We start from the raw sequence: 52,706 nt of genomic DNA, 5'->3' as shown, positions 1-52,706 counted from the left end.
GTCTATGCCGACGGCGATCTTGCTCAGCGCCTCGGACGCGATGGGTGCGAGCGGCATGGCGGTTTCCCCCTTTATCGTTGCGCGAACCTTGAACGCGCCGGGCGGGGTTCGACAAGTGCGCTTGCGGCTGCGGCGGCGCCTCGATAAAGCGCAGGGCGACCAGCCACTCGGAGTCACCCATGGCCCTTATCGCCATCGCCGTCGTCGTCATCCTGTTCGGCTTGCTGAACCTGGTTGAATTCGGCCGGCTCGACTGAGTTTGAACAGGACGCGCTCCTCTCGGAAGCGCGCTCATGGCTGAGCGCGGCGCGGCCCTGGTGACCGGCGGCGCCCGGCGGATCGGCCGCGCGCTCGTGGTCTGCGCCGCCGAGGCGGGCTACGACGTCGCCATCCATGTCCGCGCGGTCGACGACGAGGCCGAGGCCGCCGCGGCGGAAGTCCGCGCCCGGGGCCGCAAGGCCGCCATCCTGGCCTGCGACCTGCGCAAGGAATCCACCACCGTGGCCCTGGTGGGCGAGGCCGAGGCGGAGCTCGGGCCCGTCACCCTGTTGGTCAATTGCGCCAGTGTCTTCGAGGAGGACGCCTTCACCGACATGAACCGCGCCTCCTGGGACGCGCACATGGAGACCAATCTGCGCAGTCCCCTGGTGCTGGCCCAGGTCTTCGCCCGCCGGCTGCCGGCCGACCGCGAGGGGCTGATCGTCAACCTCATCGACCAGCGGGTCCTGAAGCCCTCGCCCGAGTTCTTCTCCTATTCCCTGAGCAAGGCCGCGCTCTGGGACGCCACCCGGCTGCTGGCCCAGGCGCTGGCGCCGCGCATCCGGGTGAACGGCATCAGCCCCGGCCCCACCCTGCCCTCGGCCCACCAGGACCAGGCGGCCTTCGAGGCCGAGGCGCGCGCCACCCTGATCGGCCGTCCGGTCAGCACGGCGGAGATCGCCCAGGCCCTGCGCTACCTGATCGACGCGCCCTCGGTGACCGGCCAGACGATCGCGGTCGACGCCGGCCAGCACCTGGCCTGGATATCCTGATGGCGGCAGCCGTGCGCACGGTGATGACCAAGGTCTTCGTCACGGGCCTGAAGGTCCAGGCCGAGATCGGCGTCTACAAGCACGAGATCGGCCGGGTGCAGCCGCTGGTGGTCGACGTGGAGCTGGACGTGCCGACGGCCGGCGCCGACCGGCTGGCCGAGACCCTCAACTACGAGACCATCCTGAGCGCCGCCCGCGAGATCGCCGCCCAGGGGCACATCGAACTGGTCGAGACCTTCGCCGAGCGGCTGGCCCACGCGTGCCTCGCCGACCCGCGCGTGACCAAGGCCCGGGTGCGGGTGGAAAAGCCCCTGGCGCTGGCCCCGGACGCGGTCGGCGCCGGCGTCGAGATCACCCTCCTACGCGGCTGACTTTGCAATCGAGCCCTGGCGCTCCCACCTAAATGGGGCAACCATCCTGGCGGGGAGGCTCGAAAGCCATGACCGACCATCTGGACTACGGGGTGACGGAAGACCGGACCATGCCGGCCGTCGCCTATGCGCTCTACCTGCTGGGCTTCGCGACCGCGGGGCTGACCTCCGTCGTCGGCGTCATCATCGCCTATTCGAGCCAGGCCACGGCCGGCCCGCAGACCCGCAGCCACTACACCTTCCTGATCCGCACCTTCTGGATCGGCCTCGTCTGGTGCGTCATCGCCGGCATGGTGCTGGGGATCGGCATCCCCTTGAGCTTCATCCTGATCGGTATTCCGTTGCTGATCCTGGCCAAGGTGATGTTCGCCCTGGGGGCGGTCTGGTACGGCCTGCGCTGCGTCGTCGGCGTGATCTACCTGGCGCAGGGCGAGCCCTATCCGCGGCCCTACGCCAACCTCGTCTAGGAGCTCCCGCCATGGCCGCCGGGAAGCGTCTGGTCCCGAAGGTCCTCGTCCAGCTCGCAGCCCTGATGCTGTTCTTCGGCCTCCTGCTTTTCGGCGCCGCGGGGACCTGGCGATGGCCGTCGGGCTGGGCGTTCCTGGCGCTCTTCACGACCCTCAGCCTCGCCGTCACGCTGTGGCTCGCCTGGGCCGATCCCGCCTTGCTCGAGGAGCGGATGAAACCGCCGATCCAGGCCGGCCAGAAGCCTTGGGACCGGGCGTTCCTGGGCGTCCTTTGCGTGGTCTACGTCGGCTGGCTGCTGCTGATGGGCCTGGACGCGCGGCGCATGGCCTGGTCGCACGTGCCCCTGGCCGTCCAGGTGCTCGGCGCTGCCATGATCGTCGTCAGCTACGCCGGCATCGCCTGGGTGTTTGGCGCCAACAGCTTCGCAGCCCCGGTGATCAAGGTGCAGGCCGAGCGCAGGCAGACGGTGATCTCGACCGGCCCCTACGCCTTCGTGCGCCACCCGATGTACGCCTTCGCGCTCTGGCAGTTCGTCGGCATGCCGCTGATGCTCGGCTCCTTGTGGAGCCTGGCGCTCGTGCCGCCGATGATCGCCGCCATCGCCTGGCGCACGCTCGGCGAGGAGAAGATGCTGCGCGAGGAGCTCGCCGGCTACCAGGACTACGCTAGGCGGGTCCGCTGGCGCTACGCCCCGGGGATCTGGTGACGCCTCGGCGGCCGGCCGGCGCCGGACTTCCGGTCCGCCGTCGCACGTCGTAGCTTCGCCGCATGGCCTCGCCCCAGCTCATCGCTCTCCACCAGCGCGCGAACGCCGGCGACCCCGAGGCCGTGGCCTTCACCGCGGTGGTGGCCGCGCTGGGCGTCGGCGAGCGGCCGAGCTGGTCGCGGGCGCTGGACCGGCTCAAGCGCGCCGCCAAGCTCGGCTCGGCGTCCGCCGAGGGCCAGCTCGCCGTGCTGGAGGCCAGCGGCTTCATCGGACCGCCCAGGCCGATCAAGGAACATCGCCTGCTGGCCGATCCGCGGATTACCAGCCTGCCCGGCTTCCTGCCCGCGCCGGCCTGCGAGTGGCTGGTCGGCCGCGCCGCCGGCCACACGCGCCTGGCCGAGACCTACGATCCCAAGACCGGCGAGCGGCACGTCGATCCGGAGCGCAACAACAGCGCCATCGGCTTCGCCTTCCCGGCCTTCGACCTGGTGATCGTGGCGATCCGGGCGCGCATCGCGACGGCGATCGGCGCGCCGGTGCAGCGGCTGGAGCCGGCCCAAGTGCTGCACTACGCCCCCGGCCAGCAGTTCGGCCGCCATCACGACTTCCTCGACCCGGACCTGCCCGGTCTCGCCGCGGAGGTGGCTTCGCGCGGACAGCGGGTGGCGACCTTCCTGATCTACCTGAACAGCGGCTTCGAAGGCGGCGAGACGGATTTTCCGCTGGTCGGGGTCACCTACAAGGGCGAGCCGGGCGACGGCCTGACCTTCGCCAACGTCGATCGGGCGGGCGGGCCGGACCGCCGGACCCTGCACGCCGGACTGCCGCCGCGCTCCGGCGAGAAATGGCTGTTTTCCCAGTGGATCCGCAACCGCACGGCCATCTGACGCCCTGCTGAGGACGTCACGGGCCGCCGAGGCGGCCCGGACCCCTGTCGTCAGGCGCTGACCAGCTGGCGGCGCACCATCTTGGCGTAGTCGTCCATCAGGCTGAGCGAGATGTTGCCCGGCCGGAAGGTGTATTCGCCGATCTCGGCCACCGGCGTGACCTCCGCGGCGCTGCCGGTCACGAAGCACTCGGAGAAGCCGGAAAGTTCCTCGGGCCGGATGTGCCGCTCGATCACCTCGAAGCCCTTGGCCTGGGCGAGCTTGATCACCGACTGGCGGGTGATCCCGTTCAGGAAGCAGTCCGGCGTCGGGGTGTGGATCACCCCGTCCTGCACAAAGAACACGTTGGAGCCGGTCGATTCCGCCAGATAGCCCCGGTAATCGAGCATCATGGCGTCGGTGAACCCGGCCTTCTCGGCGGCATGTTTGGAGATGGTGCAGATCATGTAGAGGCCGGTGGCCTTGGCGTGCACCGGCTCGGTTTCCGGTGACGGGCGCTTGTACTTGGCCCAGCACATGCGGATGCCCTTGGCCTTCTCTTCCGGCTTGAAATAGCTCGGCCAATCCCAGCAGGCGATGGCCACATGGATCTTGGTGTTCTGGGCCGAGACCCCGATCATCTCCGAGCCGCGCCAGGCGATCGGGCGGATGTAGGCGTCGGTCAGGCCGTTCTTGGCGCAGGTTTCCTTGCAGGCCTGGTCGATCTGGGCCACCGTGAACGGGATCTGGAAGTCGAGGATCTCGGCGGACTGGAACAGACGCTCGGTATGCGCCGTCAGCTCGTAGATTTCGCCCCCGTACATCCGCTCACCCTCGAACACGGCCGAGGCGTAGTGCAGGCCGTGCGTCAGTACGTGCACCGTCGCCTCGCGCCAGGGCACGAACTGGCCGTCCAGCCAGATCCATCCATCGCGGTCGTCGAAGGGAACGAGAGACATGAGAGGGTGACCTCCTTTCGCAAGGCTCCTCTAGAACCCCTCGAAGGCGGCCCCGTCAAACAAAATGGCGGCTGGCGATGAGTGGGGCGGCGCGCGCGCGGCACCTGTTGATCGTCGACGACGACGACCGAATCCGCGAGCTTTTGAAGGAATATCTCGCCCGTGCGGGCTTCCGGGTGACCGCCGCGGCGGGCGGCGCCCCGGCCCGCAAGCTGATCGGCACGCTCGACTTCGACCTGGCGGTGTTCGACGTGATGATGCCGGGCGAGGATGGATTTTCCCTGACCCGGTGGCTGCGCGAACAGCGCGCGCCCGCCGGCCGGACGCCGGTCCTGATGCTGACCGCCATGGGCGAGCCCGGCGACCGGATCGAGGGCCTGAAGCTGGGCGCCGACGACTACCTGGCCAAGCCCTTCGAGCCGGAAGAGCTGCTCCTGCGCATCGAGGCGATCCTGCGGCGCGCCCAGGACCGGCCGGCGCAGGGCGGGCCCCTGTCGCTCGGCCGCTGCCAGTTCGACCCGGACCGCGGCGAACTCTCGCAGGACGGCGAGCCGGTGAAGCTGACCGAGGCCGAGGTCGCCCTGCTCCGCGAGCTGGCGCGCACGCCGCACGAGGCGGTGGAGCGGCTGGAGCTGGCCCGCGACACCGTCGACCCCTCCGGCCGGGCGGTGGATGTGCAGGTCACGCGGCTTCGGCGTAAGATCGAGGCCGACCCCAAGGCGCCGCGCTATCTGCAGACCGTGCGCGGCGTCGGCTACCGATTGGCTCCGGACTAGATGGCGAGAAGCGCACGCGTGATCGGCCGCTGGATCAAGCGGCAGATGCCGAAGACGCTGTTCGGCCGCTCCCTGCTGATCATCGTCCTGCCGGTCGCGATCATGCAGATCGCGGTCACCTACGTCTTCTTCGACGCCCACTGGCAGACGGTGACCAGCCGGCTTTCCGAGGGCCTGGCCGGCGACATCGCCTGGGCGGTGGAGAGCTACCGCGACGACCCGAGCCCCGCGGCCTTCGCCAAGCTCTCCAAGCGCGCCGAGGACTCCATGAGCCTCTCGATCGCCCTGCAGCCGGGCCGCAAGCTGCCGGCCAGCCGGCGCGAGGAGCCAGTGCTGGTCCAGCCGTTCCTGGCCCCCATCGACCAGTCGCTGCGCCGCGCGCTGTCGGAACGGCTCGACCAGCCCTTCTGGTTCGACACCACCCGCTACCCAGCCTACGTCGACATCCGCGTGGCGGTGCCGGGCGGGGTGATGCGGGTGCTGGCGCCCCGCGACCGGGCCTTCGCCACCCAGGGGCACATCTTCGTCCTCTGGATGACCGTGGCGACGATCCTTTTGACCTCGATCGCCATCCTCTTCATCAGGAACCAGGTCCGCGCCATCGAGCGGCTGGCCAACGCCGCGGAAGCCTTCGGGCGCGGCGGCGACGTGCCGGCCTTCAAGCCGCACGGGGCCAAGGAGGTGCGCCGCGCGGCCACCGCCTTCCTCGACATGCGCGCCCGCATCCAGCGCCACATCGACCAGCGCACGACCCTGCTGGCCTCGGTCAGCCACGACCTTCGCACCCCGCTCACCCGCCTGAAGCTGGCGCTGGCGCTGGCCGAACCCTCGAAGCGCAACGGCGCCATGAAGCGCGACCTCGCCGAGATGGAGCACATGATCGACGAGTACCTGGCCTTCGCCCGCGGCGAGGGCGGCGAGGCCGTCGAGACCGTGCGGCTGCGCGACCTCCTGGAAGAGGTCAGCGAGGGCGCGGTCCGCGCCGGCGCCCAGGTCAAGGTGGCCGCCGATCCGGAGCTGATGGCCCAGGTGCGGCCCAATGCGCTGAAGCGGGCGCTCTCCAACCTGGTCATGAACGCCGCGGTGCATGGCGAGCACGTCGAGGTGGCGGCCGATGTCCGCGCCCAGGGCGGCGTCGAGATCGTCGTCGACGATGACGGGCCGGGCATTCCGGAGGAGCGCTACGAGGAGGCGTTCAAGGCCTTCGGACGGCTGGACGAGGCGCGCAACCAGAACACCAAGGGGGTCGGCCTGGGCCTGGCCATCGCCCGCGATGTCGCCCGCGGCCACGGCGGCGACATCACCCTGTCCCGCTCGCCCCTGGGCGGCCTTAGGGCCGTGGTCCGGCTGCCCGGCTGACCAACCGCCGGCCCGCCGCCTGGGCGCATGACAGCGAATTCATCTTTCCGTCCGCATCCGCCGATCCCGGTGGCGGCCACTATAGAATGTCGGACCAGGGAAGATCGTCATGCATCAGGCGGAAAAACCACGCGGCGCGCTGGGCCTAGTGATGGGCTGGCTGCTGGAGAGCGGCAATGCGGCGCAGAACCGCGCGACGGTGGATGCGCTCGATCCGCCACCCGGCGCGGCGGTGCTGGAGATCGGATTCGGCCCCGGCCATGCGCTGGAGATGCTCGCGAAGAGCCGGCCGCTGGGCCTGGTGGCCGGCGTCGACCACTCCGAGCTGATGGTGGCGCGCGCCCGGCGCCGGCTGAACGGCGGCCGCGGCGACGCGGCCCTGGACCTTCGGGTCGGCGAGGCGAGCGACCTGCCGTTTCCGGACGAGCGGTTCGACGTGGCCTTCGCGGTCAACTCCTTCCACCAGTGGCCGGACAAGGAATGCGCGCTCGCCGAGATGGCCGGGGTGCTGAAGCCGGGCGGCGACCTGATGCTGTCGATCCGCGACTTCCGCACCGAGGGCCGTTTCGAGCCGCCGGGCGAGGGCGCCGAGACCGCCAGGACGGCGTCGGACATGCTGAAGGAGCTCGGCCTGCAGGTCCGCATGCGCGAGGTGGTGCACTCGGCCAAGCGGGCCACCTTCCTGGTCCGCGGGCGCAAGTGCGGGCGCGCCGAGGCAGGATAACGGCGTTCATCCGCGGTTCAGCGCGCACGGCCACGGGACCTGGCGGCGGCCGGCCGACGTCCGCTGACGCCGGCCGGCGCTTTCCCGCCCTAGCGGGTGGCGACCTCGATCGCCTGGGCGTCGTAGCGGGCGCTGACCACCGGCGCGCCGAGCCTCGCCACGGCGTGGGCGATGCTGGCCTTGCGGCAGGTCGCGAAGGCCTGTGTCGCGCGCCGCGAACGGCCGTCCGGCTCACCGCCGCAGACGCGGTCGGCGGCCACCGAGATGCGGCGAAGCAGGACCTCGGCGCCCGGGGCCTGGCGGATGTCGAGATCGGCGTAGCGCACGGTCTGTGAGCTGGGGCCGCCGGTCCGCGCGTCGAACGACTGGGCCTGGGCCGCGCCGGACACGAGCAGCGTGCCGGCCAGCGAGGCGGTCGCCAGGAGATGGAAAGCCTTGAACATTTGAGTTCTCCAAAGAGTAAGCGCCCCGAGGACACAGTGTCCTCCGGGTGTCGCAGTTGGGGGCGCCGGCCGAGGCGCGGCGCTGTTCGGTCTTGTGGTTTCGAAAAGGGGGTGGGCCGCCGCGGGGCGCCTGGGGGAGGAGACGCGGCGGCCCGCAAGGCCTAGCGCGTGGCGCGCATGGCCTTGACGTCAGAGGCGGTCAGCGTCTTGCCGCCGATGCCCCATTCGCCGCTGGCGACTTCCTGGACACGAACCCAGGTGACGCCGCGCATCACTTCGCCTTCGATGGCCACCATGGTGTCGGTGACCTTCTCGATCATCTGGCGCTTCTCGTTCTCGTCGAACACGCCTTTGATCAGTTGAATATCCACGAGGGGCATTGCCCGTTCTCCTGACTGGCTTAGCGGAACAATTCCCGCGTCACTGGCCAAGCGATACCCGGCTCCCTAAATCCAAGCTTGAAGGCCGCCTGGAGATTTCCGGGAGATTTGCCGCAAAAAGCCGTGCATGCGGCGCTCGCGCCGGCCGCGTTCCCAGCGTTTCCCGAAAAGACCCCTGCCCTCGATGATCTTCAGATTCGCCCCCTTCGAGATCGACACCGGCCAGGTCGAGCTGCGGCGCGACGGCGCGCGGGTGGCGGTCGAGCCGCAGGTGTTCGCCCTCCTGCGGCTGCTGGTCGAGAACCGCGAGCGCCTGGTCACCAAGGACGAGATCATCGAGACGGTCTGGGGTGGCCGGATCGTATCGGAGTCCGCGCTCTCCAGCCGCATCAAGTTCGCCCGCCAGGCGCTGGACGACGACGGCGCGGCCCAGCGCTGGATCCGCACCGTCCACGGCCAGGGCTTCCGCTTCGTGGGCGAGGCGACCGAGGAGGGCGCGCCGCCCCCCGTGCGGTCCAGCGCCCCGGACCGCCTGGCCGAGGTGATGGCCCGGCCGATGGTCGCCGTCTTCCCCTTCGAGCAGGAGAACCCGGACCCGCGCGACACCTATTTCGTCGACGGCCTGGCCGAGGACCTGATGGCCGAGCTCGCCTCGTGGCGCTGGTTCCCGATCCTGTCGCGCAACGCCGCCTTCGACCCGGCGCGCCGGGCCCTGCCGATCGCCGAGCGGGCCGCGGCGGTCGGCGCCCGCTACGCCATCGGCGGGCGCATCCACCGGGCAGGCGGCCAGGCGCGGCTCAGCATCGAGCTGCTCGACGCCGCCGGCGGGGAACAGCTCTGGTCGGCCCGGTTCGAGAGCGACCTCGAGGGCCTGGCGGGGATGCAGGCGGAGATCGCCCGGCAGGTGTTCCAGCGCATCGCCCCCGAGCTCGACTCCGCGGAGCGCCGCCGCATCCTGCGCAAGGCCCCCGCCGACCTCACCGCCTGGGACCTGACCATGAAGGCGCTGTGGGTGCTCAACCGGCCGTCACAGGACGACTTCGCCGGCGCCCTGGAACAGCTCGAGCACGCCACGGAGCTCGATCCCGCCTCGCCGCTCTCCTGGGCGCTGATCTCGCTGATCCGCTACGAGGCGGCGCTCAAGGGCTGGGTCGGCGGCAACCTGGGCGGCGTGGAGCACCACTTCCAGAACATGCTCTTCGCGGCGCGCAAGGCGATCGAGATCGATCCCAACGGCTGGATGGGCCACTCGCTGGCCGGCGCCGGCGAACTCTGGGGCGAGGCGTCGCACGCCCGGGCCCGCTACCACGCCGACCAGGCGATCGACCTCAATCCCAGCGCCGGCCTGGCGCACCATTTCTCCGGCTGCATCTACGGCTTCGGCGGCGACCCGGAGGCGGCCTTCGCCACCCAGAGCCAGGCCTTCCGGGTCGACCCCAACTATCTGCACGCCGACGTCATCGAGGCCGACCTGGGCCTCTGGCGCTACCTGATGGACGACTGCGAGGGGGCCCGGCTCCACCTGGACCGCGCGCTCGCCGAGAACCCGAAGAACCTGCGCGCCCGCCAGCGGCTGGTCGCGGTCCTCGGCCGCACGGGCGACAGCGCCGGCGCCCGCGAGGCGCTGGACCGGCTGGAGGCGCTCGGCGGGCCGCTGACCGGGGGCTACGTGAAAGCCTCCTACCCCTTCCAGCAGCGCGAGCATCTGGAGCTCTTCACCGAAGGTCTCAGGCGGGGCGGCGTCAGGCTGGACTAGCCGCCCAGCTCCTTCGAGCGGCGCAGCGCCTTGGCGACCGCCTCGCGCAACAGCGGCGGCAGGCCGTGTTCGCCCAGCAGCACGTTCAGCGCCGCCTCCGTGGTGCCGCCGGGCGAGGTCACCTGGCGGCGCAGGTCCTGCGGCTCGGCCCCGCTCTGCGCCAGCAGGGCCGCGGCCCCGGCGATGGTCGCGCGCGCCAGGCGGTTGGCGTCCCTCGGCGGCAGGCCGGCCGCGGCGCCGGCCGCCTCCAGGGCCTCGACGAAGGCGTAGAGATAGGCCGGGCCGGAGCCGGAGACCGCGGTCGCGGCGTGCATCTGGTTCTCGTCGGCGAGGTCGACCACGATGCCCAGCGGCTCGAAGAGCGCGCGGCCCCGCGCGCGGATGTCCGGATCGTCGGCGTAGAGGCTGGCGGCGCCGAGGCCGATCGCCGCCGCCGTGGTCGGCATGACGCGCGCCACCGGCCGGCCGAACGCGCGGGCGATGGCCTGCGAGCCGACGCCCGCGGCGATCGAGACAATCACGGCGTCCGGGCCGAGCGAGGGCGCGTACTGGGCGGCCGCCTCCCGCCAGAGCTGCGGCTTGACCGCGAGCAGCACGGTGTGGGCGGCGGCGAGCTCGGCGGCGGGCGGATTCAGCCGGGCCCCGGCGCGCTCGGCAGCCAGCGCGGCCTCAGAGGGTTGCGGGTCGACGATCATCAGCTCGGCCGGCGGATACGCCTCGGTCCGCGCCCAGCCCTCAAGGATGGCCCCGCCCATGCGCCCGGCGCCCAGCATCAGGATCGGCGTGATCATTGCCCCGACCCTAGCGGCCGGAGCGCCCAACGCAATCGTCGAGGCGCCGTCTCAGGCTTCGCCGATGGTCTCGAACATGCAGGCCGCGATGGCTTCGGCCGGCGACTTGGAGCCCTGCACCAGGAAATCGAAGGCCGGGTAGAAGCGGTCGGCGCCTTCGACGGCCACGTCGATCATGGCCGCTGCCTGGGCCAGGCTCGGCTGCTCGCCGGTCATCAGCGCCATGCCGTGCCGGAAGATCACCTCGCCGTCTTCCCACAGCTCGAAGTGGCCGAGCCAGACGCGCGGGTTCACCTTGGCGATGAGGTCCTGAGCGGCGGCGCGCTGTTCGGCGGGGACCGTCAGGTCCATCGAGAGGCAGAGCTGCAGGCAGTCGCCCTCCGGCCGCCAGGCGAACCAAAGTTCGTAGTCCTTCCAGTCGCCGGCCAGCGAAAACGCCAGGTCGCCGTCCTCGGTGCGGTCGAAGGGAAGGTTTTCAGCCGCGAGCACATGCTCCACGACATCGAGCGGATCGGCGCCAAGCTGGACGCTGTCGTCAGACGGGCTGGTGTCCATGAGACCCATGATCCTTTCGCAGCGGGCGGGAGACAGATGGCCGCCCCCGAATCGCCTGCGATACTGAAACTAATCTGCTTCGCGGCCGTGTCGTCATCCGGTTCTTACCGCCGACGACCCACATTCGCGTGTGTAGGAGCGTTTTCAGGCGCTGCCGCCTGACTTCGGTTTGGGCTTCGGCCCCTTGGCGGCTTTCAGCGCCTCGACCTCGGCCCGCAGTTGCGCGACCTCGGCCTTCAGCGCGTCGTAGTCGTCGCGCCGGATCAGATCGAGCTCGGCGGCCATCCGGTCGGCTTGCGCCCGGAAGGCGGCCTTGGCTTCTTCGCCCGCGGCCTGCGCCAGCCCCATCGCCGCCGTGGAGAGCTTGGCCATTTCGTCGAGGAAGGGATTTTGTGTCTGCATTCGCCACTCTGCGCGGCGGGCAAGAGGCCTGCCGACATCTCCTTATATGGACCTAAAGGGGTGAAAGCGAAGGGCTTCTCCTTTAAAGCGTTTCCAGCCTGGACCGTGGAGCCGCTGACCTCGTGACTTTCCCGAACATCGATCCGGTGCTGTTCCACATCGGCCCCTTCGCCCTGCGCTGGTACGCGCTCGCCTATGTGGCGACCATCCTGCTGGGCTGGCGCTATGTGATCGCCAACGTGCGCAACGCCAGGCTCTGGACGCACCGCCCGCCCCCGGCCAACCCCGAGCAGATCGACGACCTGATCCTGTGGCTGACCATGGGGGTGATCGTCGGCGGCCGGCTGGGCCACGTGATCTTCTACACGCCCTCGCTGATCTGGACCGACCCGGTCGAGATCCTGAAGACCTGGCACGGCGGTATGAGCTTCCATGGCGGCGCCCTGGGCGTTTTCGTCGCCGGCCTGCTGTTCGCCCGCGCCAAGAAGATCGATGCGCTCAGGCTCGGCGACCTGATCGTCGTGGCCGAGCCGATCGGCGGCTTCCTGGTGCGGATCGCCAACTTCATCAACGGCGAGCTCTGGGGCCGGCCGACCACAGTCCCCTGGGGCATGGTGTTTCCCGACGCCGGCCCCCTGCCCCGCCATCCGAGCCAGCTCTATGAGGCGGCGCTGGAAGGCGTCGCGATGTTCCTGCTGCTGTTCTGGGCGGCGCACGGCAAGAAATGGCTCAACCGCCGCGGCGTGGTGATGGGCCTCTTCCTGACCGGCTACGGCCTGATCCGGATCGGCCTGGAGAACGTGCGCGAGCCCGACAGCTACATGCCGCATTTCCCGCTCGGCCTGACCATGGGGATGATGCTGTCCGCGCCCATGGTGCTGATCGGCGTCTGGCTGATCTGGCGCGGCCTGAAGGAGCCCCTGCCGCCTGCCCTCGCGTCGGCGGAGCCCGCCCCCGCCCCGGCTGTCACCCCCAAACCCCCGCCCAAGAGCGCTGATGAGCCTGCGTGAGCGGCTGGCGGCGCAGATCGCCGCCGGCGGACCGATCAGCGTCGCCCAGTACATGACCGCCTGCCTGCACGACCCGGACTTCGGCTACTACGCCACCCGCCCGGCGCTGGGCGAAGGCGGCGACTTCATCACCGCGCCGATGATCAGCCAGATATTCGGCGAGCTGATCGGCGTCTGGGCGGCCTCGGCCTGGGAGCTGATGGGACGGCCCGAGACGGTCCGCCTGGTCGAGATGGGCCCCGGCGACGGCACGCTGATGAGCGACATCCTACGCACCGTGCGCCATGCCGATGGCTTCCTGGAGGCCGCCGAGGTCTGGCTGGTGGAGACCTCCGGCCCGCTGATGGCCCTGCAGCGCGAGCGCCTGCCTGAAGACGTGAACTGGGCGCAGAGCCTGGCCGAGGTCACGAACGGCGCGCCGATCCTGCTGGTCGCCAACGAGCTCCTCGACTGCCTGCCGGCCCGCCAGTTCGTGCGCACCGCGATCGGCTGGGCCGAGCAGGTCGTGGGGCTGGACGCCGACGGCGAGCTCGCCTTCGGCCTCGCCTCGACGCCGGCGGCGGGCCTCTTGCCGGAGGCCGCGGTCGGCCAGGTCTATGAGCAGTCCGCGGCGCAGGGCGCGCTGGGCGCGGCGCTCGGCGCCCGGGTCGCCGCCGATGGCGGCGCGGCGCTGCTGATCGACTACGGCCGCGCCGAGCCCGGCTTCGGCGACACCCTGCAGGCGCTGCGGCGCCACGAGAAGGTCGACCCTTTGATGACGCCGGGCGAGGCGGACCTGACCATCCACGCCGACTTCCCCGCCGTGATGGCCGCGGCGCGCGCCCAGGGCGCTACCGCCGCCATCCTCACCCAGACCGCCTTCCTGGCCCGGATGGGGATCGGCGCGCGGGCCGAGGCCCTGGTCCGCGCCGCGCCGCGCCGCTCGGGCGTCATCGGCCGCCAGCTCACCCGCCTGATCGCCGCCGACGAAATGGGCGACCTCTTCAAGGTTTGCGCGATACATTCGCCGGACTGGACACCGCCCGCGTTCGAGGACGATGCATGAGTTGGCCCCCGGTCCTGACCTCTCGGCTGCTGGAGGCTGAGGGCATACGCCACGCCTTCTTCACCCGCGCGGGCGGCGTCTCCAGCCGCATCTACGGGACCCTGAACGTCGGCCTGGGCTCCGACGACGATCCCCGGGCGGTGCGCGAGAACCGCCGCCGCTGCGCCGCCCACTTCGACGCCGAGACGATCGTCACCGTCTACCAGGTCCATTCCGCAACCGCCCTGGCCGTGGACGGTCCCTGGCCCGGCGAGCCGCCCCGCGCCGACGGGGTGGTGACCGCGACGCCGGGCGTGGTCTGCGGCGCGCTCGCCGCCGACTGCGCCCCGATCCTGCTGGCCGACGCGCAAGGCCGGGTGGTCGCCGCCGCCCACGCCGGCTGGAAGGGCGCGCTCGGCGGCATCGTCGAGGCGACCGTCGAGCAGATGGTGGCCCAGGGCGCCCGGCGCGGCCGGCTGCACGCCGCCATCGGCCCCTGCATCGGGCCCAGGTCATATGAGGTCGGCCTGGAATTCCTCGAGCGCTTCGTCGAGGCCAACCCCGCCTACGAGGGCTTCTTCGGCCCCGGGGCCTCGGCCGAAAAGCGCATGTTCGACCTGCCGGCCTTCGTGCTCGGCCGGCTGGCCGCCGCCGGCGTCGGACTCTGCGAATGGGTCGGCCGCGACACCTGCGCCGAGCCCGACCAGTTCTTCTCCAACCGCCGCGCCCTGCTGCGCGGCCAGCCCGACTTCGGCCGGCTGATGTCGGCGATTGCGCTCACCTGAGCCGCCCGGGGGATAGACTCGCGGCCTCCCGCTGCTACAAGCCCCGCCCATAGCGCACTTGTCTCGCGGAGCTCCGATGAAGCTGCTGGCCGGCAACTCGAATCGTACGCTGGCCGAGGCGGTGGCCTCGCACCTCGATCTGCCCCTGACCAAGGCGCAGGTGAAGCGCTTCGCCGACAACGAGGTCTGGGTGACCATCGACGAGAACGTCCGCGGCGAGGACGTCTTCGTGATCCAGTCGACCAGCTACCCGGCCAACGACAACCTGATGGAACTGCTGATCTGCATCGACGCGCTGAAACGCGCCTCGGCCAAGCGGATCACCGCGGTGATGCCCTATTTCGGCTACGCCCGGCAGGACCGGAAGACCGGCGGCCGCACGCCGATCTCGGCCAAGCTGGTGGCCAACCTGATCACCCGGGCCGGCGCCGACCGGGTGCTGACCATGGATCTGCACTCCGGCCAGATCCAGGGCTTCTTCGACATCCCCACCGATAACCTGCTGTCCGCCCCGATCCTGGCCGCCGACATCAAGTCGCATCATTCCAAGACCAGCGAGCTGATGATCGTCTCGCCCGACGTGGGCGGCGTGGTCCGCGCGCTGGCGGTCGCGACCCGGCTCAACGCCGAGCTCTCCATCGTCGACAAGCGCCGCTCGGGCCCCGGCAAGAGCGAGGTGGCCAACATCATCGGCGACGTCTCCGGGCGCCGCTGCATCCTGTTCGACGACATGATCGACGGCGGCGGCACGCTCACCAACGCCGCCCAGGCCCTGGTCGACAACGGCGCGGCCGAGGTCTCGGCCTACGTCACCCACGGGGTGCTGTCGGGCGCGGCGGTCGAGCGGGTGAACTCCTCGATCCTCAGGGAGCTGGTGATGACCGACTCCATCTCCCCGCCCGACCGGGCCACGGACGGCGGCAAGATCCGCTATGTGAGCTGCGACCGGCTGATCGGCGAAGCCATCCGCCGCATCGCCAACGAAGAGTCGGTGTCGAAACTCTTCGACTGAGGCCGGGGCGCTTTCGGTCCGGCCACGCTTGATCAGAAGGTGTTTACCGTGCGAGGCCACAATCTCGTCGGGGGATGAATCTAGAGAGACGCCACACGTGCGTGGGGAAAGCCTTCCGATGACTTCCGCAATCTCCGTCCGCCGTCCGCATGGGCGGACCGCCGCCAGCGTCGCGGCGCTGGTCCTTACCGCCGTGCTGGCGGGCTGCGCCGCCCCGGCCCCGCCGGCCCCGCCGCCGCCGCCCGCGCCGGTCGCGGTGATCCCGCCGATCAGCCTGTCGCCGCGGGTGGTCGAACAGGCCGCCGCCTATCGCGCCTATGTCGCCCACGCCGGCGCGATCTCGCCCAATTTCGCCGCCGCCGGCGAAGTCGCCCAGGCCGTGAAGACGGGAGCCGGCTATGAGCCCGGCCAACTGCTGCGCGGCGCGATCGCCTATGGCGCGGTGGTGGCCCTGCAGGATCCGGCCTTCGTGGCCGGCGTCCGCAAGTTCGCCGGCGACCCCGACCAACGCCGCTCAGTGGCCTACGACATCATGAAAGACCCCGCCTACGCGGTGGGCTTCGCGGGCTCCGCCAGCGCCGCGGGCCTGGTGATCAACGCGCTCGGCGCCGACGGCCAGAAGCTGCTCGCCACCGGCCGCTCGGTGAAACAGGCCGCCTATGACGTGCAGCATCAGGCCTGGTCCAAGGGCGAGGTGACCGGCCGCGGCGACCGCCTGGCGCTCGCCAAGGAGCTGTCGGCCACCGCGACGCCGGGCGAGGTCGCCGAGACCGCGCGCCTGCAGCTGGCGGTGACCGGCTCGACCCAGATGGGGTTCACCGGCGACGCCGCGAGCCCGCCCTACACCCCGCTGGTGATCCGCAGCCTGGCGGTCGCGGCCCTCGCGGCCCTCGGCTACGCCGACGACGCCAGCCTCGCCCAGGTCATGCCGATCCTGACCGAGACCAACGCCGCGACCTGCCTCAACATGTCCAAGCTCAATCTCTATCAGTGCCTGGCGGTGGCCAAGCCGCATTACGAGGACGTCTTCTGCCTGGGCCAGCACGTCCTGATGGACACCGGCCATTGCCTGATGAAGGGCGTGGGCGTCACCGACCCCATCGACGTCAAGCTGGCCGAGGCCGCGGCGCTCACGCCGCCCGCTCCGGAGAAGAAGACGAAATCCCGCGCGAAGAAGCGCTGAGCTTTTAAACCTCCGCCCGTTGCGCGGGCGGAGGGTTTTGTGTATCTACGCGCACCTTTCGGCGGCAGCGCCGTAACTTTTCGTCGCCGCGCACGCTTCGCGCGGCGGTTTCGTTTTGAGGCAAGGCCATGGCCGAGATCGTTTTGAACGTTGAAGTGCGCGAGCGGACCGGCACAGGCGGCGCGCGCGTCGCCCGCCGCGAAGGCCTGGTTCCCGGCATCCTCTACGGCGGCGACAAGGACCCGGTGTCCATCGCGGTCAAGGCCAACGAGTTCCGCAAGGCGCTCTACACCGGCAAGCTCCTGGGCCACCTGGTGACCCTGAAGTACGGCTCCGAAAAGCAGCAGGTCATCGCCAAGGCGGTCGACATGCATCCGGTCACCGACGTGCCGATGCACTTCGACCTCTACCGGGTCTCAGCCCACCAGCAGATCAAGATCAACGTGCCGGTGCACTTCACGAACCATGACGAGGCCCCCGGCATCAAGCGCGGCGGCACGCTCAACGTGGTGTTCCACGACGTGCAGGTTTCCTGCGCCGCCGACCACATCCCCGAAGAGCTGCTGGTCGACCTGACCGGGCTCGACATCGGCGCCTCGATCCGTGTCTCCGACCTGAAGCTGCCGGCCAATGTCGAGGCCGCGGTGCCCGGCGACACGGTGGTCGCCACGATCAGCGGCGCCTCGACCCAGGCTGACGAGGACGAAGCCGCCGACGCCGCGGCCAGCGAGGAGGCCGCCGCCGAATCCACGGCCGAAGCCGCGGCCACCGACGCGGCCGCCGAAGAGGGTGGCGAGGAGTAGTCCTCGCGTCCCCCGTCTGCTCTTTAGGGGGTTGGCTCGGGGGGCCGGATGCTGCTGATCGCCGGCCTGGGCAATCCGGGCGCGACCTACGCGAAGAACCGCCACAACATCGGCTTCATGGCCGTTGACGAGATCGCGCGCCGCTGGGACTTCGGGCCCCAGAGGTCGAAGTTCCAGGGTTTCGTCTGCGAAGGGTCGATCCCGACGCCGGGCGGGCCGGTCAAGGCCCTGATCCTGAAGCCCCAGACCTTCTACAACGAGGCCGGCCGCGCGGTCCGCGAGGCGCTGAACTTCTACAAGATCGACCCCGCTGACCTGGTGGTCTTCTATGACGAGATCGACCTGGCCCCCGGCCGCTTCCGGATGAAGGCCGGCGGCGGGGCGGCGGGCAACAACGGCGTGCGCTCGATCACCGCCCAGGTCGGCCCCTACTTCCGCCGCGCGCGCCTGGGAACCGGACATCCGGGCGACAAGACCCTGGTCCACGGCCACGTCCTGTCCGACTTCCACAAGGCCGACCTGAAGTGGGTCGAACCCCTGATCCAGGCCTGCGCGGACGCCGCCCCCCTGCTGGCGGCCGGTGAGGACGAGAAATACCAGACCGAGGTCATGCGGCTGGCCCCCGCCGAGAAGGCCGATCCGCGCAAGCTGGCGCGCGGCGAAGGCCAATAGGGCGGAGCGGCGACGTGATCATTCCGGGCTTCCTCCTTTCCCTGATCATGGCGGTGCTGCTCTGCTGGCACGCCGTGAAGACCGGCCGCGACAGCATGTGGCTGTGGATCATCCTGATGCTCCAGCCGCTCGGCGGCCTGGTCTATATCGCGCTCAATATCGTGCCCGACCTGTTCGGCGGCACGACGGCGCGGCGGATCGGCCACGCGGCGCGCGAGACGCTCGATCCGCACCGCGAATACCGCGAGGCCAAGGCCGCCTGCGACGACACCCCCACGGTCCGCAACCAGTCGCGGCTGGCGACCGCGGCCATGCACATGCAACGCTACGAGGAGGCCGAGGCGCTCTACCGGGCGGCTGCGCAGGGCGTCCATGCCGACGATCCCGCGCTGCTTCTGGGCCTGGCGAACGCGCTGCTCGAACTCCACCGGCCGGCCGACGCCCTGCAGGTTCTGGAGCGCCTGGGCAACGACCAGGCGCATGGCCGGACGGCGGCCGCGGCGCTGGCGCTCGGCCGGGCCTATGAGGACCTGGGCCGCATCGACGAGGCCGACACCGCTCTGCAATGGGCCTCGCAGCGCCTGCCAGGCTTCGAGGGCCTCGCCCGCTACGCCGCCTTCATGGCCCGCAACGGCCGCCGCGACGAAGCCCGCGAGGCGGTCCAGGAGATGGACAAGCGCCTCGCCAAGCTGAAGCCCCAGTTCCGCAAGGAAGGCCGCGCCTGGCGCGACCTCGCCGCCCAGGCGCTCGGCGGCGCCTAGGACCCGCCGACGTCCGCCTGGGGCCGCTGCATCGTCGCGTAGAACCGCTTGGCGATCTCGCGCCAATCCCTGTTGTGCATGCGGCGGTTGGCGGTCACTGAAGCCGGGTCGCACACCAGCCCATAGCCCCAGGCGTTATCGGGCGTCGCCGCCATCGGCTTGGGGCCGGGCGGGAACGTGCTGGACGCCGCGTAGGCGAACTCGTCGCCCATGAAGGTGACCGAGACCGGATGGAACGTCCCGGCGGCGCAGTCGTACTCCATGATCCAGTCGGTGAAGTGAACCGCCTTGTCGCCCATGACCATGGCGTCGCGGAACACCTGATAGACGTGGGTCTGGATCGCGCCGTCCGGTTGCCTAGTGATCGCGGAAGACGACAGGAACCAGGCTTGGCGCTCGTCGCGCGCAAGCCCGATGAAATTCTCGTCTGACGCTGTTGGCGGAACCGTTTGCGCGGCCGTCCCGAGCGCCAGCAGGCCGACGGGCACGGCGACGGCAAGCGCCTGAAGGATGGCCCCCAGCTTCCGGAAGGACATCAGGCTCCCGGCCAGTTCGCCGCGGCCAGGGCGCGGATCTCCGGCGCGTCGGCCTTCAGGATGAAGCCGGCCTTCACGGCCTGGGCGAGCGAGGCGTCGAACTTCGCCAGATAGTCGGCCTTGCCGCCCGGATAGAGCTTGGCCAGGGTCGCGGCGTCAAAGGGCTCGGTCGTGCCCACCAGGAAGCCGAACGGCCCGCCGGTGTTGCCGAAGCCGGAGAGCCTGGCGGTCGGCGCGTCGACCCAGGGCGTGCGGATGCCGCCCTTGGAATTGCCCTGGGCGTCGGGGACCAGCTTCGGCGCCTCGCCGGCCTTGGCCGCGGCCTCGGTCTCCAGGCGCGCCGCCTTGGGCGGGGCCCTGCCCGTCCGCACCCAGCTCTCCAGCGCCGACATCGCGGCCATGGCCACATAGTGGTGCTGCGGCGCGGCGTTGATCGGCTTGGCCATCTTCGCTCCGAACAGGGCGTCGGTTGGCTTCCAGAGCGGGGCGATCTTGTCCATCGGCGCGCTGCCGCTGTCGAAGCCGCCGACGAAGAACATGTAGTTGTCCACGTGGGCGGTCCCCGGCATTTCCCAGATCCGCAGCTTGGCGTTGTCCGGTTGCCGGGCGGTCCAGAAGCCGCTGAGGCCTGAGCCGATCAGGTCGGTCTCGGAGATCAGGGTCATCACCGGCACGCGCAGGTCGGCGCGCATCTTCACGCCGCTCGGCCCCCGGCCGTTCGGTCCGCCGCGCATGGCGGCGGCCTCCGGCGGCGGCGCCCCGCCGAACCGGGAGTGGATGTAGAAGCCGTCATAGACCCGGGCCAGCGGGTCGATGGCGTCCACATAGGTCGTCATGAACACCGCCGACTGCGACTCGCCGGTGGCCAGCACGTGCCTGGCCTTGAGCGGTCCCAGCACCTTGCCGCTCTTCACCGCCTGGCCGGCCTGGGAGAAGATGTCGAAGGAAAAGGTGTCGCCCGGATGGGAAAGCGTGCCGTACCGAGCCGGATTGGCCTTCTTCAGCGGCATGCCCGCCCCGCCCAGGCTCTGGCCGCCCTCGACGCCCACCTTCTGGGCCGAGACGCCCACATAGGCGTAGCCGCTGCGCAGCATCTCGCGGTGGCTGTAGGTCCAGTCGGGGCCCGCATCGAGGCCGCCGGTGACGTTCAGCCACTCCACCGCCACCGTGCCGTTGAACGCCTTGGCGTCCTTTGGCCGCACCACCACGATCCGGGTGGCGTAGGGCGCGGTCCCCGCCGCCTGCGCCGTCCAGGCGCCGTCCGGCGTCGGCTCGCCGGTCAGCTTGAACGAGGTCGCGGTCCCCGAGACGATGTACTCCTCGACCACATAGCCGAGCGCGCCCAGGTCGAAGGTCCCAAGCCCCAGGAAGGGAGAGCCGGGCGCGGCGATCAACGCCGTCGCGGGCTGGGCGACGGCCGCCTGCGCCGGTGCGGACAGCCCCAGGCTCGCCCCTGCGAGCATGACGGCGAACAGAGCCGCCCAGACGCGCTTGCCCCGAACCATGGTGTCCCCCCGGATCTTTATCGTTACGCCCAGCCTAGACCGGCGCCGTGGCGTTGAACATCGGGCCTTAAGGCGCGACGCCGCACGCCAGCCGCGCGCCCCCGCCGCCCAGCGGCGCCGGCTGGTCGGAATAGTTGTCGCCGCCGGCGTGCAGCATCAGCGCATGGCCATGCAGCTCGGCCACCGTCTTGATGCGCGGCGCGGCGAGCGTCCCCTTCGCGGAGCCGTCCGCGCCGACCGTCACCTTCGGCAGGTCGCCCAGGTGGCCCTCACCGGTCGGGCCCATGTGCATGGCGGTCTTGGCGGGGTCCATGTGCGCGCCCGCCCCGCCGGCCGGCGTCACCTTGCCGTCGGCGGCCGTGGCCGGATCGCAGGAGGGGTTCTGGTGGACGTGGAAGCCGTGCTCGCCCGGCGGCAGGCCGTGCAGGTCGAGCTTGATGGAGACCCCGGCCTTGGTGTCGCTCAAGGTCACCGTGCCGACGTCGGCGCCCTTGCCCGCGGCCGTGGCGAGCGCCATCGGCACGCTGATCTTCTCCGCCAGAGCGGGCGCGGCGGACACAAGCACGAACGCGGCGGCGAGATTAAGGGAACGGCGCATGGCGGCCTCCTGATGGGGCGAAAGCGAAGCCGCAGCCGACCACACCCGGGGCCTGCGCGCTAGGCCCGATCCGCGCACTGTGCTAGGTCGCCCGACCGTCCGCCTTCTCGAAATCCGAAAGACCCCATGGCCCTGAAAGTCGCCATCGTCGGCCTGCCCAACGTCGGCAAATCGACCCTGTTCAACGCGCTGACCCAGACCGCCGCGGCCCAGGCCGCGAACTATCCGTTCTGCACCATCGAGCCGAACACCGGCGACGTGGCGGTGCCGGAACCGCGCCTGGATGTGCTGGCCGCCATCATCCCGTCCAAGGAGATCATCCCCTCCCGGATCAACTTCGTGGACATCGCGGGCCTGGTGCGCGGCGCCTCCAAGGGCGAGGGCCTGGGCAACCAGTTCCTGGCCAACATCCGCGACTGCGACGCGGTGGCCTTCGTCGCCCGCTGCTTCATCGACGACGACATCACCCACGTCGAGGGCAAGGTCGACCCGCTCGCCGACCTGGAGACCATCGAGATCGAGCTGATGCTGGCCGACCTGGAGAGCCTGGAGAAGCGGGTCACGAACCTCGAGAAGCGCGCCAAGACCGGCGACAAGGAAAGCGTCCAGACCCTGCGTCTCGTGCAGCTCGCCCTGGCCGAGCTCAACGCCGGCCGTCCGGCCCGCAAGGCCAGCGTCTCCGCCGAAGACGACAAAGCCTGGCGGATGCTGCAGCTGCTGACCTCCAAGCCCGCGCTTTACGTCGCCAATGTGGATGAGGCCTCCGCCGCCGAGGGCAACGACATGTCCCGCCTGGTGGCCGAGCGCGCCAAGCGCGACGGGGCCGACAGCGTGGTGATCTCCGCCCAGATCGAGAGCGAGATCGCCATGCTCGACGCCGCCGAGCGCGGCGAATATCTGGAGACGCTCGGCCTCAACGAGCCCGGCCTCAACAAGCTGATCCGCGAGGCCTACCACCTGCTCGGCCTGCAGACCTATTTTACGGTCGGTCCCAAGGAGACGCGCGCCTGGACGATCCACAAGGGCGACACCGCCCCGCAGGCCGCCGGGGTCATCCACACCGACTTCGAGAAGGGCTTCATCCGCGCCGAGACCATCGCCTATGACGACTACGTCCGCCTCAAGGGCGAGGCCGGCGCGCGCGACGCCGGCAAGCTGCGCCAGGAGGGCAAGGAATATGTCGTCAAGGACGGCGACGTGATGAACTTCCGCTTCAACGTCTAAGAGGACAGCGACCCATGGCCGAGACGATCAAGATCGCGGGCGAGGACGGCTTCGAGTTCGCCGCCTACCGCGAAGCCGCCGCCTCACCGCGCAAGGGCGGGGTGATCGTCATCCAGGAGATCTTCGGCATCGACGAGCACGTCCGCGCCGACGTCGAGCGCTGGGCCAAGATGGGCTACGAGGCGATCGCGCCCTCGCTCTACGACCGCCGCGAGCCGGGCTTCACCGCCTACCACGATCCGGAGGGCCTGAAGGCCGGCATCGCCCACGCCATGGCCACGCCGCTCGACCAGGCGCTGGCCGACATCGCCGCCTGCCGCGACCTGCTGAAGGCCAACGGCGATAAGGTCTGCGTGGTCGGCTACTGCTACGGCGGCTCGCTGGCCTGGCTGGCCGCCGGCCGCGTCGAGGGGCTATCGGCCGCTTCCAGCTATTACGGCAGCCTGGTGAAGGCCAACGCCTCGCTGACCCCCGCCTGCCCGGTGATCGTCCACCTGGGCCGCGCCGACCATGGCATCCCCGCCGACGAGGTCGCTGCCGCCGTCGCCGAGTACAATCCGGGGGTGCCGGTCTACATCTACGAAGGCGCCGGCCACGGGTTCAACAACGAGAGCCCCGAGCGCTACAACGCCGAGGCCTCGGACCTCGCCCGCCGCCGGACCCTCGAACTCTTCGACAAGGCCTGACGACGGTGGGCGAGACCGTCCGTCTGAGCAGCGCCCGGGACGGCTTCCAGTTCGACGCCTATCGCGCCGGTGTCAGCGACGCACGGCGCGGTGGGCTCGTCATCCTGCACGCCATCTGGGGGGTGACGCCGCACCTCAGGGCCCTGGCCGACGACTACGCCGAGGCCGGCTACGAGGTCCTGGTCCCCAGCCTCTTCGCCCGCTTCCAGCCCGGCTTCGCCGATCGCGACACCGACCCGGCGCTGATGGCCCGCCAGATGGGCTTCGGCGAGCAGACCCGCTGGGGCGCCGAGGTGCTCGACCTGGTGCAGGGCGCGATCGACGCCCTGGCCCCGCCGGTCTTCGCCCTGGGCTTCTGCTTCGGCGGCACGACCGCCTGGCTGGCGGCGGCGCGATGCAGGGGTCTTTCCGCCGCGGCCGCGTTCTACGGCGGCCAGATCGTCGACTACATCGCCGAGATCCCGCAGGCGCCGGCCATCCTGCACATCGGCAAGACCGACGAGCTGATCCCGCCCACCGACGTCGAGGCGATCCGCGCCGCCCACCCCGACCTGCCGGTCTTCATGTACGAGGCCGGCCACGCCTTCGTAGCGCCCAACGGCTATCACGAGGACTCCGCCCGCCTCTCCAAGCTCCGCACCCTCGCCCACTTCTCGCGCAACAGCGGCCTGCGCGGCGAGAGCTAGCCGCCCTTCACCTCGATCGTCTCGCGGACGTCCGGCAGGTTTTCCAGGAACCGCACCAGGATCGCCTGGGCGGCCAGGATGCCGATCCCGGCGGCGTAGACGGCGAAGACGTTCGGCCCCGGCTGCCCGGCCTGGGCCGAACGCCCCACCTGCCACCAGATGAAGAGGCCCGCGCCCAGTTGCAGGGCGACGCCCATGACCACGGAGCTGGCGGTCTGGCCGAAGCCCGCTTTGAAGCTCATCCAGACATACTTCGCGAGCCAGCGCTTCAGCGGGGGGACCAGCAGCGGAATGCCCAGCGAAAATCCGAGATAGGCCGCCGGCCACAGCAGGGTCCACTGCAGCGCCAGGGCTCGTCCGCCCGGCAGGCGGCCGACCGCGTCGATGGCGGCGGCGGCGTAGATCAGCCCGGCGGCGATCACCGTCAGGTCCTGCATCCGCTTGAAGTTCCGCCAGGCGGGGGTGAAGGCCATGGCGGCGATTGTAGGAGAGCTTTGGGCGGACGTAAGGCGCCGTCGCCGGGAGCCCCGGGCTTGGCTATGCTCTGCCCGTGATCCGACCGTGACTCGCACAGGCCTCGCCCTTTCCGCCCTCCTTTCGCTCGCCGCGACACCGGCCATGGCGGGCGAGGCGGCCTGCTGGTTCGAGAACGGGGTGGTGGTCGTGGGCGCCGAGGTGATGGGCGTGCCGGGCGACTACATCCTGGACACCGCCTCCCCGCACACCCTGCTGGCCGAGAGCCAGGCCCAGGCGGCGGGCTTCGCCGACACCGCCCTCACCGGCGAGGTGCGGCTGGCGGGCGTCGCGGTCGAGGGCCGGGCCATCGCGGTGGCCGACCTCGACATGCGCACCGGCGCGCTTCCGACCCCCATCGCCGGCGTGATCGGCGCCGACGTGCTCAGGGCCTATGTGCTGGATGTGAGCTTCGCCCCCTGCCGCGTCGCCCTGCGGCCCGCCGGCCAGGCGCCGCGCTTCCGGACCGAGGCGACCCTTCCCGTCACCTGGGTGGCCGATCGGCCGGTGGTGACGGCCACGGCGTCGGACGGCCCGCACACGCTCTCAGGCGCCTTCACCCCCGGCACCGGCGCCGACACCGCCATACGCCTGAGCGACGGCGTCGCCAGCGCACCTGGGGCGGCCAAGCCCAAGGAGCTCTATCCCTATGGCGTGCTGCGCCCGCGCCTGCGGGCGCTGTCCTTCGCCGGCGGCCTTTCGGAGAACCTGCCGGCGGGCCTGATGAAGGCTGAGGACCCGGAGCTGGCCGGCCAGATCGGCGCGCCCCTGCTGTCGCGCTTCCGCCTGCGCTTCGACTTCCCGGCCGGCAAGCTGCTGCTCGGCGCGCCCTAGCATTGTTCACCTAGAAAGCGCCCAGCCTCCCCTCCCCCGCGAAGCGAGAGGGAGAGGGAGAGGGAGAGGGCAGGGAGCGGGCGGCCCTAGTGGGCGACGTTCTTCCAGATCTTCTTGTAGCTGGCGAAGAGCAGGCCCGAGAAGATCAAGAGGTAGATCATCGCGCCCAAGCCGAAGGCCTTGCGCTCCTCCATCTTGGGCTCGGCCGCCCAGGCCAGGAAGGCCGCCACGTCCAGCGCCTCTTCCTTCACCGTCGAGGGCTTGCCGTCGTCGAAGGTCACCTTGCCGTCGGCCAGCGGCGGCGGCATGGCGATGAAGCCGCCCTCCGGGATCTTGTCCTTCGGCCCGGTCCAGAACGCGGCCATGTCGCCGGGCATGTAGGGGTCGTAGTACTTGCCGGCCGGCACCGTCATCCCGTGCGGCGGGGCCACGAAACCGGTCAGGATCGAATAGATGTAGGCCGGGCCGCCCTCGCGGGCCTTGGCCATCACCGACAGGTCGGGCGGCAGGGCGCCGCCGTTGGAGGCCCGCGCGGCGTATTCGTTGGCGAACGGAGCCGGGAACTTGTCGGCCGGCATGGCGGGACGCGAGATCACGTCGCCGGTGTCGGTGTCGATGTCCTTGACCTGGATGTCGTGGGCCAGGGACTTCACATAGGGGTTGTTGTTCGGGTTCTGGTATTTCGGGTCGTAGAACGGCCCACCCTTCTGCCCGAGGTTGCGGAAGTACATCAGGTTCATCGAGTGGCAGGCCGAGCAGACCTCCCGATAGACCTTGTAGCCCCGCTGGACCTGTTCCTTGTCGAACTTGCCGAACGGCCCTTCGAAGGACCAGTGGACGTCGGCGGGCTCTTTCTCGGTGGTGGCGGCCAAGGCCGGACCGGCCAACAGAGCAAGCCCGAGCGCCGCGAACGCGAAACCTTTGCGCAGCATCAGGCTCAACCCCTTTTTTCAGGCGACGCCACGGCGCCGGCGGGCGCGGAGGCGGGATGCGACAGGACGGGCGAGGAGATCGACTCCGGCACCGGCAACGGCGTCTCGGTGAGCCCCAGGACCGGGGTGATCACATAGAAGTAGGCGAAGTAGTAGAGCGCCCCGAGGCGCGAGGCCCAGACGTAGCTGTTGAGGTCGGCGTCCAGGAGTTGCGGGCCCGAGACGCCCGGGATCACCAGGTCGTCCGGCGCGTGCGCCCCGCAGACCCCCAGCACGAGGCAGGCCAGGATGAAGATGAAATAATAGAGCCGGGCGGTCGGGCGGTAGCGCATGGAGCGCACCTTCGACGTGTCGAGCCAGGGCAGGATGAACAAGGTCCCGATGGCGCCGAACATCATCAGGACGCCGGCGAGCTTGTTCGGGACGGCCCGGAGGATCGCGTAGAACGGCAGGAGGTACCATTCGGGCACGATGTGCTGCGGGGTCTGCAGGGGGTTCGCCGGCACATAGTTGACCGCATCGCCCAGCGCGTCCGGCATGTAGAAGACGAACGCCGCATAGACCAGCAGGAAGACCGAAATCGCGAAGCCGTCCTTCACCGTGTAGTACGGGTGGAAGGGCACGGTGTCGGCCTTGGAGGTCACGTTCACGCCGGTCGGGTTGTTGTTCCCCGGCACGTGCAGGGCCCAGATGTGCAGGGCCACGACGCCGGCGATCATGAACGGCAGGAGGTAGTGCAGCGAGAAGAACCGGTTGAGCGTCGGATTGTCGACCGCGAACCCGCCCCAGAGCCAGGTGGTGATGGAGGGCCCGATCACCGGGATGGCGCCGATCAGGTTGGTGATCACCACCGCGCCGTGGAAGCTCATCTGCCCCCAGGGCAGCACGTAGCCGAAGAAGGCGGTGCCGACCATCAGGAGGTAGATCACGCACCCGAGGATCCACAGCACCTCGCGCGGCGCCTTGTAGGAGCCGTAGTAGAGGTTGCGGAACATGTGGATGTAGACGGCCAGGAAGAACATCGAGGCGCCGTTGGCGTGCAGGTTGCGCACCAGCCAGCCGTAGTTGACGTCGCGCATGATGCGCTGGACCGAATTGAAGGCGTAATCCACATGCGGCACGTAGTGCATCGCCAGGATGATGCCGGTGACGATCTGCACCCCCAGCATCAGCGAAAGAATGCCGCCGAAGGTCCACCAGTAGTTGAGGTTCTTCGGCGTCGGGAAGGTCAGGATGGTGTCGTTGGCGAACCGGATGATCGGCAGCCGCATGTCGAGCCAGCGTTCGAAACCGCTCTTGGGCTCGTAGGTCGAGTGTCCGCTCATCTGATCAGCCCACCTTGATCTTGGAGTCGGAGAGGAAGCTGTAGTCGGGAACCGCCAGGTTCAGCGGCGCGGGACCCTTACGGATGCGTCCTGAGGTGTCGTAGACCGAGCCGTGGCAGGGGCAGAGCCAGCCGCCGTAGTCGCCGCCCTGGAAGGTCGGCACGCAGCCCAGGTGGGTGCAGACGCCGATCAGCACCAGGTACTGGGCCTTGCCGGGCTTGTGGCGGCTCTCGTCGGTGGCCGGATCGCGCAGGTCGGCGTGGTCGTCCTTGATCGCCGCCTGGATTTCCTTGGCCGTGCGGTAGCGGACGAACAGCGGCTTGCCGCGCCATTTCACCACCACCTGCTGGCCCTCGACCACCTTGGACAGGTCGAACTCGATGGAGGCCAGGGCGAGCGTGTCGCCCGCCGGATTCATCTGGTCGATGAACGGCCAGGCCAGACCGCCCACCAGGCCCGCCGCGGCGACGCCGGCGGCGATATGGATGAAGTCGCGACGATTCGGATCGTCGTCGGAAACATGCGGATCGGGACTTGCGCCCGCGACGGTGTCGGCCACCTAAAACTACCCTTCGTTTCGAGGCCCCCGAACGTGTTGGGGAGCCTCAGTCTTGGACCCTACCAGACGCTCTGGTAAGGCCTAAAAAGTCACGGCGGGCTCGCGCGGAACGCACTCACCGGAACCGCCCGCGAACCTCTGCGGGACGTCTTCCGCGATTCGTGTTCCCAGCCCGGCCTAACCCGTCGCGGATCGCTTAGAATGCGTTTGGCCCTTTTTCAACCGGACATTCCGCAAAACCTTGGCGCCGCCTTGCGTCTGGGCGCCTGTCTGGGCGTCCCGGTGGACGTGATCGAGCCCTGCGGCTTCCCGCTTTCCGACGCCGGGGTGCGCCGCGCGGCCATGGACTATGGCGCCCTGGCTGAGATGACCCGGCACGCGAGCTGGACCGATTTCCTGGGGCACGCCGAACGCCGGGCCGGCCGCCTGCTGCTCTTCACCACCCGCGGCGCGGCGCCCCTGCACGGCTTCGAATTCCGCGCCGGCGACACCCTGCTGTTCGGCCGCGAGAGTTCCGGCGCGCCGGAGGAGGTCCACGCCGCGGCCGATGCGCGGCTCTTCATCCCGCTCGCGCCCGGCGCGCGGTCGCTCAATCTCACCGTCAGCGCGGCGATCGCGATTTCCGAGGCCCTGCGCCGGACCGATGGCTTCCCAACCCACGCCCCGGCGGGCTAGCAAGCATCCATGTCCGACCTGCCCGCCGAGATCCTCGACCGCCGCGACCGCGCCAAGACCTGGTTCGAGTCCCTGCAGCAGCGCATCGTCGCCGAGCTGGAGCGTCTGGAAGACGAGGCGCCGCAGGAACTCTATCCGGACGAGCCGGGCCGTTTCGACCTGCGCCCCTGGACGCGGGAGACCGGGACCGGCGGCGGGATCGGCGGCCACTTCAAGGGCCGGCTCTTCGAGAAGGCCGGCGTCCACACCTCCGCCGCCGCCGCCCGCTTCACCCCGGAGATGGCCGCCACCATGCCCGGCGCCGACAAGGACCCGTCCTACGTCTCGGCCAGCATCAGCCTGATCGTCCACCCGCGGTCCCCGCGCGTGCCCACCGTCCATATGAACACCCGGTTCCTCTCGACCGCCGAGAGCTGGTTCGGCGGCGGCGCGGACCTGACGCCCACGCTCGACGAACAGCGCAGCCAGCAGGCCGACGACGCGGTGCTCTTCCACGCGGCCCTGCAGGCCGCCTGCGACGCCTACGACCCGGAGTGGTACGGGAAGTACAAGGCCTGGTGCGACGAGTACTTCTTCCTGCCGCATCGGAACGAGCCGCGCGGCGTCGGCGGCATCTTCTACGACCGGCACAATTCCGGCGACTTCGAGCGCGACTTCGCCTTCACCCGCGCCGTGGGGGAAGCTTTCCTCGACGTCTATCCGAAGATCGTCCGCCACCGGATGGACGAGCCCTGGACCGAGGACGACCGCGCCGAGCAGCTCATGCGCCGCGGCCGCTATGTCGAGTTCAACCTGCTCTATGACCGCGGCACGATGTTCGGCCTGAAGGCCGGCGGCAACATCGAGACCATCCTCTCCTCCATGCCGCCGATGGTGCGCTGGCCCTAGGCCTTCCGCGCCGGGATCAGGGCCGCCAGGCACAGCAGGCACCCCAGTGCCGAGGCCGCGCCCATGCCGTAGCGTTCGCCGCCGCTCTTGGCCGCGAGGTTGACGGGGGTGTTGAGCGCGAGCTCGGCGGCCAGGAAGACATTGAACGCGAAGACCGGCCAGCCCGGCAGCCTGCGACCCCAGTCCCCGGCGCGGACTTCCATGAGAGCGGCGGCGAGCATCAGATAGCCGGCCGCCCCCAGGCTGGCCCAGCGCAAGGGCGTCGGCAGCACCGGGCTCGAGCCGCCCCAGGCGATGTCGCCGAACGGCGCGCCAAGCGCCAGCGCAGCCTGGAAGGCCGCGAATGCGAGGCAGAAGACCGCCGCGCCGCGCGCCGCCCAGCGGCCGATCGGGAACTGCAACGGCTGACGCCTCCGCGGCGGAAACCCGCCTGAGGCGCGGCTTAGCGGCTTTAGGCGCTCGCCACCATCGCCTGCCGGCGCCGCAGCGCCGCGCCGAGGCCGAAGAAGCCCGCGATCATCATCGCCCAGGTCGCCGGTTCCGGCACCCCGGCCGGGACCTCGGCCTCACTGACCTCGTTCAAGCCCTCCGACGGGGCCACCCGCAGGTCCGCGCGGCCTTCCTCGGAGTCCGTGGAGAAGATGTAGAAGCCGTAGGTGTCGCCGGCCGTCAGGTCGAGCGTCAGGTAGCCCGACTCGCCGGTGTAGAAGATCGGGTTGCTGGTCAGCGGCGAGAGCTGGTGCTGCACGCCGTTCAGGATGTAGCCGCCGGGGTCGAACTGGGCGCCCGACAGGTCGTGCGTCGTATAGGTCCAGTCGAAGGACAGCGACCCGGTCACGCCGGCGGTCGCCGTGTAGCTCGTCAGGCTGGCGATCGGGCCGCCGAAGCCCTCGGGATGGCCGTTGTTCGACCCGAAGACGTCGAAGCCGCCGCCCGAGAGGGTGGTCACGCTGCCGTCACCGCCAAGGGTGTTCTGCAGCGTGAAGATGTCCGCCGCCGCCGCATGCCCCGCCGTCACGGTCCCCGCCACAACGAGGGCCGCCCACACTGACCGTTTCATGATCCCAACCTCATGTTTACCAGTTATAAACTATATTCAGGCTCGGGAAACCGGAGTCAATGTAGAATTTCGTTCACACATCTCGGAATATGACTTCGTTAAAATCCGTTAACCTTGTTTGTTAACAGTTGTGTCTAAGTAATGGCGCCCAGCGCGCTGCTCAGCAGAGCCATGAGATCGGTGTGTTCGGCCCGCGCCTGGGCGTCCAGTCCGACGGCGAGCGCCGAGGCGGCGCTGCTCAGGACGATCAGCAGTCTCCAGTATCGCATGACGGTCCCCCGCGGGTTCGCTCCGGGGCTAAACCGCCGGACGGGGACTTACGTTGCCGCCGTCAGGAAATTGCGCATCCAACCCCCGACCCGGGCCCGGTCGTCCGGCCCCTGGTAGCTTTCGATCGCCCGGTCGGCCTGGTCCTCGGCATAGAGGGTCCCGCGGCGGTTCTCGATCAGCGCCGAGGCGTAGGCCGGCTCGAACTCCGGGTGCAGTTGCAGCGAGATCGCCCGCTCGGCCGGCCAGCTGAGCGCGCCCATCGGCGTCAGCGCGTTGGCGGCCCAGACCTCGGCGCCCGGCGGCAGCTCGACCACCTGGTCCTGGTGCGAGCCCGGCAGGCGGATCGACGCCGCCGCGTCCATCCACGGCTCACGCTTCAGCACCCGGTAGTCCTGCTCGCCCAGGCCCCAGCCCTTCGGCGACTTGATCACCTTGCCCCCGAAGGCCTGGGCCATCAGCTGGTGGCCGAAGCAGATCCCCACCAGCGCCGCCTGGCCCCGCACCGCGCGCAGGAAGTCCTCGGCCTTGGCGATCCAGGGCAGCGGCTCATAGACTCCGGCCGCGGCCCCGGTGATCAGATAGGCGTCGCAGGCCGTCGGGCTCTCCGGCAGCTCGCCCTCGTCGGCGGCGAAGACCCGGTAGTCGAAGGCCTCGGGGCCCAGGAGCCGCATGAACATGTCGGGATAGGTCCCGAACTTGGGGATGCACGTCGACGGCGGGCGGCCGGTCTTCAGGATGCCGAGTTTCAAGGACGCCATCTCCCTAGAACGCCATCCCCTGCGCCACAGACTTCAGCTTCTCGATCGTCGAGAGCTGGTCGTCGATGAAGTCGTGGTCGATCCACCACTCCTCCACCTCGCGCAGCACCTGGCCGACCATCGGACCCTTGGGCACGCCGGCGGCGATCACGTCCTCGCCGGTCAGCGGGAAGGCCGGCGCCGTCCAGCCTTCGCCGAGCGCGATCATGCCGCGCCACTGTGGCGTCGTCGCCGTGCGCTCGGCGCGGGCCCAGGCCAGCTTGGCGCGGTCGCGGAACACCTGCGGACCCAGGCGGTAGAGCATCCGTCGGATCTCGCGCGGGCTCATCCAGCTCTTGAAGGCCGGCGTCGGCGACAGCGCAGCGGCGACCCGGTCGCGGTCGGCGTTGGAGAGCCGCAGGCGCTCGGCGAACTGCACGGCAGCGATCTGGTCGTCGGGCAGCAGGGCGGCCAGCCGCAGAACCGGATCGGTCTCGAAGAGCTGGTCGGTCTCGACGGCGGCCAGGCCATTGAACCGCTCCAGGTCGATCGGGGCCGGCAGCACCTCGCCCAGAACCCCGGCGCGGGCCATCAGCGCCACGGCCTCGCGCGGGTCCTCGGCGGCCAGCAGCTTCAGGAGCTCCCGGGAGACCCGCTCGGCGGAGAGCGACTTGATCTCGCCCTTCAGGCTCTCGCAGGCCGCCAGCGCCGCGGCGTCCGGCGGCCCCGAGCCGTACCAGGCGAGGAAGCGGAAGAACCGCAGGATACGCAGATAGTCCTCCCGCACCCGCTGTTCGGGCTCGCCCACGAAGACGATGCGGCCGGCCCGCGCGTCGGCGATGCCGTGGCCGACCGGATCGAAGATCGTCCCGTCGCGGCTCGCGTAGAGGGCGTTGAGCGTGAAATCCCGCCGCCGGGCGTCCTCGGCCCAATCCTCGGTGAAGGCCACCACCGCGCGGCGGCCGTCGGTGGCCACGTCACGGCGCAGGGTGGTGATCTCGAAGGGCTTGCCGCCGGCCACCGCCGTCACCGTGCCGTGCTCGATCCCCGTGGGGACGGCCTTCAGCTGGGCGGCCTGCAGCGCCTCGGTCACCTGCTCGGGCGTCAGCGACGTGGCCAGGTCGACCTCGTCGACCGGCCGGCCGATCAGGGCGTTGCGCACCGCCCCGCCCACGAAACGCACGCAGTCCGCCCCGCCGGCCGCCTCCAGGGCGTCCAGCACCGCGGCCATCGGCGGCGCGGTCATCCAGGGTCGTTGGCCGAGGGTCTCGCTCATGGCGCCTTGCTTGCCGGGATCGGGGCAGCCTTCTCGAAGCGGCCCTTGGTCACCTTGCCGTCCGCGGTGACTTCGCCCGGGACGTAGTGGTCATGCCGGTTGTCGGGGTGGAAGACCACCGTGCCGACCAGCGACAGGCCGACCAGCACCGCGCCCGCCGCAAACAGCCAGGCGTAGGGCGTGGCGCCCATCTCGCGGCCCGTGCGCCGGGCCCAGGCGCGCCAGATGAACCAGACCACGAACGGGACGGCGATCAGCAGCAGGCGCAGGAGGACGATCCTAGGCAACGGCGGCTCCATAGAGCCGGTCATAGAGCGCACGCAACATGCCCGCGGTCGCGCCCCAGATGAACCGGTCCTCGTGGGTATAGGCGTAGAAGCGGCGCTTCTCGCCGGACGGCAATTCCCGTTCGTGCTCCTCCAGGTTCGCCGGGTCCATCAGGAAGCCGAACGGCGTCTCGAAGATATCGGCCACCTCGTCCGGATTGGCGGTGAGCGTGAAGCCCGGCCGCACGAAGCCCACCACCGGCGTGATCAGGTAGCCGGTGCCGGTGCGGTAGGGGGACGACAGGCCCATCACGTCCACGAAGCCGGGCTCGAGCCCGATCTCCTCGTGCGCTTCGCGCAGCGCCGTCTGCCAGGGGGTTTCGCCGGGGTCACGCCGGCCGCCCGGCAGGGCGATCTGGCCGGTGTGGCGGCGCAGCGTGTCGGCCCGCCGCGTCAGGATCACCGACAGGCCGGCGGCCCGCTCGACGAGCGCGATCAGCACCGAGGCCGGCGTCAGCGGCCCGTCGACCTCGTTCGGGCCATAGGCCTTGCTGAGATCGAAGTCCGAGGTGATCGCCACGCCCTGGGACGGGTCGTGCGCCTCCAGCGGGTCGAGGTGTTGACCGATCCAGTCCCGCAGGTCGCCGCGCCCGCCCCTCAGGCTCACAGCGGGTGAGCCCTAGACATGGTGAGCATTCGCCGGGCCCACCGGATACCAGGCGCCGTTGGAGGCGACGCCCAACGTCGGGCCGTCCGGCGTCTCGCGCTCCTCGGCCAGTTCGACGAGTTCGTAGAACACCGGCCGGGCGATCAGAGCCTCCAGCCCGCGCCGCACGTGGACATAGGGCCGCGGCTCCCCGTCCTTGCCCATCTCGACGCGGATATAGTTCTCCGGCCCCGCCTCGACCTCGTCACCGACATTGGTCAGGAACTTCAGCGCCCCGCCCACCCGGTCGACCCGCGTGGCGATGAACGGCGCGTCCTCCACGGTGATCTTCATCTTCTCGACAGGGGTGACGAGGTGGATGCCGTCGGGGTCCTTGCGCAGCACGGTGGAGAACAGGCGCACCAGCGCCTCGCGGCCGATCGGCGTGCCCTCGTGGAACCAGACCCCGTCCTTGCGGATGACGATGTCGATCTCCCCGCAGTGGGCCGGGTTCCACAGGTGGACCGGCGGCAGGCCGCGGCCCCCCTTTTCCGACAGGGGCGCCTGCTTCACCGCCGCGGCCACCCCGTCGAGCCCTGTCTTCGCCGCCTCGTCCGCCATCCGTCCGAAGGTAGGCGCGCCCGCGGTTCGCCTCAAGCGGGCTCGACTGGACCGGCAAGCTCGCCGGCGTCCGGCTTCAGCGCGCGGACCAGCACGCGCCGCTGGTCGACCGGGCTCGGCATGACCACATGGCGGCCGGCCGCCCGGGTGAACCCGACCCGGCTGAAATAGGGTTCGTCGCCGACCAGCAGGACGTGGCTCTCGCCGGCCGCCTGCGCCGCCTCGCAGGCCCGCGCGATCAGCCGCGCGCCGAAGCCCGCGTTGCGCTCGCCCTGCTCGACGGCGAAGGGTCCCAGGAAGGTCACCGGCGTCCCGCCGACCCGCACGCGCCACATGCGCGCGCAGCCCAGCAGGCGCTCGCCGGTCTTGGCGTCATGCGACCAGGCGCACATGGAAAGCTCCGGCGCGAAGGTGGCGAACTCGCGCACCCGCTCGGAGACCTTGGTGAAACGGCCGGGGCCGAACGCGCGATCGACCAGGGCGTCGACCAGCGGGCCGTCCTGCGGCCGCTCGGATTGAAGGACGAGCGCCGGGGCCGGCGCGGGCGTTTGAAGGGTCATGGGCTCTTCGGGACTGCGATGCGACGGGGACCGCCGCGGCGCGCAATGCGCCGGCCGGCGGGAGGTTGCTCTGGGGCGCTCAGGCCCGGCGTCGTCGCAGTTGCATGTCAGGGGCCCTTTCGCCCGCCAACGGGAAGCGCGCAGGTAAGGCCCCGGCGGCCCTTCGTCAACGCCGCCGTTGCGAGGACGGCCAACGCAAGGCAGGTTCGCGGGCGCATGGCCGAGACATCTCCCGACCCCGTCCCCTCGGCCCGCGCGCTCCTGAAGGAGCGGGACTACCTCTATTTCTGGGTCTCGCGCTGGACCGGCAGCTTCGCCGCCCAGATCCAGAGCGTGGCCATGGGCTGGCAGATGTACGCCATCGCCCGCCTCACCCGCTCGGTGCAGGAAAGCGCCTTCCTGGTGGGGATGATCGGGCTGGCCGCCTTCATCCCGGTCTTCCTGCTGACCCTTCCGGCCGGCGAGACCGCCGACCGCCACGACCGCAAGAAGGTGCTGCTGTTCTGCTTCGCGGGCGAGATCGCCACGGTCCTGACGCTCGCCGTCGCCACCTGGCAGGGCTGGGCCTCCGTCCCGCTGCTGCTCGTCGTGGGCTTCCTGTTCGGCTCGGCCCGGGCCTTCTTCGCGCCCGCCAACACCGCGCTTGGCCCCATGCTGGTGCCCCGCGTGCTGCTGCCCCGCGCCATCGCCTGGAACTCGCTCGCCTGGCAGACCGCCTCGATCATCGGCCCCGCGGCCGGCGGCTTCCTGGTCGCCCGGTCGACCAGCTACGCCTATTTCACCGCCTTCGGCCTCTACCTGGTCTCGGCGCTGGCGGTGGTGCTGATCCGCAAGAGCGGCCAGCCGGTGGTCAATCCGGGGTCGCGCTGGGCGCTGATGAAGGAGGGCCTGGCCTACGTCTGGCGCCAGAAGATCGTGTTTGGCGCGATCTCGCTCGACCTCTTCGCCGTCCTGCTGGGCGGCGCCACGGCGCTCCTGCCGGTCTTCGCCCGCGACATCCTGCATGTGGGCGCCGAGGGCTTCGGCATCCTGCGCTCGGGCCCCGCGATCGGGGCGACGGTGGTGGCGCTGTCGCTCGCCGCCAATCCGATCCGCCAGAAGGCCGGGCTCTTCATGTTCGGCGGCGTGGCGATGTTCGGCCTGGCGACCTGCGTCTTCGCCCTCTCCCACCTGCTCTGGCTCTCGGTGGCGGCGCTCGCGGTGCTGGGCGGGGCGGACATGCTCAGCGTCTATGTCCGCCAGACGCTGGTGCAGCTGGTCACGCCCGACCCCATGCGCGGGCGGGTGGCGGCGGTCTCCTCGGTCTTCATCGGCGCCTCCAACGAGCTCGGCGAGTTCGAGAGCGGGGTGGTGGCGCGGTTCCTCGGCCCGGTCGGCGCGGCGCTGTTCGGCGGCATAGGCGCGCTGATCGTCACCGGCGTCTGGGCCGGGCTCTTTCCCGCCTTGCGCAAGGCCGACCGCCTCGAATAACTGTCGCCCTATAAATCTAGGGAGATACTTCGATGGGCGCGTTGGACGGAAAAGTGGTCCTGGTTACAGGCGGCGGCAACGGCATCGGGCGCGACTGCGCCCTGATCGCGGCCCAGGAAGGCGCGAAGGTCGTGGTCAACGACCTGGGCGCAGGCCTCAAGGGCGACGACGAAGGCTCCGCCGGCCCGGCCGAAAAGGTCTGCGAGGAGATCCGCGCCGCTGGCGGCGAAGCCGTCTCCAACTCCGACAGCGTCACCAACCTCGACGCCGTCTACGGCATGGTCGAGCTGGCCAAGAAGACCTTCGGCGGCCTGCACGCGGTCATCAATCCCGCGGGCATCCTACGCGACGTGATGTTCCACAAGATGAGCGAGCGCGACTGGGACCAGGTGATCGAGGTCCACATGCGCGGCTCGTTCAACGTGGCCCGCGCCACCATCGAGCTGTTCCGCGAACAGAACGACGGCGCCTACATGTTCTTCACCTCGACCTCGGGCCTGTTCGGCAACATCGGCCAGGCCAACTACGGCGCGGCCAAGATGGGCATCGCCGGCTTGAGCCGGATCATCGCCATGGAAGGCGCCCGCAACAACGTCCGCGCCAACTGCCTCGCGCCCGTCGCCTGGACGCGGATGACCCAGTCGGTGCCGATCAAGGACGAAGCCGCCGCCGCCCGCCGCCAGGTGATGGCCGAGAAGATCCGCGCCGACCAGCCGGCCCGCTTCTCCGTCGCCATGGTCGCGCCGGCCGCCGCATCGGTTTCCGGCCAGATCTTCGGCGCCTCGGGCGAGAACATCATCCTCTACTCCCAGCCCCGGCCCATCGAGACCTGCTCGAAGCCGGAAGGCGAAGGCTGGACGGTGGACTCCATCATCAAGGAAGCGATCCCCAAGATGGCGCCCAAGTTCTTCGACCTGAACCGCGCGCCGATGGCCGGGAGCCAGCAACCGGCGAAACAGCCGGCCTAGCCCACTCGTCCCTCCCCTAAAGAGGAGGGATGGGCGCCCTACAGCCTGTGCCGCTGCCGCCACTGGTCCCGCGTCAGCTCCCAGTAGCGGGACACCCGAACCGTGCCGTCGGGCCGCTTGGCTTCGCGCTCGCCCATCGGCACGAAGCCGGCCGCCTCGATCAGCTTGGCCGAGCGGACATTGTCGAGGGCGGCGGTCAGGCCGATCAGCCGCACGCCCAGGGTCTCGAACATCCAGCCGAAGGTGTGGGCGGCGCCGGAGCCGCCCTGGCCGCGGTTCTGGGCGTCGGCGCGCATGGCGCCGGCCAGTTCCGCCGACGACCGCTCCGGCCAGACAGAGATCTTGGAATAGCCCGCCACCGTGTGGTCGGCGTCGAGCGTCACCAGCAGCAGCCCCTCGCCCGCCAGCGCCTGGGCCTGGCCCTCGGCCACCCAGCGGGTGACGCTGTCCTCGCCGATCGGCCGTGGCAGGTCGTAGATCGGGTCGGAAACCTGTGGGTCGCTCAACAGGGCCACGAGGCCCGGCACATGGCTGAGGTCGGCGCGCGCGCGGCCGAGGCCGAGCGTCGCCACATCGACCGTCCGCACCGTCCGGCGGATCGCCTCGGCCTCGGCGTCCGAGGCGTGCAGCACGGTCTTCGGCGGGGCGCTCATGACTCCGCGAGCCTCGTCAACGCCTCCCCATAGAGGCGCCGCGTCGTCCAGTCGTCCATCGCCGCGGCCTCGAGGCTGTCGTAGAACTCGATGGCCTCGGTGTTCCAGTTGAGCACCGCCCATTCCAGCCGGCCGAGATCGGCCTCGACGCAGCGCTGGGCCAGCCGGCGCAGCAGCGCCTTGCCGGCCCCCAGGCCGCGCGCGCTCGGCACGACGAACAGGTCTTCCAGGTGGATGCCCGCCCGGCCGCGGAACGTCGAATAGCTGTAGAACCACAGCGCGAAGCCCACCGGCTGGCCGCCGGCCTCGGCGATCTCGCAGAAGCAGCGCGGGTTCTCGCCGAACAGGTCGCGGCGGATATCGGCCTCGGTGACCTCCACCGCGTGCAGCAGCCGCTCGTATTCCGCGAGGTCGCGGATGAACTGCAGGATCAGCGGGATGTCGGCCGGCGAGGCGACCCGGACGGTGACGGTTGTGGCGGGCGCGTTCATGCGGGCGAGAGGCTCCCATCGCCGATCTTCACGCCCGGCGGCGGCGGGCTCGAATCCGGCACGAAGAAGTCCGGCATCAGCGGCTGGGTGGGATCGACCCGGTACTTCTCGAAGTCCCGCTCGCCCTCGGCGTAGAGGAAGCTGTCGTCGATCAGGAAATTGCCGGTGAACGACTTGGCCGGCTTCTCGAAGATCGCGTGGGCCGCGTCGGCCATGATCTCCACCGTGCGGCAGCGGCGCATGCCCTCGTCGCCGGCCAGCGCGAACCGGATCGCCGCCGTGGCGATGCCGGTGCGCGGCCAGAGCGCGTTGAAGGCGATCCCGTCGGCCGCGAACTCGGCGCTCATGCCCAGCACGCACATGCTCATCCCGAACTTCGCCATGCTGTAGGCCGTGTGGCCGGCGAACCACTTGGGCGTCATGTCGAGCGGCGGCGACAGCATCAGCACGTGCGGATTGGCGCTGCGCTTCAGGTGCGGGATGCAGGCCTTGGACGTCAGGAACGTGCCCCGCGCATTCACCTGGTTCATCAGGTCATAGCGCTTCATGTCGGTCGCCAGCGTGCCCGTGAGCGAGATCGCCGAGGCGTTGTTCACGCAGATGTCGAGGCCGCCGAAATGCTGGACCGTCCGCTCCACCGCCGCCATCACCGAGGCCTCGTCCCGCACGTCGACGATCAGCGGCAGGGCCTTGCCGCCGGCCGCTTCGATCTCCTCGGCGGCGGTGTAGATGGTGCCCGGCAGCTTCGGGTGCGGCTCGGCGGTCTTGGCGGCGATCGCCACATTGGCGCCGTCGCGGGCGGCGCGCAGCGCGATGGCCAGGCCGATGCCGCGGCTCGCGCCGGTGACGAACAGGGTCTTTCCGGAAAGGCTCATGGCGTCACTCCCGTGGTCGTTTCCGAAATCGCCCAGAGGCGCTCGGCGTGATCGGCGTTGAGGGCGTGCGGCATGACGCCCAGCCGGCCGCCCGCCACGAACGGCTCAGCCTCGGCGAGGTTCTCCAGATAGAGGCCGCCGACGCCTTCCAATTCGTCGCCGACCGCGGCCCAGACGCTGGTCGAGGCGCCCTGGGCCGGGGTCTTGAAGCCGTCGACCACCACGCCCTCGGCGTTCATCCAGCCCAGCGCGATCATCTCCTCGCGCGGCAGGTGGCGCTGCAGCGGGGTCATGATGCCGCCCGGCATGACGGCGTTGGCCGTGATCCCGCGGTCCTTGAACCGCCTGTGGAAGCCGAGGGCGAAGAGCGAGTTGGCGGTCTTCGACTGGCCGTAGGCCTCCCATTTGTCGTAGGGCCGCGTGCGGTAGTTCATGTCGTCCCAGTTGACGTCGCTGCGCCGGTGACCGCTCGACGACAGCGAGACCAGCCGTGCGGTCTTGCCGGCCTTGGCCGCCTTCTCCAGCGCCGGCGCGAGGCCCACGCCCAGGGCATAGTGGCCGAAGTGATTGGTGCCGACCTGCATCTCCAGGTCGTCGGCGGTGTAGCTCTGCGGACAGGCCATGACGCCGGCGTTGTTGATCAGCATGTTGAGCGGCTTGCCGCCCCAGGCCTCGACGAAGGCCGCGACGCTGGCGAGGTTCGACAGGTCCACCAGGCCGACGCCGACCCGGCTCGCGCCCTGCTCGGCGTTGATCTCGGCGGCGGCCTTTTCGCCGGCCTCCCGGTTGCGCACCGCGATGGTCACCTGCGCGCCCGCGCCGGCCAGCGCGCGGACGGTCTCGATGCCGATGCCTGTAGCGCCGCCGGTGACGATCGCCGTCTGGCCGGAAAGGTCACGGCCTTCCAGCACCACCGCGGCGTCGGTGTAGGGATTGAGGCCGGAGGTGACGCGGGCCATCTCAGGCCACCTTCGAGAAGTCGGGCGCCCGCTTCTGCGCGAAGGCCGCGAAGGCCTCCTTGGCTTCCGGCGACTTGAGCTGGGCTGAGAAGTGGCGGCCCTCCCTGTTCATCTGCTCCGCTATGGCCGGCGCGTCGCGCATCAGACCCTTGGTGAGCGCGACGGAGGACGCCGGGCGGGCGGCCACCGCTTCGGCCGCGGCGCGGGCCTTGGCGCGCACCTCCGCGGCCGGCAGGGCGGCGTTGGCGATCCCCCAGGCCTCGGCCTTGCGGCCATCGATGGCCTCGCCCAGCACGAACATCGCGAAGGCGCGCGCATGGCCGATGCGGGCCGGCAGCAGCAGCGACGACGCCGCCTCGGGCACCAGCGCCAGGTTCACGAAGGGCGTGGTCAGGAGCGCGTCCTCGGCCACATAGACGAGGTCGCAGTGCAGCAACATGGTCACGCCGACGCCCACCGCGCGGCCCTCCACGGCGGCGACCAGCGGGGTCTTGGCGCGGCCCAGCGCCGCCAGCAGCGGATTGCCGCTCTCGCGCGCCTGGTTGGCCGTCGTGTCGCCGGCGTTGACCGCCGCGAAATCGGCCAGGTCGTTGCCGGCCGTGAACATGTCGCCATTGGCCTGGATCAGCACGCAGCGCACATCCCGGTCGTCCGCCGCCCCGTCGATGGCGTCGCCCAGCGCCTGGTACATCGCCCGCGTCAGCGCGTTCTTTTTCTCAGGCCGGTTGAGGGTCAGGGTCAGCACGCCCCCGGACGTTTCGGTCAGAACATGTTCGGTCATGGCGTGTCTCCTGCTCGCGAAACGCAGTTAGGAACTTGCCGCTAGGGAGATCAACCCGGCGGCCTCACCGCTAGGCCGCGGCCCGGTACCAGTCGATGCCGTTCGCGTCCCGCGTCCGCACCGCCTCGCCGCGCGCCATCAGGCAGTTCAGGTGCGCTAGGCTCTCGCCGGTCGCCAGGCCCAGCAGGTTCTGGTCGATCTTGCGCCGGAACAGCACGTGGAAGACATCCACCACCCGCTTGGGCTCGGCGATCAGGGCCTTCAGCCGCGCAAGCCCCCGCTCATGTCCGCCGATCAGGTGGTCGATGCGCGCGTGCAGGCCGAAGAACGGATCGTTGTGGGCCGGCAGCACCAGCACCTCGTCGGGCACCCGCGTCTTGATCCGCGCCAGCGAGGTCAGCCAGTCGGTCAGCGGGTCGCCGTTGGGCTCGGTCGGGAAGACCGAGACGTTGGAGGAGATCTTCGGCAGCACCTGGTCGCCGGTGATCATCAGGTTGAGGTCGGGGCACCACAGGCAGGCGTGCTCGGGGCTGTGGCCGGAGCCCACCACCACCCGCCAATAGTGGTCGCCGATCAGGATCTCGTCGCCGTCGGTCAGGCGCTGGAAGCTGTCGGGCAGCGCATGCAGCGCGCGCCCGAACCCGCCGAAGCGGGCGCGGTAGGTCTCCAGGGCGTCCTCGTCCCAGCCGGCGGCGCGGAAGAAGTTGATGGCGTCCTGCGGCGCCTCGCGCCCGGTGTCGGCGGCGAGCGACCGGCAGGTCATGAACTCCAGCCGGGTGATCCACAGCTGCGCGTCGAACTTGCGCGTCAGGTAGCCGGACATGCCGATGTGGTCGGGGTGCATGTGGGTGACGAACACCCGGCTGACCGGCTTTCCGGCCAGGGGGCCCTGGAACGCCGCCCGCCAGGCGTCGCGGGTCGCCGAGCCACCCATGCCGGTGTCGACGATCGCCCAGCCGGCTCCGTCGTCGATCGCCCAGACGTTGATGAAGGCGAGCGCCCCGCCCAGCGGCATGCGCAGCCACTTCAGCCCCGGCGCGACGTCGATCGCCTCGCCGGTCTTGGGGCCGTGCTCGAAGGGATAGGTGAGCTTCGGCCGCGGATGTTCCGCAAAGGTCTGTTCAACGCCGTCCCGCAAAATTCTCTCCCGCACGCTCACCCCCTATCTTCGACCCCCCGGGCCGTCAGGGCAAACCCCATCGCCGTGAGGACGCCCGCTTGCCGGGCGCTGCGGCGGCTGAAATAGTCCCGCCAACTTATCGGGGGTCACCAATGTCCAGGCTCATCAGCGCGCTCGCCGCCGCCGCGCTTCTCCTTGCGGGCTCCGCTCAGGCCCAGACGCGGCCCGACCAGGTCGCCTTCCGCGCGCTCTACAAGGAGCTGGTGGAGACCAACACCACCGCCTCGGTCGGCGACTGCACGCTGGCTGCCCAGAAGATGGCCGCCCACCTGAAGGCCGCGGGCTTTCCCGACAAGGACCTGACGATCTTCTCGACGCCGGAATTTCCCAAGAGCGGCGGCCTGGTGGCGGTCTATCCGGGCAGGGATCCGAAGGCCAAGGCGATCCTGCTGCTCGCCCACCTCGACGTGGTCGAGGCCAAGCGCGAGGACTGGACCCGCGATCCCTTCACCCTCATCGAGGAGGGCGGCTACTTCTACGCCCGCGGCGCCTCGGACGACAAAGCCCAGGCCGCGATCTGGGTCGACAGCCTGGTCCGCTACCGGACCGAGGGCTTCAAGCCGAAACGCACCATCAAGATGGCGCTGACCTGCGGCGAGGAGGGCGGCGGGCCGTTCAACGGCGCCTCGTGGCTGGCCGCCAACCGGCGCGAGCTGATCGACGCGGCCTTCGCGCTGAACGAGGGCGCCGGCGGCCAGCTCGACGAGCACGGCAAGCGCATCGCCCACACCATCGAGGCCGGCGAGAAGACCTCGCAGAGCTTCACCCTCGAGGTCACCAACCCCGGCGGCCACTCCTCGCGCCCGGTGCCGGACAACGCCATCTACCACCTTGCCGACGCCCTCGAGAAGATCCGCGGCTACGAGTTCCCGGTGATGATCAACGACGCCAACGGGGGATACCTCGGCAAGATGTCCAAGGTGACCGGCGGCGAGGTCGGCGCGGCCATGGCCGCCCTGGTGGCCAATCCGAAGGACGCCAGGGCCGACGCCATCCTGTCGAAGGACCCGGGCCTGCACACCATGCTGCGCACCACCTGCGTGGCCACCATGCTGAGCGCCGGCCACGCGGCCAACGCCCTGCCGCAGCGGGCCACCGCCAACATCAACTGCCGGATCTTCCCGGGTGTCAGCCGCGAGACCGTGCGCGACACCCTGGTCAAGCTGATCGCCGACCCGGCCGTCTCGGTTTCCAAGGTCGTCGTCTCGCGCGGCGAGGCCAACGCGCCCGCCCCGCCGCTGACGCCGCAGGTCCTGGGGCCGATCGAGAAGCTCAGCGCCGAGATGTGGCCGGGCATCCCGGTGGTGCCGATCCTGCAGGCCGGCGCCACCGACGGCATCGCGCTGACCGCGGTGGGCATCCCGACCTACGGGGTCTCCGGCATCTTCTACGAGCCCGACCTCGGCCGCATCCACGGCCTCAACGAGCGCCTGGGCGTCACCTCGCTCTATGAAGGCCGCGACTTCCTCTACAAGCTGGTCAAGATCTACGCCGACCAGCCCTAGGTCGGCGGTGCGGCTGCGCGCCGGAAGCCGGGACGCCATTAACGCTATCGCCAGGATGGGCCGCTATCCTTGGCGCGGATTCAGTTGTTCCGGAGTTGCTTACGGCCATGAGCCGAACGTCTGCGCACTCGACGTTCCGCCGCACCATGGCCCTCATGGCCGCCGGCAATCAGCTGGCCGTCATCCTGGACGCCGTGGCCCTGTCGGTGGAGGCCGAGGCGCCCGACACCCTGTGCAGCATCCTCTTGCTCGACGACTCCGGGCGCCGGCTGACCCTCGGCGCCGGCTCCAGCCTCCCGGTCGACTACAATGCGGCGATCGAGGGTCTGGAGATCGGGCCGAACGCCGGATCCTGCGGCACGGCGGTGTTCCTCGGTCGGCGCGTGATCGTCGAGGACATCCGGACCGATCCCCTGTGGGCGGACTTCAAGGACCTGGCCGCCGCGGCCGGGCTGCGCGCCTGCTGGTCCCAGCCGATCCACGGGTCCGCCGGCGAAGTCCTGGGCGCCCTCGCCATCTACCACCGCCAGGTCAGCGCGCCCGGCGCGGAGGACATCGGCTTCATCGAGTCGGCGGCCGAATTGGCGGCCATCGCCATCCTGCGCCAGCGCGAGCAGGACGAACTGGCCAGGAGCCAGGCCCGGGCGCTCGCCGCGGTCCAGATCGAAAAGGACACCGCCAGCAACTTCACGACCTTCTTCGAGGTCTCGCTGGACATGCTCTGCATCCGCGACAGCGACTTCAAGTTCGTCAGGGTGAACCGGGCCTGGGAAAAGGTGCTCGGCTATTCGATCGCCGAGCTGGAAGGCGCGTCCATGCTGCCGCTGGTCCATCCGGACGATATCGGCGAGACGCACGGCCACATGGAACGCATGCGCGTCGAGGACGAGGTCATGGGCTTCGTCAATCGCTACCGGCATCGCGACGGGCGCTACAGGCATCTGGAATGGCGCGCGCGGCGGGTCGGCGACATGGTGTTCGGCGTCGCCCGCGACGTCACCGAGCGGCTGGCCCTCGAGGCGGAGATGAGCGCCGCCAAACAGGCGGCCGAGGCGGCCAACCAGGCGAAGAGCGACTTCCTCGCCAATATGAGCCACGAGATCCGCACGCCGTTGAACGGCGTGATCGGCGTGGTCGACGCGTTGGGCCGCACCGAGCTGACGCCGGCCCAGCGTGAGATGGTGGCCCTGATCGAAAGCTCGGGGGTGACGCTGGAGCGGCTGGTGTCCGATATCCTGGACATCTCCAAGATCGAGGCGGGACGGCTGGAGATCGAGCAGCGGGTCTTCGACCTGCAGGACGAGTTCGCCAGCCTGATCGACCTGCATCAGGTTCGGGCCCAGGAGAAGAACCTGTCGTTCCGAGCCGGCTTCGGTCCGCGGGCGCGGGGCGAATTCCACGGCGACAGCACCCGCATCAAGCAGGTGCTGGGCAACCTGCTCTCCAACGCCGTCAAATTTACCGCCGCGGGCGAGGTCCGCCTGACGATCGATGCCGAGGACCCCGGCGGGCCCGGCCAGCCGTGCCGTGTGACCTTCGAGGTGAGCGACACAGGCGTCGGCTTCGACTCCGCGGCCGCGGCGGGCCTGTTCCAGCGGTTCAGCCAGGCCGACACCACGATCACCCGCCGTTTCGGCGGCACGGGCCTCGGCCTGTCGATCAGCAAGGCGCTGGTGGAGATGATGGGCGGCGAGATAACCGCCCAATCCACGGCTGGGCGCGGCAGCCGGTTCCGGGTCACGGTCCCGCTGCCGCGCAACCAGGCCCTGGAGGCCTATGACGCCGGCCTGACCGCCGTGCGGCCCGACGCGGCTCTGGCGAGCGCCCAGCAGATGGCCGACCGCGCGGCGCCCCTGCGCATCCTGCTGGCCGAGGACCATCCCACCAATCAGAAGGTGGTCCAGTTGATCCTCGCGCCCTATGGCGCGGAGATCACCATCGTGGAGAACGGCGCCGAGGCGGTCGAGGCCATGCGGACCGGCGCCTTCGACCTGGTGCTGATGGACACCCAGATGCCGGTGATGGATGGCCTCGCCGCCACCCGCGCCATTCGGCGAGACGAGGAGAGCCTCGGAGGAGCCCCGCGCACCCCGATCGTGATGTTGAGCGCCAACGCCATGGCGCAACACCGCCTGGACGCCCTGGACGCCGGCGCCGACCTGCACCTGGCCAAGCCGGTCACGGCCGCGGCCCTGATCGGCGGCATCGGAGAGGCCCTGGAGATGCAGGCCGCCCGGGCGGCGCGTCTGGCGGTCGGCGCCTAGCGGACAAGCTCAAGATCTGTGCAGTCCGCTGTCCGACGCGTCCGAGCCGCGTGCGACGTCTCGGCGCCCCGCCGGCGGACTGCTAGTCTGGCGCCAGGTTGGGCAAAAGGGTCGGGCCCGTGTCAGAGGCAGATTCCCAGGTCGGAGGCGCGCTTGGGGCCCGGTTCGGGCTGTCGAACCTCCGCGTCCATGTGAGCCGCTCGCTCGCCAGCGGCAGCCTGGCGGTGACCGAGCTGATCTCCGACGTGCCGACCGCCGTCCCCACCGCCAGCATGGCCCATGACGACGCCTTCCTGGTGGGCGTTCAGCTTTCGCCGTCGGATCACGAGATGTGGTTCGCCGGCCGGCCCGCGCCCTCACCGCCCTTCACGCCGGGCGAGACCTGCTTCTACGACCTGCGCCGGGACCCGACGGTGTTCATCCGCGGCCCCTATCATTCACTGCAGTTCTACGTACCCCGGACGGCCATGAACGAGGCCGCCGAATGGGACGGCGCGCCGGCCATCGAAGACCTGCGCTACGATCTCGCCGCCCCCTTGCGCGACCCGGCCATCCGCCACCTGGCCGCGGCGGTGCGGCCGGCTTTCAGCACGCCCGGCGCCGCCAGCGGGGTTTTCCTGGACCACGTGCTCCACGCGCTCGCCGCCCACGTGGCGCACCGCTACGGCCACGCCGCCGACCGCCATGGCCGCCGGCCCCGGCCGCCGGGTCCCGTGGGCCTCGCCGGTTGGCAGCTCAACCGGGCCCGGGAGATGATGGCCGGCCGCCTCGACGAGAAGGTGTCGTTGCGGGACATGGCCCAGGCCTGCGGCCTCTCGGTCAGCTACTTCGCCCGGGCCTTCCGCATCTCGACCGGCCTGCCGCCGCACCGCTGGCTGCTGCACCGCCGCGTCGAGCGCGCCAAGGACCTCCTCTGCCGCACCGGCCTGTCGCTGAGCGAAATCGCGCTCGCCTGCGGCTTCGCCGACCAGAGCCATTTTACCCGGGTCTTCTGCCAGATGGCCGGGACGACGCCGGCGATGTGGCGCCGCGACCGCGGGCCCGCGCTGCACTAGCGCGCGGAAATCCGCAAGATTCTTCCAGCCGGCGACAGAACCGGCAATCGCCGAAGGCCGGTCGTTGAGATCGTCCGCTGAAGTTCGCCACCGCCGATGTGGCCCGCACGAGAGGAGCCTTCCCATGACACGTCACCGCATCGCCCTGGCCGCCGCGGGCCTGACCGCCATCGCCGCGGCGGGCATCGCCTTCGCCGCCGAACCCGCGCCGCCCCAGCCCGCGCCGGGGGCCATGGTGGACGCCCTGCACACCGCCTTCGGCGATCACCACGTCCGCGCCGTCCACGCCAAGGGCGTCATGGCGGTCGGGACCTTCGAGCCCACGGCGGCGGCGGCCCGCCTGTCCAAGGCGACCCTGTTCTCGGCCGGCCCCCGCCCGCTCCTGGCGCGCTTCTCCGACTTCACCGGCATACCCGACATCCCCGATGTGGCGCCCGAGGCCAATCCGCGGGGACTGGCGCTGCAGTTCACGCTGGTCGATGGGTCCAAGGCCAATGTCGTGAGCCACAGCTTCAACGGCTTTCCGACCGCGACCTCGGCGGAGTTCCGCGAGCTGCTGCTGGCCATCCCGGTCAGCGGCCCCACCGCGGCCAAGCCCACGGCGCTCGACCGGTTCCTGGCCGGCCACCCCATCGCGAAGACCTTCCTGACCACCCAGAAGCCGGCGCCGCAGAGCTATGCGACGTTGAGCTATTTCGGCGTCAACGCCTTCGCCTTCACCGGCCCGGACGGCGCCCGCCGTTTCGTCCGCTACCGCTTCATTCCCCTTGGCGGCGAGGCCCTGCTGTCGCCCGCCGACCTGGCGGCCAAGGGCCCGGACTACCTGCAGAGCGAACTGCCGCAGCGCCTGGCCAAGGGGCCGATCGCCTTCGAGTGGTACGCCCAGGTCGCCGAGGCGGGCGACGTCATCGCCGACCCCTCGGTGGCCTGGCCGGAGGGCCGCCGGCTGGTGAAGCTGGGCGTGATCCGGCTCGACCGCATGGCGCCGGATCCGGTCGCGACCGACCGCGCGACGACCTTCCCGCCGCTCGCCGTCCCCGCCGGCATCGAAGCGGCCGACCCTATGCTGGGCGTGCGACAGGGCGCATATCCGATTTCCTTCGCCCACCGCCAATAGCGCGGCGAGCGACTGACTTACCCCCGGGGGCCGCCATGATCCGTTCCGTTCTCGCCATCCTTGCCGCGGCCTGCTTCGCCGCGCCGGCCGCCGCGGCCGTCCAGCCGTTCCCGGCAAGCTTCAAGACCCAGGACGTTCGCCTCGACGGGGTCACCCTGCATGTGCGGGTCGGCGGCCATGGTCCGGCCGTCCTGATGCTGCACGGCTTCGGCGACTCCGGCGACATGTGGGCCCCGCTGGCCGCCGTCATGGTCGCCGACCACACCGTGATCGTGCCCGACCTGCGTGGCATGGGCCTCTCGTCCCACCCCGACCACGGCTACGACAAGAAGTCCCAGGGCGCCGACATGCTGCGGCTGCTCGACCGGCTGCAGGTCCGCCGCTTCGACCTGGTGACCCACGACATCGGCAACATGGTGGGCTATGCGCTGGCCGCCCAGCAGCCGGACCGGGTGACCCGGTGGGTGGTGATGGACGCGCCCCTGCCCGGCCTCGGCCACTGGGACGACCAGCTCAAGAACCCCAAGACCTGGCACTTCAACTTCCACGGCCCCGACGAGGAGCGGCTGGTGAAGGGCCGCGAGCGGATCTTCCTCGACCGGTTCTACAACGAGCTGTCGGCCGACCCGAAGCGCATCGACGTGGCCACGCGGCGTCACTACGCGGTGCTCTATGCGCGGCCGCACGCCATGCATGACGCGCTGGAGCAGTTCGTGGCCTTCCCGGCGGACGGCGTCGACAACCAGGCGTTCGTGGCGCGCGGCAAGCTCACCATGCCGGTCCTGGCGATCGGCGGCAGCGCCTCCTATGGCGCGAGCCTCGCCACCGAGATCGGCTTCGCCGCCGCCAATGTGAAGAGCGCCGTCGTCCAGAATTCCGGCCACTGGCTCATGGAGGAGCAGCCGGCCGCCACCGTCGCGGCGATCACCGGCTTCCTCGCCGCGCCCTAGGCTGCCTGGCTTACGGCTTCTCGCCCAGCCAGGTGCGCAGCGCCTTCAGGAAGGGCAGGACCTCGCGGAACTCCTTCTGGGTGAAGCCGTCGCGCAGGTCTTCCATCTTCGGGCGGATGGCGGCCATCGACTGGGCGTAGCATTGCCGCCCGTCGGCGGTCAGCCAGATGCGCTTGCGCCGCAGGTCCGAGGAGCAGTGCTCCACGCGGACCAGCTCGCGGGCGTGCAGCCGCTGCAAGGTGTTGGTCAGACCGTTCTTGGTCATCTGCAGGGCGCGGGCGATCTCCAGCGGCGTGATCCCGTCGCCGCGGCGCGAAAGATGGTTCATCACCTCGAATTGCGGATAGGTCAGGCCGACCGGGAGCTTGCGCGCGATGGCCGTACGCACCAGATGTTCGATGTAGCGGATTTCGTCCAGGACCTGGACGTCGGGATGGTCTTCCGGTTCGGCGGCCATGGCGGCCTCCATCGTTCGAATCCGAACAGGCTAGGCCATTCGAAACCGAACATCAAGTTCGAGATCGAACTAAATCGCCCCTGCACCCCGGTGTTTGACCTTTGGCCGCCGCCTATGTCCCTTAGGCGCGACGAAAGCCACGGAGCGACCATGACCCAGCCCTCGGACGCCGGCCTCGCCGGCCGCCTCGACGCCGCCATCGACCGGGCGCTGGCCGACCAGCGGATCGTCGGCGGGATCGTCCTGGTGGCTGAGGACGGCGAGACCGTCTACGCCCGCGCCGCGGGGCTGGCCGACCGCACGGCCGGCCGCGCCATGACGCCCGACACGATCTTCCGCATGGCCTCGCTGACCAAGCCGATCGTCACCGCCGCGGCGCTCGGCCTGGTCGAGGACGGCGTGATCGGCCTCGACGACCCGGTGACCCGCTGGCTGCCCGGTTTCCAGCCGCGGTACGAGGGCAAGGCCCCGCCGATCACCGTCCGCCAGCTGCTGACCCACACCGCCGGCCTCTCCTACGGCTTCATGCAGCCGGACGACGGGCCCTACCTGCGCCTCAAGGTCTCCGACGGCATGGACCAGCCGGGCCTCACGTTCGGCGAGGAGCTCCCGCGCGTGGTGGAGGCCGGCCTCTTCTATCCCCCGGGCGCCGCCTGGCTCTATTCGGTGTCCATGGACGTGCTGGGCGCCGCCATCGAGCAGGCTGCGGCCAAGTCCCTGCCGCAGGTGGTGGCCGAGCGGGTCACGCGCCCGCTCGGGATGGCCGACACCGGCTTTACGGTCACCGACCCCGCGCGCCTCGCCGTTCCGTATGCGGACGGTTCGCCGCCCGTCGAGATGGGCGAGGCCTGCACCGTCCCCTTCTTCGGCCTCTCCGGCATCCGCTTCGCGCCGGGCCGGGCGTTCGATCCCAGGTCCTTCCCCTGCGGCGGGGCGGGCATGGTCGGGACGGCGCCGGAGTTCCTCAGCTTCCTGGAAGCGATCCGCACCGGCGGCGGCGGGGTGGTCGGCGCCGACAGCGCGCGGCAGATGATGAGCAACCAGACCGGCGACCTCGCCATCGTCACCAACGGCCCAGGCTGGGGCTTCGGCTTCGGCGGCGCGGTCCACCTCGACCCGGCGCTCTCGGCCTCGGTCCACTCCAAGGGCGTCTGGCTCTGGGGCGGCGTCTACGGCCACAGCTGGTTCGTCGATCCGGCGCGCAAGCTCAGCGTGGTCATCATGACCAACACCGCGATCGAGGGTATGACCGGGACCTTCGCCACCGACATCGCCGCCGCGGTGCAGACCAAGGCCTAGCCGGCCCTCGCCGCCTCCGCCCCTCTTGCTGAACATGGCCCCAAACCAACTACGTTCAAGAATGGCGGCGGCGGTTTGGTTTCGGCAGACTTCGGCAGCGGAGGAGTGTCGCCATGGTGCTGACCGGCGGGTGTTACTGCGGAGCCTTGAGATTTGAGGCCGAGGGGGAGATCCGCATGCGAGGCCTCTGCCTCTGCCGGACCTGCCAGAAGATTTCCGGAGGCGCCGGAAACCTGTTCATAGGGCTGGAGGCTGACGGCTTCCGCTATTCGCGTGGCGAGCCCCGCCGCTTCACCCATCCGGAGGCCGCCGACGCCCCGACCCGGGAGTTCTGCGGCGACTGCGGCGTGCACATCGCCGCCCGTTCGCCCAGGGCCCCCGGCGGCCTCATCGTCAAGGTCGGCGCGTTGGACGATCCCGCGGTCTTCGAGGGGCCCAGCCTGGTGGTCTGGACCGAGGACAAGCACGATTTCCATATGGTGCCGGAGGGCGCCCGCGCCTTTCCGCGCGTGCCGGGAAGGCCCTAGCCGGCCCTCGCCGCCTCCAGCGTCTCCAGCATCCCCTCGCGCGCCAGCTGGTCGGCGCGCTCGTTGAGTTCGTGGCCCGCGTGGCCCTTCACCCAGCGCCAGGCGACCTCGTGGCGCAGGCGCGCGGTATCGAGCCGCTTCCAGAGGTCGTCATTCTTCACCGGCTTCTTGTCGGCGGTCAGCCAGCCGCGCCGCTTCCAGTTGTGGATCCACTCCGAAATACCCTTCATCACGTACTGGCTGTCGGTGTGCAGCTCGACCTTGCAGGGCTTGGTCAGCGCCTCCAGCGCCTGGATCGCCGCCATCAGCTCCATGCGGTTGTTGGTGGTGGCCGGCTCCCCGCCCTTCAGCTCCCGCGTCTTGCCGCCCGACTGCAGGATCGCGCCCCAGCCGCCGGGCCCCGGATTACCGGAACACGCGCCGTCGGTGTGGATCACCACCTGCGGCGTCATCCGGCCGCTCCGAACAGCACCAGGTCCGGCGAGGCGCGGTGGACGGCGAGCTTGCGCTCGTATTCCAGCGGGTCCTTCGGCCGCACCAGGGCGCCTTCCGGCGTCGCCCCCCAGTCGGCCAGCCGGGTCAGGAAGAAGCGCATGGCCGCCCCGTGCGCCAGCACCGGCAGGGCCGATCGTTCGAGATCGGACAAGGGCCTGCGGCTCTCGTAGCCGGCCACGAGCTGCCGCGCCGAGGTGATGTTGAAACTGCCGTCCGGCTCGAAGCACCAGGCGTTCAGCCCCACGGCGATATCGTAGGCGAGCGCGTCGACGCAGGCGAAGTAGAAGTCGATGGCCCCGGCGAATTTTCCCTGCGCGAAGAACACGTTGTCGGGGAAGTAGTCGGCGTGGATGACCCCTTCCGGAAGCGCGCCCGGCCAGCTCGCAGCCAATAGTTCGAGATCGGACGATATGGTCTTCGCCAGGC

Annotated in this window: 64 protein-coding genes (2 of these 64 cut by a window edge); 32 read left to right on the top strand and 32 right to left on the bottom strand. The window is 70.3% G+C overall.

What is annotated here, in order from left to right:
* On the bottom strand, positions 1-57 hold the beginning of the coding sequence (locus ACESMY_RS05880; protein ID WP_372783158.1) for an SMP-30/gluconolactonase/LRE family protein. Its footprint begins 876 nt before the window's first position; only the first 57 of its 933 coding nucleotides appear in the window; it begins with the start codon at positions 55-57; its stop codon lies beyond the left edge, outside the window.
* A 236-nt stretch (positions 58-293) separates the two neighbouring features.
* Here ACESMY_RS05880 and ACESMY_RS05875 point away from each other — a divergent pair, with 236 nt between their 5' ends.
* From ACESMY_RS05875 to ACESMY_RS05855, 5 genes are all read left to right on the top strand, one after another.
* Positions 294-1,031 carry an SDR family oxidoreductase gene (locus tag ACESMY_RS05875; protein ID WP_372783156.1) on the top strand — a complete coding sequence of 246 codons (738 nt, stop codon included), beginning with the start codon at positions 294-296 and terminating at the stop codon, positions 1,029-1,031.
* Positions 1,031-1,402, top strand: a complete 372-nt coding sequence (folB, locus tag ACESMY_RS05870; RefSeq protein WP_372783154.1) for a dihydroneopterin aldolase — start codon at positions 1,031-1,033, stop codon at positions 1,400-1,402. The genes ACESMY_RS05875 and folB overlap by 1 nt, the downstream gene beginning before the upstream one ends.
* Positions 1,403-1,470: 68 nt before the next feature.
* On the top strand, positions 1,471-1,869 hold the full coding sequence (locus ACESMY_RS05865; protein ID WP_372783152.1) for a DUF4870 family protein: 399 nt from the start codon (positions 1,471-1,473) through the stop codon (positions 1,867-1,869).
* 11 nt (positions 1,870-1,880) lie between these two features.
* Positions 1,881-2,576 carry an isoprenylcysteine carboxylmethyltransferase family protein gene (locus tag ACESMY_RS05860; protein ID WP_372783150.1) on the top strand — a complete coding sequence of 232 codons (696 nt, stop codon included), beginning with the start codon at positions 1,881-1,883 and terminating at the stop codon, positions 2,574-2,576.
* Positions 2,577-2,638: 62 nt separating this feature from the next.
* Complete coding sequence (locus tag ACESMY_RS05855; RefSeq protein WP_372783148.1) at positions 2,639-3,463, top strand: prolyl hydroxylase family protein; 825 nt, start codon at positions 2,639-2,641, stop codon at positions 3,461-3,463.
* 50 nt (positions 3,464-3,513) lie between these two features.
* Here ACESMY_RS05855 and ACESMY_RS05850 read toward each other — a convergent pair whose 3' ends face one another.
* Positions 3,514-4,401, bottom strand: coding sequence for a branched-chain amino acid aminotransferase (locus tag ACESMY_RS05850; protein WP_372783146.1), 888 nt, complete (start codon positions 4,399-4,401; stop codon positions 3,514-3,516).
* Positions 4,402-4,478: 77 nt separating this feature from the next.
* Here ACESMY_RS05850 and ACESMY_RS05845 point away from each other — a divergent pair, with 77 nt between their 5' ends.
* The 3 genes from ACESMY_RS05845 to ACESMY_RS05835 all read left to right on the top strand — a co-directional run bounded on the left by ACESMY_RS05845 (position 4,479) and on the right by ACESMY_RS05835 (position 7,260).
* Positions 4,479-5,177, top strand: coding sequence for a response regulator (locus ACESMY_RS05845; RefSeq protein ID WP_372783144.1), 699 nt, complete (start codon positions 4,479-4,481; stop codon positions 5,175-5,177).
* Positions 5,178-6,536, top strand: a complete 1,359-nt coding sequence (locus tag ACESMY_RS05840; RefSeq protein ID WP_372783142.1) for an ATP-binding protein — start codon at positions 5,178-5,180, stop codon at positions 6,534-6,536. It abuts the gene before it with no gap.
* 109 nt (positions 6,537-6,645) lie between these two features.
* Positions 6,646-7,260, top strand: coding sequence for a class I SAM-dependent methyltransferase (locus tag ACESMY_RS05835; protein ID WP_372783140.1), 615 nt, complete (start codon positions 6,646-6,648; stop codon positions 7,258-7,260).
* Positions 7,261-7,349: 89 nt separating this feature from the next.
* Here the strand turns inward: ACESMY_RS05835 and ACESMY_RS05830 are convergent, their stop codons facing one another.
* Together ACESMY_RS05830 and ACESMY_RS05825 are read right to left on the bottom strand one after the other, a co-directional pair.
* Entirely contained in the window at positions 7,350-7,703 is a 354-nt protein-coding gene (locus ACESMY_RS05830) for a UrcA family protein (protein WP_372783138.1), read from the bottom strand.
* Positions 7,704-7,864: 161 nt separating this feature from the next.
* Positions 7,865-8,083, bottom strand: coding sequence for a 4-oxalocrotonate tautomerase family protein (locus tag ACESMY_RS05825; protein WP_372783136.1), 219 nt, complete (start codon positions 8,081-8,083; stop codon positions 7,865-7,867).
* A 184-nt stretch (positions 8,084-8,267) separates the two neighbouring features.
* Here ACESMY_RS05825 and ACESMY_RS05820 point away from each other — a divergent pair, with 184 nt between their 5' ends.
* Positions 8,268-9,839 carry a winged helix-turn-helix domain-containing protein gene (locus ACESMY_RS05820; protein ID WP_372783134.1) on the top strand — a complete coding sequence of 524 codons (1,572 nt, stop codon included), beginning with the start codon at positions 8,268-8,270 and terminating at the stop codon, positions 9,837-9,839.
* On the opposite strand, the gene proC is transcribed toward ACESMY_RS05820, so the two are convergent.
* The 3 genes from proC to ACESMY_RS05805 form a co-directional block, all read right to left on the bottom strand.
* The gene (proC, locus tag ACESMY_RS05815; RefSeq protein WP_372783399.1) at positions 9,836-10,627 is read right to left on the bottom strand and encodes a pyrroline-5-carboxylate reductase; all 792 of its coding nucleotides are present in this window, start codon (positions 10,625-10,627) and stop codon (positions 9,836-9,838) included. The two genes, ACESMY_RS05820 and proC, sit on opposite strands and share 4 nt — an antisense overlap.
* 54 nt (positions 10,628-10,681) lie before the next feature.
* Complete coding sequence (locus ACESMY_RS05810) at positions 10,682-11,185, bottom strand: YbjN domain-containing protein (protein ID WP_372783132.1); 504 nt, start codon at positions 11,183-11,185, stop codon at positions 10,682-10,684.
* Between the two features lie 144 nt (positions 11,186-11,329).
* Positions 11,330-11,587 carry an accessory factor UbiK family protein gene (locus ACESMY_RS05805; RefSeq protein WP_372783130.1) on the bottom strand — a complete coding sequence of 86 codons (258 nt, stop codon included), beginning with the start codon at positions 11,585-11,587 and terminating at the stop codon, positions 11,330-11,332.
* 122 nt (positions 11,588-11,709) lie between these two features.
* On the opposite strand from ACESMY_RS05805, the gene lgt reads away from it, so the two are divergent.
* From lgt to ACESMY_RS05765, 8 genes are all read left to right on the top strand, one after another.
* Positions 11,710-12,597 (top strand): prolipoprotein diacylglyceryl transferase, encoded by an 888-nt coding sequence (gene lgt, locus ACESMY_RS05800; RefSeq protein WP_372783128.1) that lies wholly within the window; start codon positions 11,710-11,712, stop codon positions 12,595-12,597.
* The gene (locus tag ACESMY_RS05795) at positions 12,584-13,642 is read left to right on the top strand and encodes a class I SAM-dependent methyltransferase (RefSeq protein ID WP_372783126.1); all 1,059 of its coding nucleotides are present in this window, start codon (positions 12,584-12,586) and stop codon (positions 13,640-13,642) included. Before lgt ends, ACESMY_RS05795 begins: the two co-directional genes overlap by 14 nt.
* On the top strand, positions 13,639-14,406 hold the full coding sequence (pgeF, locus tag ACESMY_RS05790) for a peptidoglycan editing factor PgeF (protein WP_372783124.1): 768 nt from the start codon (positions 13,639-13,641) through the stop codon (positions 14,404-14,406). The genes ACESMY_RS05795 and pgeF overlap by 4 nt, the downstream gene beginning before the upstream one ends.
* Before the next feature lie 76 nt (positions 14,407-14,482).
* Complete coding sequence (locus tag ACESMY_RS05785; RefSeq protein WP_372783122.1) at positions 14,483-15,418, top strand: ribose-phosphate pyrophosphokinase; 936 nt, start codon at positions 14,483-14,485, stop codon at positions 15,416-15,418.
* A 118-nt stretch (positions 15,419-15,536) separates the two neighbouring features.
* Complete coding sequence (locus ACESMY_RS05780) at positions 15,537-16,601, top strand: hypothetical protein (RefSeq protein WP_372783120.1); 1,065 nt, start codon at positions 15,537-15,539, stop codon at positions 16,599-16,601.
* Between the two features lie 128 nt (positions 16,602-16,729).
* Entirely contained in the window at positions 16,730-17,404 is a 675-nt protein-coding gene (locus ACESMY_RS05775; RefSeq protein WP_372783119.1) for a 50S ribosomal protein L25/general stress protein Ctc, read from the top strand.
* A gap of 48 nt (positions 17,405-17,452) precedes the next feature.
* Positions 17,453-18,076, top strand: a complete 624-nt coding sequence (gene pth, locus ACESMY_RS05770) for an aminoacyl-tRNA hydrolase (protein WP_372783117.1) — start codon at positions 17,453-17,455, stop codon at positions 18,074-18,076.
* A 14-nt stretch (positions 18,077-18,090) separates the two neighbouring features.
* Positions 18,091-18,837 (top strand): tetratricopeptide repeat protein, encoded by a 747-nt coding sequence (locus ACESMY_RS05765; protein ID WP_372783115.1) that lies wholly within the window; start codon positions 18,091-18,093, stop codon positions 18,835-18,837.
* Here ACESMY_RS05765 and ACESMY_RS05760 read toward each other — a convergent pair.
* The 3 genes from ACESMY_RS05760 to sodC all read right to left on the bottom strand — a co-directional run bounded on the left by ACESMY_RS05760 (position 18,834) and on the right by sodC (position 21,476).
* Entirely contained in the window at positions 18,834-19,373 is a 540-nt protein-coding gene (locus ACESMY_RS05760; protein ID WP_372783113.1) for a hypothetical protein, read from the bottom strand. The genes ACESMY_RS05765 and ACESMY_RS05760 overlap by 4 nt on opposite strands.
* Complete coding sequence (locus ACESMY_RS05755) at positions 19,373-20,878, bottom strand: alpha/beta hydrolase domain-containing protein (protein WP_372783111.1); 1,506 nt, start codon at positions 20,876-20,878, stop codon at positions 19,373-19,375. Before ACESMY_RS05755 ends, ACESMY_RS05760 begins: the two co-directional genes overlap by 1 nt.
* Before the next feature lie 67 nt (positions 20,879-20,945).
* Complete coding sequence (sodC, locus tag ACESMY_RS05750; RefSeq protein ID WP_372783109.1) at positions 20,946-21,476, bottom strand: superoxide dismutase [Cu-Zn] SodC; 531 nt, start codon at positions 21,474-21,476, stop codon at positions 20,946-20,948.
* Between the two features lie 126 nt (positions 21,477-21,602).
* Between sodC and ychF the strand changes: the two genes are divergently transcribed.
* From ychF to ACESMY_RS05735, 3 genes are read left to right on the top strand one after another with little or no spacing between them, the layout of a single operon-like run.
* Positions 21,603-22,700 carry a redox-regulated ATPase YchF gene (ychF, locus tag ACESMY_RS05745; RefSeq protein WP_372783107.1) on the top strand — a complete coding sequence of 366 codons (1,098 nt, stop codon included), beginning with the start codon at positions 21,603-21,605 and terminating at the stop codon, positions 22,698-22,700.
* A gap of 14 nt (positions 22,701-22,714) precedes the next feature.
* Complete coding sequence (locus tag ACESMY_RS05740) at positions 22,715-23,386, top strand: dienelactone hydrolase family protein (RefSeq protein WP_372783105.1); 672 nt, start codon at positions 22,715-22,717, stop codon at positions 23,384-23,386.
* Positions 23,387-23,391: 5 nt separating this feature from the next.
* Positions 23,392-24,072, top strand: a complete 681-nt coding sequence (locus ACESMY_RS05735) for a dienelactone hydrolase family protein (RefSeq protein ID WP_372783103.1) — start codon at positions 23,392-23,394, stop codon at positions 24,070-24,072.
* Here the strand turns inward: ACESMY_RS05735 and ACESMY_RS05730 are convergent.
* Positions 24,069-24,545, bottom strand: a complete 477-nt coding sequence (locus tag ACESMY_RS05730) for a hypothetical protein (protein ID WP_372783101.1) — start codon at positions 24,543-24,545, stop codon at positions 24,069-24,071. The genes ACESMY_RS05735 and ACESMY_RS05730 overlap by 4 nt on opposite strands.
* Positions 24,546-24,633: 88 nt before the next feature.
* On the opposite strand from ACESMY_RS05730, the gene ACESMY_RS05725 reads away from it, so the two are divergent.
* Complete coding sequence (locus ACESMY_RS05725; RefSeq protein WP_372783099.1) at positions 24,634-25,419, top strand: hypothetical protein; 786 nt, start codon at positions 24,634-24,636, stop codon at positions 25,417-25,419.
* Between the two features lie 86 nt (positions 25,420-25,505).
* Here ACESMY_RS05725 and ACESMY_RS05720 read toward each other — a convergent pair whose 3' ends face one another.
* From ACESMY_RS05720 to petA, 3 genes are read right to left on the bottom strand one after another with little or no spacing between them, the layout of a single operon-like run.
* Positions 25,506-26,351, bottom strand: a complete 846-nt coding sequence (locus ACESMY_RS05720) for a cytochrome c1 (protein WP_372783097.1) — start codon at positions 26,349-26,351, stop codon at positions 25,506-25,508.
* Between the two features lie 5 nt (positions 26,352-26,356).
* Positions 26,357-27,676, bottom strand: coding sequence for a cytochrome bc complex cytochrome b subunit (locus ACESMY_RS05715; protein WP_372783095.1), 1,320 nt, complete (start codon positions 27,674-27,676; stop codon positions 26,357-26,359).
* A 4-nt stretch (positions 27,677-27,680) separates the two neighbouring features.
* Positions 27,681-28,235 (bottom strand): ubiquinol-cytochrome c reductase iron-sulfur subunit, encoded by a 555-nt coding sequence (gene petA / locus ACESMY_RS05710; protein WP_372783093.1) that lies wholly within the window; start codon positions 28,233-28,235, stop codon positions 27,681-27,683.
* Positions 28,236-28,436: 201 nt separating this feature from the next.
* Here petA and ACESMY_RS05705 point away from each other — a divergent pair, with 201 nt between their 5' ends.
* Both ACESMY_RS05705 and hemF read left to right on the top strand, forming a co-directional pair.
* Entirely contained in the window at positions 28,437-28,910 is a 474-nt protein-coding gene (locus tag ACESMY_RS05705) for a tRNA (cytidine(34)-2'-O)-methyltransferase (protein ID WP_372783091.1), read from the top strand.
* 9 nt (positions 28,911-28,919) lie between these two features.
* Complete coding sequence (gene hemF / locus ACESMY_RS05700; protein ID WP_372783089.1) at positions 28,920-29,798, top strand: oxygen-dependent coproporphyrinogen oxidase; 879 nt, start codon at positions 28,920-28,922, stop codon at positions 29,796-29,798.
* Here the strand turns inward: hemF and ACESMY_RS05695 are convergent.
* From ACESMY_RS05695 to ACESMY_RS05655, 9 genes are all read right to left on the bottom strand, one after another.
* Positions 29,795-30,199 carry a hypothetical protein gene (locus tag ACESMY_RS05695; RefSeq protein WP_372783087.1) on the bottom strand — a complete coding sequence of 135 codons (405 nt, stop codon included), beginning with the start codon at positions 30,197-30,199 and terminating at the stop codon, positions 29,795-29,797. The genes hemF and ACESMY_RS05695 overlap by 4 nt on opposite strands.
* Before the next feature lie 50 nt (positions 30,200-30,249).
* The gene (locus ACESMY_RS05690; RefSeq protein WP_372783085.1) at positions 30,250-30,858 is read right to left on the bottom strand and encodes a PEPxxWA-CTERM sorting domain-containing protein; all 609 of its coding nucleotides are present in this window, start codon (positions 30,856-30,858) and stop codon (positions 30,250-30,252) included.
* 134 nt (positions 30,859-30,992) lie between these two features.
* Positions 30,993-31,127, bottom strand: a complete 135-nt coding sequence (locus ACESMY_RS05685; protein ID WP_372783083.1) for a hypothetical protein — start codon at positions 31,125-31,127, stop codon at positions 30,993-30,995.
* A 48-nt stretch (positions 31,128-31,175) separates the two neighbouring features.
* Complete coding sequence (locus ACESMY_RS05680) at positions 31,176-31,886, bottom strand: type 1 glutamine amidotransferase (RefSeq protein WP_372783081.1); 711 nt, start codon at positions 31,884-31,886, stop codon at positions 31,176-31,178.
* Positions 31,887-31,890: 4 nt separating this feature from the next.
* On the bottom strand, positions 31,891-33,141 hold the full coding sequence (locus ACESMY_RS05675; RefSeq protein WP_372783079.1) for a CCA tRNA nucleotidyltransferase: 1,251 nt from the start codon (positions 33,139-33,141) through the stop codon (positions 31,891-31,893).
* Positions 33,138-33,428 (bottom strand): hypothetical protein, encoded by a 291-nt coding sequence (locus ACESMY_RS05670; protein WP_372783077.1) that lies wholly within the window; start codon positions 33,426-33,428, stop codon positions 33,138-33,140. Before ACESMY_RS05670 ends, ACESMY_RS05675 begins: the two co-directional genes overlap by 4 nt.
* Positions 33,421-34,074: a CoA pyrophosphatase gene (locus tag ACESMY_RS05665; RefSeq protein WP_372783075.1), complete on the bottom strand. Its 654-nt coding sequence runs from the start codon at positions 34,072-34,074 to the stop codon at positions 33,421-33,423. The genes ACESMY_RS05670 and ACESMY_RS05665 overlap by 8 nt, the downstream gene beginning before the upstream one ends.
* A gap of 12 nt (positions 34,075-34,086) precedes the next feature.
* Positions 34,087-34,674, bottom strand: coding sequence for a DUF1285 domain-containing protein (locus tag ACESMY_RS05660; RefSeq protein WP_372783397.1), 588 nt, complete (start codon positions 34,672-34,674; stop codon positions 34,087-34,089).
* A 32-nt stretch (positions 34,675-34,706) separates the two neighbouring features.
* On the bottom strand, positions 34,707-35,234 hold the full coding sequence (locus tag ACESMY_RS05655) for a GNAT family N-acetyltransferase (RefSeq protein WP_372783073.1): 528 nt from the start codon (positions 35,232-35,234) through the stop codon (positions 34,707-34,709).
* Positions 35,235-35,450: 216 nt separating this feature from the next.
* Here ACESMY_RS05655 and ACESMY_RS05650 point away from each other — a divergent pair, with 216 nt between their 5' ends.
* Complete coding sequence (locus ACESMY_RS05650) at positions 35,451-36,704, top strand: MFS transporter (protein WP_372783071.1); 1,254 nt, start codon at positions 35,451-35,453, stop codon at positions 36,702-36,704.
* A 32-nt stretch (positions 36,705-36,736) separates the two neighbouring features.
* The gene (locus ACESMY_RS05645) at positions 36,737-37,672 is read left to right on the top strand and encodes an SDR family NAD(P)-dependent oxidoreductase (protein ID WP_372783069.1); all 936 of its coding nucleotides are present in this window, start codon (positions 36,737-36,739) and stop codon (positions 37,670-37,672) included.
* 38 nt (positions 37,673-37,710) lie between these two features.
* Here the strand turns inward: ACESMY_RS05645 and ACESMY_RS05640 are convergent, their stop codons facing one another.
* The 6 genes from ACESMY_RS05640 to ACESMY_RS05615 form a co-directional block, all read right to left on the bottom strand.
* On the bottom strand, positions 37,711-38,325 hold the full coding sequence (locus ACESMY_RS05640; protein ID WP_372783067.1) for a GNAT family N-acetyltransferase: 615 nt from the start codon (positions 38,323-38,325) through the stop codon (positions 37,711-37,713).
* Positions 38,322-38,816 (bottom strand): N-acetyltransferase family protein, encoded by a 495-nt coding sequence (locus ACESMY_RS05635; protein ID WP_372783065.1) that lies wholly within the window; start codon positions 38,814-38,816, stop codon positions 38,322-38,324. The genes ACESMY_RS05640 and ACESMY_RS05635 overlap by 4 nt, the downstream gene beginning before the upstream one ends.
* The gene (locus tag ACESMY_RS05630) at positions 38,813-39,691 is read right to left on the bottom strand and encodes an SDR family oxidoreductase (protein WP_372783063.1); all 879 of its coding nucleotides are present in this window, start codon (positions 39,689-39,691) and stop codon (positions 38,813-38,815) included. Before ACESMY_RS05630 ends, ACESMY_RS05635 begins: the two co-directional genes overlap by 4 nt.
* Entirely contained in the window at positions 39,688-40,650 is a 963-nt protein-coding gene (locus ACESMY_RS05625) for an oxidoreductase (protein ID WP_372783061.1), read from the bottom strand. The genes ACESMY_RS05630 and ACESMY_RS05625 overlap by 4 nt, the downstream gene beginning before the upstream one ends.
* A 1-nt stretch (position 40,651) precedes the next feature.
* Positions 40,652-41,431 carry an enoyl-CoA hydratase-related protein gene (locus ACESMY_RS05620; RefSeq protein WP_372783059.1) on the bottom strand — a complete coding sequence of 260 codons (780 nt, stop codon included), beginning with the start codon at positions 41,429-41,431 and terminating at the stop codon, positions 40,652-40,654.
* 70 nt (positions 41,432-41,501) lie between these two features.
* Positions 41,502-42,569 carry an MBL fold metallo-hydrolase gene (locus ACESMY_RS05615; protein ID WP_372783057.1) on the bottom strand — a complete coding sequence of 356 codons (1,068 nt, stop codon included), beginning with the start codon at positions 42,567-42,569 and terminating at the stop codon, positions 41,502-41,504.
* Positions 42,570-42,703: 134 nt separating this feature from the next.
* Here ACESMY_RS05615 and ACESMY_RS05610 point away from each other — a divergent pair, with 134 nt between their 5' ends.
* The 5 genes from ACESMY_RS05610 (at position 42,704) to ACESMY_RS05590 (ending at position 49,502) form a co-directional block, all read left to right on the top strand.
* The gene (locus tag ACESMY_RS05610) at positions 42,704-44,116 is read left to right on the top strand and encodes a M20/M25/M40 family metallo-hydrolase (RefSeq protein ID WP_372783056.1); all 1,413 of its coding nucleotides are present in this window, start codon (positions 42,704-42,706) and stop codon (positions 44,114-44,116) included.
* A gap of 107 nt (positions 44,117-44,223) precedes the next feature.
* On the top strand, positions 44,224-46,380 hold the full coding sequence (locus ACESMY_RS05605; RefSeq protein WP_372783054.1) for an ATP-binding protein: 2,157 nt from the start codon (positions 44,224-44,226) through the stop codon (positions 46,378-46,380).
* 119 nt (positions 46,381-46,499) lie between these two features.
* Complete coding sequence (locus ACESMY_RS05600) at positions 46,500-47,435, top strand: helix-turn-helix domain-containing protein (protein WP_372783052.1); 936 nt, start codon at positions 46,500-46,502, stop codon at positions 47,433-47,435.
* 124 nt (positions 47,436-47,559) lie between these two features.
* On the top strand, positions 47,560-48,552 hold the full coding sequence (locus ACESMY_RS05595; RefSeq protein WP_372783050.1) for a catalase family peroxidase: 993 nt from the start codon (positions 47,560-47,562) through the stop codon (positions 48,550-48,552).
* A gap of 35 nt (positions 48,553-48,587) precedes the next feature.
* Positions 48,588-49,502: an alpha/beta fold hydrolase gene (locus ACESMY_RS05590; RefSeq protein WP_372783048.1), complete on the top strand. Its 915-nt coding sequence runs from the start codon at positions 48,588-48,590 to the stop codon at positions 49,500-49,502.
* A 10-nt stretch (positions 49,503-49,512) separates the two neighbouring features.
* Here ACESMY_RS05590 and ACESMY_RS05585 read toward each other — a convergent pair whose 3' ends face one another.
* Entirely contained in the window at positions 49,513-49,959 is a 447-nt protein-coding gene (locus tag ACESMY_RS05585) for a MarR family winged helix-turn-helix transcriptional regulator (RefSeq protein WP_372783046.1), read from the bottom strand.
* A gap of 150 nt (positions 49,960-50,109) precedes the next feature.
* Between ACESMY_RS05585 and ACESMY_RS05580 the strand changes: the two genes are divergently transcribed.
* Both ACESMY_RS05580 and ACESMY_RS05575 read left to right on the top strand, forming a co-directional pair.
* Complete coding sequence (locus ACESMY_RS05580; RefSeq protein ID WP_372783044.1) at positions 50,110-51,258, top strand: serine hydrolase domain-containing protein; 1,149 nt, start codon at positions 50,110-50,112, stop codon at positions 51,256-51,258.
* Positions 51,259-51,434: 176 nt separating this feature from the next.
* Positions 51,435-51,785 carry a GFA family protein gene (locus ACESMY_RS05575; protein ID WP_372783042.1) on the top strand — a complete coding sequence of 117 codons (351 nt, stop codon included), beginning with the start codon at positions 51,435-51,437 and terminating at the stop codon, positions 51,783-51,785.
* On the opposite strand, the gene rnhA is transcribed toward ACESMY_RS05575, so the two are convergent.
* Both rnhA and thrB read right to left on the bottom strand, forming a co-directional pair.
* Complete coding sequence (rnhA, locus tag ACESMY_RS05570) at positions 51,782-52,237, bottom strand: ribonuclease HI (protein WP_372783040.1); 456 nt, start codon at positions 52,235-52,237, stop codon at positions 51,782-51,784. The two genes, ACESMY_RS05575 and rnhA, sit on opposite strands and share 4 nt — an antisense overlap.
* Positions 52,234-52,706, bottom strand: partial view of a homoserine kinase gene (gene thrB, locus ACESMY_RS05565; RefSeq protein ID WP_372783038.1) — the 3' end only. Its footprint extends 493 nt past the window's final position; 473 of the gene's 966 nt are visible here — the last part of the coding sequence; its start codon lies beyond the right edge, outside the window; it ends in the stop codon at positions 52,234-52,236. The genes rnhA and thrB overlap by 4 nt, the downstream gene beginning before the upstream one ends.

Source organism: Phenylobacterium sp., assembly GCF_041691455.1.
GTDB lineage: Bacteria > Pseudomonadota > Alphaproteobacteria > Caulobacterales > Caulobacteraceae > Phenylobacterium.
The sequence above is the reverse complement of the archived record's forward strand: the minus strand, read 5'-3'. Positions and strand labels throughout refer to the sequence as shown.

Excerpts from the sequence above, each read along its gene's own strand:
- ACESMY_RS05875 (WP_372783156.1), top strand. The coding sequence starts at position 294 with ATGGCTGAGCGCGGCGCGGCCCTGGTGACCGGCGGCGCCCGGCGGATC.
- folB (WP_372783154.1), top strand. The coding sequence starts at position 1,031 with ATGGCGGCAGCCGTGCGCACGGTGATGACCAAGGTCTTCGTCACGGGC.
- ACESMY_RS05865 (WP_372783152.1), top strand. The coding sequence starts at position 1,471 with ATGACCGACCATCTGGACTACGGGGTGACGGAAGACCGGACCATGCCG.
- ACESMY_RS05860 (WP_372783150.1), top strand. The coding sequence starts at position 1,881 with ATGGCCGCCGGGAAGCGTCTGGTCCCGAAGGTCCTCGTCCAGCTCGCA.
- ACESMY_RS05855 (WP_372783148.1), top strand. The coding sequence starts at position 2,639 with ATGGCCTCGCCCCAGCTCATCGCTCTCCACCAGCGCGCGAACGCCGGC.
- ACESMY_RS05850 (WP_372783146.1), bottom strand. The coding sequence starts at position 4,401 with ATGTCTCTCGTTCCCTTCGACGACCGCGATGGATGGATCTGGCTGGAC.
- ACESMY_RS05845 (WP_372783144.1), top strand. The coding sequence starts at position 4,479 with ATGAGTGGGGCGGCGCGCGCGCGGCACCTGTTGATCGTCGACGACGAC.
- ACESMY_RS05840 (WP_372783142.1), top strand. The coding sequence starts at position 5,178 with ATGGCGAGAAGCGCACGCGTGATCGGCCGCTGGATCAAGCGGCAGATG.
- ACESMY_RS05835 (WP_372783140.1), top strand. The coding sequence starts at position 6,646 with ATGCATCAGGCGGAAAAACCACGCGGCGCGCTGGGCCTAGTGATGGGC.
- ACESMY_RS05830 (WP_372783138.1), bottom strand. The coding sequence starts at position 7,703 with ATGTTCAAGGCTTTCCATCTCCTGGCGACCGCCTCGCTGGCCGGCACG.
- ACESMY_RS05825 (WP_372783136.1), bottom strand. The coding sequence starts at position 8,083 with ATGCCCCTCGTGGATATTCAACTGATCAAAGGCGTGTTCGACGAGAAC.
- ACESMY_RS05820 (WP_372783134.1), top strand. The coding sequence starts at position 8,268 with ATGATCTTCAGATTCGCCCCCTTCGAGATCGACACCGGCCAGGTCGAG.
- ACESMY_RS05810 (WP_372783132.1), bottom strand. The coding sequence starts at position 11,185 with ATGGACACCAGCCCGTCTGACGACAGCGTCCAGCTTGGCGCCGATCCG.
- ACESMY_RS05805 (WP_372783130.1), bottom strand. The coding sequence starts at position 11,587 with ATGCAGACACAAAATCCCTTCCTCGACGAAATGGCCAAGCTCTCCACG.
- ACESMY_RS05795 (WP_372783126.1), top strand. The coding sequence starts at position 12,584 with ATGAGCCTGCGTGAGCGGCTGGCGGCGCAGATCGCCGCCGGCGGACCG.
- pgeF (WP_372783124.1), top strand. The coding sequence starts at position 13,639 with ATGAGTTGGCCCCCGGTCCTGACCTCTCGGCTGCTGGAGGCTGAGGGC.
- ACESMY_RS05785 (WP_372783122.1), top strand. The coding sequence starts at position 14,483 with ATGAAGCTGCTGGCCGGCAACTCGAATCGTACGCTGGCCGAGGCGGTG.
- ACESMY_RS05780 (WP_372783120.1), top strand. The coding sequence starts at position 15,537 with ATGACTTCCGCAATCTCCGTCCGCCGTCCGCATGGGCGGACCGCCGCC.
- ACESMY_RS05775 (WP_372783119.1), top strand. The coding sequence starts at position 16,730 with ATGGCCGAGATCGTTTTGAACGTTGAAGTGCGCGAGCGGACCGGCACA.
- pth (WP_372783117.1), top strand. The coding sequence starts at position 17,453 with ATGCTGCTGATCGCCGGCCTGGGCAATCCGGGCGCGACCTACGCGAAG.
- ACESMY_RS05760 (WP_372783113.1), bottom strand. The coding sequence starts at position 19,373 with ATGTCCTTCCGGAAGCTGGGGGCCATCCTTCAGGCGCTTGCCGTCGCC.
- ACESMY_RS05755 (WP_372783111.1), bottom strand. The coding sequence starts at position 20,878 with ATGGTTCGGGGCAAGCGCGTCTGGGCGGCTCTGTTCGCCGTCATGCTC.
- sodC (WP_372783109.1), bottom strand. The coding sequence starts at position 21,476 with ATGCGCCGTTCCCTTAATCTCGCCGCCGCGTTCGTGCTTGTGTCCGCC.
- ychF (WP_372783107.1), top strand. The coding sequence starts at position 21,603 with ATGGCCCTGAAAGTCGCCATCGTCGGCCTGCCCAACGTCGGCAAATCG.
- ACESMY_RS05740 (WP_372783105.1), top strand. The coding sequence starts at position 22,715 with ATGGCCGAGACGATCAAGATCGCGGGCGAGGACGGCTTCGAGTTCGCC.
- ACESMY_RS05730 (WP_372783101.1), bottom strand. The coding sequence starts at position 24,545 with ATGGCCTTCACCCCCGCCTGGCGGAACTTCAAGCGGATGCAGGACCTG.
- ACESMY_RS05720 (WP_372783097.1), bottom strand. The coding sequence starts at position 26,351 with ATGCTGCGCAAAGGTTTCGCGTTCGCGGCGCTCGGGCTTGCTCTGTTG.
- ACESMY_RS05715 (WP_372783095.1), bottom strand. The coding sequence starts at position 27,676 with ATGAGCGGACACTCGACCTACGAGCCCAAGAGCGGTTTCGAACGCTGG.
- ACESMY_RS05705 (WP_372783091.1), top strand. The coding sequence starts at position 28,437 with ATGCGTTTGGCCCTTTTTCAACCGGACATTCCGCAAAACCTTGGCGCC.
- hemF (WP_372783089.1), top strand. The coding sequence starts at position 28,920 with ATGTCCGACCTGCCCGCCGAGATCCTCGACCGCCGCGACCGCGCCAAG.
- ACESMY_RS05690 (WP_372783085.1), bottom strand. The coding sequence starts at position 30,858 with ATGAAACGGTCAGTGTGGGCGGCCCTCGTTGTGGCGGGGACCGTGACG.
- ACESMY_RS05685 (WP_372783083.1), bottom strand. The coding sequence starts at position 31,127 with ATGCGATACTGGAGACTGCTGATCGTCCTGAGCAGCGCCGCCTCGGCG.
- ACESMY_RS05680 (WP_372783081.1), bottom strand. The coding sequence starts at position 31,886 with ATGGCGTCCTTGAAACTCGGCATCCTGAAGACCGGCCGCCCGCCGTCG.
- ACESMY_RS05675 (WP_372783079.1), bottom strand. The coding sequence starts at position 33,141 with ATGAGCGAGACCCTCGGCCAACGACCCTGGATGACCGCGCCGCCGATG.
- ACESMY_RS05660 (WP_372783397.1), bottom strand. The coding sequence starts at position 34,674 with ATGGCGGACGAGGCGGCGAAGACAGGGCTCGACGGGGTGGCCGCGGCG.
- ACESMY_RS05655 (WP_372783073.1), bottom strand. The coding sequence starts at position 35,234 with ATGACCCTTCAAACGCCCGCGCCGGCCCCGGCGCTCGTCCTTCAATCC.
- ACESMY_RS05650 (WP_372783071.1), top strand. The coding sequence starts at position 35,451 with ATGGCCGAGACATCTCCCGACCCCGTCCCCTCGGCCCGCGCGCTCCTG.
- ACESMY_RS05645 (WP_372783069.1), top strand. The coding sequence starts at position 36,737 with ATGGGCGCGTTGGACGGAAAAGTGGTCCTGGTTACAGGCGGCGGCAAC.
- ACESMY_RS05640 (WP_372783067.1), bottom strand. The coding sequence starts at position 38,325 with ATGAGCGCCCCGCCGAAGACCGTGCTGCACGCCTCGGACGCCGAGGCC.
- ACESMY_RS05635 (WP_372783065.1), bottom strand. The coding sequence starts at position 38,816 with ATGAACGCGCCCGCCACAACCGTCACCGTCCGGGTCGCCTCGCCGGCC.
- ACESMY_RS05630 (WP_372783063.1), bottom strand. The coding sequence starts at position 39,691 with ATGAGCCTTTCCGGAAAGACCCTGTTCGTCACCGGCGCGAGCCGCGGC.
- ACESMY_RS05625 (WP_372783061.1), bottom strand. The coding sequence starts at position 40,650 with ATGGCCCGCGTCACCTCCGGCCTCAATCCCTACACCGACGCCGCGGTG.
- ACESMY_RS05620 (WP_372783059.1), bottom strand. The coding sequence starts at position 41,431 with ATGACCGAACATGTTCTGACCGAAACGTCCGGGGGCGTGCTGACCCTG.
- ACESMY_RS05610 (WP_372783056.1), top strand. The coding sequence starts at position 42,704 with ATGTCCAGGCTCATCAGCGCGCTCGCCGCCGCCGCGCTTCTCCTTGCG.
- ACESMY_RS05605 (WP_372783054.1), top strand. The coding sequence starts at position 44,224 with ATGAGCCGAACGTCTGCGCACTCGACGTTCCGCCGCACCATGGCCCTC.
- ACESMY_RS05595 (WP_372783050.1), top strand. The coding sequence starts at position 47,560 with ATGACACGTCACCGCATCGCCCTGGCCGCCGCGGGCCTGACCGCCATC.
- ACESMY_RS05590 (WP_372783048.1), top strand. The coding sequence starts at position 48,588 with ATGATCCGTTCCGTTCTCGCCATCCTTGCCGCGGCCTGCTTCGCCGCG.
- ACESMY_RS05585 (WP_372783046.1), bottom strand. The coding sequence starts at position 49,959 with ATGGCCGCCGAACCGGAAGACCATCCCGACGTCCAGGTCCTGGACGAA.
- ACESMY_RS05580 (WP_372783044.1), top strand. The coding sequence starts at position 50,110 with ATGACCCAGCCCTCGGACGCCGGCCTCGCCGGCCGCCTCGACGCCGCC.
- ACESMY_RS05575 (WP_372783042.1), top strand. The coding sequence starts at position 51,435 with ATGCGAGGCCTCTGCCTCTGCCGGACCTGCCAGAAGATTTCCGGAGGC.
- rnhA (WP_372783040.1), bottom strand. The coding sequence starts at position 52,237 with ATGACGCCGCAGGTGGTGATCCACACCGACGGCGCGTGTTCCGGTAAT.